The organism is Bacillus sp. 11C, from assembly GCF_055486375.1.
The window spans coordinates 1-57,371 of sequence record NZ_JBUPVZ010000013.1 but is presented as its reverse complement, the minus strand read 5'-3'; the positions used below and the strand labels follow the sequence as shown (position 1 = coordinate 57,371).

Below are 57,371 nucleotides of genomic sequence, written 5' to 3'. Positions count from 1 at the left end.
CTTGGGACAGCAGGCGTTTTTTAATTTGAAAAAGAAGCGACTAATGCAATGCATAATACCGTGATAAACACTGAACCGATAATGGCCAGCACGCTGAAGAAAAGATGAACCTGTTTGTTTTCTTTGCCACGCTTTTCTAAAAGTCGTTTAGAAAAAATATGTGAAAATATGTAAATGAGGGCTATGCCAATATATAAGCCGATATCTTTAGCGGTAAAGCCTGTTACGGCAAGGTAAAAGCCCGTAAAAAAGATCAATAAGCAGTATTCAGTAAGTGTTAAAAGCTTCAACGTGTTCCTCCATGAGAGTGTGTAATTTTCCCGGCTGGATGTATCCTCTCTGCTTTATTGTAACATAGCTGGCAGCATTGAGTGTATAAGTGTTTTCTCTCCGATTTATCAGGGAATCATTTCTCTTGCCCAGCATTCATGGTATACTTTTATTGATGATAGACATGATGGAGGATAATAAATGATTGCTGTAAATAATGTAAGCTTGCGGTTTGCGGATCGCAAGTTATTTGAAGATGTCAATATTAAATTTACCCCAGGCAACTGCTATGGGTTAATTGGTGCAAATGGTGCCGGTAAATCAACGTTTCTGAAAGTGCTATCTGGCGAAATCGATCCTCAGACAGGCGATGTCCATATGAGTCCTGGAGAGCGTCTTGCCATCTTGAAGCAGAACCATTTTGAGTACGAAGAGTATGAAGTGCTGAAAGTGGTCATTATGGGCCACAAACGCCTGTATGAAGTCATGCAGGAGAAAGACGCTATTTACATGAAGCCTGATTTCTCAGATGAGGATGGAATTCGTGCGGCAGAGCTCGAAGGTGAATTTGCAGAGCTGAACGGATGGGAAGCCGAAAGTGAAGCTGCGATTCTTTTAAAAGGCCTTGGTATCTCAGAAGATCTTCATACGAAGAAGATGGAAGACCTTGGCGGTTCAGAGAAAGTAAAAGTTCTCTTGGCACAGGCATTATTCGGCAAGCCGGATGTTCTGCTGCTCGATGAGCCGACGAACCACTTGGACCTTCAGGCAATTCAGTGGCTGGAAGAGTTTCTGATTAACTTTGAAAACACAGTTATTGTGGTATCCCATGACCGTCACTTCTTAAATAAAGTGTGTACGCACATTGCTGACCTTGATTTTAATAAGATCCAAATCTATGTCGGAAACTATGATTTCTGGTATGAATCAAGCCAGCTGGCGTTAAAGCTTTCTCAAGAAGCGAACAAGAAAAAAGAAGAGCAAATTAAACAGCTTCAAGAGTTTGTCGCTAGATTCAGCGCCAACGCGTCTAAATCTAAGCAGGCAACATCAAGAAAGAAACTTCTCGAAAAAATTACGCTCGATGATATTAAACCGTCTTCCCGCCGCTATCCTTACGTTAACTTTACACCAGAACGGGAAATCGGAAATGATGTTCTTCAGGTGGAAGGCTTAACGAAAACAATCGATGGCGTAAAGGTGCTTGACAACGTCAGCTTTATTATGAATAGAGAAGATAAAATTGCTTTCACTGGCCGCAACGAACTGGCTGTTACCACGCTGTTTAAAATCATTTCCGGGGAAATGGAAGCTGATAGCGGAACGTTTAAATGGGGCGTAACGACATCTCAAGCGTATTTTCCAAAAGACAACAGCGAATATTTCGAAGGCAGTGATCTAAATCTTGTAGACTGGCTTCGCCAATATTCTCCTCATGACCAAAGTGAGAGCTTTTTACGCGGTTTCTTAGGACGGATGCTGTTCTCAGGAGAAGAAGTCCACAAAAAATCAAACGTACTATCTGGGGGAGAAAAGGTTCGCTGTATGCTGTCTAAAGCGATGCTTTCCGGCGCCAATATTTTAATTTTGGATGAGCCGACCAACCATTTAGACTTAGAATCCATTACAGCGCTCAATAACGGCTTGATCAGCTTTAAAGGCGCTATGCTGTTTACATCTCATGACCATCAGTTTGTACAGACCATTGCCAACAGAATTATTGAAATTACACCTAAAGGCATCGTCGATAAGCAAATGAGCTATGATGAGTTCCTTGAAAATGCTGATGTGCAGAAAAAACTGACTGAACTATACGCGTAATCAAAAAAAGCAGAGATTCCTCTGCTTTTTTTGATACATAGAGTTGAAAGGAGATACAACATGAAATTTTTGGTTGTCGGAGCAGGAGGAGTAGGCGGGTATATTGGCGGACGGCTTGCAGAGAAAGGCAATGATGTGACATTTCTCGTACGCCAAAAAAGAGCTGAGCGGCTTAAAGAAACCGGGCTTGTCATCCATAGTGAAAAAGGGGATGTATCATTTCAGCCCGCATTAATCAGTGCCGGAGAAACAGGGCAGTTTGACGTCGTTATCATTGCTTCTAAAGCCTATTCACTTGAGCAAGTGATAGATGATGTCAAACCGTTTATCAATCGTGAATCTGTCATTATCCCTTTCTTAAACGGGTATCGCCATTATGAGCAGCTGTTTACGGCATTTTCAAAAGAACAGGTGCTGGGCGGTTTGTGTTTTATAGAAAGTGCCTTAGACAACAAGGGAGAAATTTATCATACGAGCGCATCGCATCGTTTTGTATTCGGAGAGTGGAACGGTGAGCGTACGGAACGAATAACAGCACTTGAAGAGGCGTTTTCAGGCGTGAAGGCAGAAGTCATTATCAGCGGGCATATCGAGAAGGACATTTGGAAAAAGTATCTGTTTATTGCGGCGCAAGCAGGGATCACAACGTTATTTCAAAGACCGCTTGGCCCAATCCTCGAAACAGAAGGCGGACGTCACACGGCCCAAATCCTTATTGGGGAAATTGGCGCTATTTTGCGAAAAGAGGGTGTTCCGGCTGATCCGGATCTTGAGGAAGAGAGCTTCCGTACGATGACAAGCATGTCTTACCATATGAAATCCTCTATGCTTCGGGATATGGAAAACGGACAAACGACTGAAGGTAACCACCTGCACGGCTTTTTGCTTGAAAAAGCAAAGCGTTTATCTCTTGCAGCACCCATATTAGAAACGGTGTATGCCAATCTGCAAATGTATGAAGCAGAAAAATAAAAAGGAGGCGAAAAGCCTCCTTTTGTTTATTTAAAAAGCCCAATTCCCATTTCTGAAGATAGGCTCTCTTTTTCCGTCTGCCGTAATGCCGTCAATATTCATATCCGGAGAACCAATCATAAAGTCCACGTGTGTAATGCTTTCATTTAAGCCTTCTTTGACAAGTTCCTCACGAGACATCTGCTTTCCGCCTTCAATGTTAAAGGCGTATGCGCTGCCGATCGCCAAATGGTTTGACGCGTTTTCATCAAACAATGTGTTATAGAAAAGAATATTTGATTGTGATATAGGCGAATCGTAAGGAACAAGTGCCACTTCACCTAAATAGTGAGAACCCTCATCTGTTTCCACTAGTTCTTTTAAAATGTCCTCTCCTTTTTCGGCTTTAATGTCGACTATACGGCCATTTTCAAATGTGAGGGTGAAGTTTTCAATAATATTTCCGCCGTAGCTTAGCGGTTTTGTGCTCGATACGACTCCGTCGACCCCATCTTTTTGCGGCAGCGTGAATACTTCTTCTGTCGGCATATTGGCCATAAACTCATGGCCGCTTTCACTCACGCTTCCCGCACCAGCCCAAACATGCTTTCTAGGCAGCTTAATGGTTAAATCAGTTCCTTCTGCTAGATAGTGTAAAGCAGTGTAATGTCTCTCGTTCAAATGGTCAACTTTTTCATGAAGATTTTGATCATGCTTGATCCACGCTTGAACCGGATTGTCTTCGTTTACGCGCGTCGCTTTAAAAATTTCTTCCCACAGAAGCTGAGTCGCTTCCTCTTCTGATTTGCCAGGAAAGACTTTTTGGGCCCAGCCCGCTGATGCCGCACCTACGACAGTCCAGCTGACTTTGTCCGATTGAATATATTGTCTGTATGTATGTAATGCCTTGCCTGCTGCTTTTTGGAATGCAGCGATCCGTTTGGAATCTGCACCTTTTAGTAAATCTGGGTTTGACGACACAACAGAGATGAAAGCGGCTCCTTTTTTAGCAAGCTCTTCTCTGCCTTTTGCTTCACATTCAGGGTATTCTTCAAATGCTTCAAAAGGCGCGAGTTCATATTTTAATTTGGCGACTTCGTCATCCTGCCAATTCACCGTGACATTTTTGGCACCTTTTTCATATGCATGTTTCACAATTAAGCGGACAAAATCCCGTACGTCTGTTGAAGCATTTACGACTACATACTGGCCTTTTTGGACGTTTACGCCGACCTCTACCGCCAGCTGCGCATATGTATTTAATTTCTGTGAAAATGAATCCATGAATCATTCCTCCTCGAGCTTTTTTCTCATCATATCAAATATGATCCTATAAAGGAAAGAAAGGAGGCTAAAGTGAAAAACCCAAAACAACATGTCTTGGGTCTTTCGATATTACGGATGATTCAGTTTTACAGTGCCGCCTCCAGGTGAATGGGGCATGTTGGCCAAAGAAATGCTCATGCCTCCAAGAATGATTCCGCTTAAAATGGCTGCGATCGCTACTCTTCTTCCTAAATCTCTTAGCATCTGTTTCCTCCTTAAAGTTTCTCCATTTCCCACAATATGAAGGGAGTGAGGAAAAAAGAAGCAAGAAATTTGCTGCGTGTGAGATTTTTTGAAGGAAAAGACTATTTAATCGCCTTTTGAAGCTTATCGATCACTTCTAAAGAACGGCCTGTGCCGATTGCCACAGATTCAAGCGGATTTTGCGCCACGTGTACAGGCACTACAATCTCTTCTGTGAGCCATTCTTTAATCCCGTTAAGAAGCGCGCCGCCGCCTGTTAAAATAACGCCGCGGTCAACAATATCTCCGCTCAATTCAGGCGGGCAGTCCTCAAGTGTAGCTCTGATGGCTTCAAGAATATGGAGGAGAGATTCACGCATTGCGTCTTGAATTTCATTAGATTGAAGCATAATAGTTTTTGGAAGGCCTGTTACGAGGTCGCGTCCCCGAATTTCCATTGCTTCCGGCACATGCTCAATCAGTGCATGTCCAATTTCCATTTTTACCTGCTCAGCTGTCCGTTCGCCAATCAGCAAATTGTATTTTTTTCGGACGAAGGAAACGATATCTTCATCAAGCTGGTCTCCGCCGATTCTGATAGAGTGGCAGGAAACAACACCGCCGAAGGAGATGATGGCGACTTCTGTTGTTCCTCCGCCGATATCTACCACCACATTGGCAACCGGCTCATCGACAGGTAAATCCGCTCCGATGGCGGCCGCTACTGGCTCTTCAATTAAATGGACGTTTTTCGCGCCGCAATTTTTCACCGCATCACTGATGGCGCGGCGTTCTACTGCTGTTGAGCCTGACGGTGTGCAAACGACTACGTTCGGTTTTCTGAACGACATGCCGATGCTTTTTCCGGCTTTTTTCATAATGTGCTTTAGCAAATCGGTTGTCATATCATAGTCTGCGATAACGCCATCTTTCATTGGTCTGACAGCGACAATTTTTCCCGGCGTTTTGCCGATCATGTTTTTCGCGTCAGCCCCGATTGCAAGCACTGCTTTAGTCGTTGTATCCACTGCGACAACAGATGGTTCATTTAAAATAATCCCTTTATTTTTGCTGTAAACAAGTATATTAGCTGTTCCTAAGTCAATCCCGATTTCAGTTGATTGAAACATGTTATTCACCCAATCTCTATCCTGATTTTATATGATTCTACATTTAAAGTTTCTAAGAAATGAAGCGATTTTTGGGGGTGTTCGTCGGGAAAGAAATGTTTTTGTAAAAAATCACGGAACTGTGTAACAGAAGTAATACATTTTTCGGTTTTATGGTAAAAATATCTTGTGATTCTTATAGAAAGCGGGAAACTTTTTCTTAGTTTCATACGTCTACGATATATTGAGGTGCATCCTTAAACATTACATGAGAAAAGAAACATTTAAAGGAAGAAGGGTTTTTTATGAAATCAATAGGTGTTGTGAGAAAAGTAGATGAATTAGGGCGCATTGTCATGCCGATAGAATTAAGACGGGCACTGGATATTGCTATAAAAGACAGCATTGAGTTTTTTGTTGACGGAGATAAAATTATCTTGAAAAAGTATAAACCTCATGGCGTTTGTTTAATGACCGGAGAAATCACTTCAGAAAATACTGAATACGGCAACGGTAAAATTACGTTAAGCCCTGAGGGTGCACAGCTGCTTCTCGAAGAAATTCAAGCCGCTCTAAAAGAATAATATGATGTTGAAAAAGGCGGAGAGATACAATCTCCGCCTTTTTTGCCTCAGGTGATGAATGATTTGGGATACTTTACATATTTTACTCAATTATTTGTCGAAGAATGGTACAATAAATAGAGAAACACAAGCGGCAGGTGGTCATATGAGAAAATATCAAGCACGTATCATTTCCATCATCTTGGCAATGATTTTTATTATGTTTTGGGATTATTTATTTTATTTTATAGGCAAAAACCCGATTAATTGGCCTGTTGATATTGTGTATACTGCAGTCACATTAGCAAGTGTCTGGATGCTGGCTTATTATATTGATGAGAAACAGCAGCTGGTTAAGACAATGAAGGATAATGAATGGAAGTATAAACAGCTTTCTGAAGAAAAAAACCGCATCATGGATAATTTGCAGGAGATCGTATTTCAAACGAATGCAAAAGGAGAAATTACATATTTAAACCAAGCGTGGGCATCCATAACCGGCTTTTCAATCAATGAATGTATGGGAACGATGTATAATGATTACTTCATAAAAGAAAAGCACGTAGCCGACCACATCAACACCCAAATCCAAAACCAAGCGTCTTCTGGCATGTTTACTGCAAAATACGTGACAAAGAACGGCACGATTTTTTGGGGAGAAGTTCATTATAAACTTTATTACGATCGGGATGACCAATTTACAGGCAGCTTGGGAACAATGTCAGATATCACTGAGCGGAAAGAGGCTGAAGATGAGCTCATTGAGATTAATGAACGGTTGGCCAGAGAATCACAGAAGCTGTCAATCACAAGTGAACTTGCCGCCGGTATTGCACATGAAGTCAGAAATCCTTTAACCTCTGTCAGCGGTTTCCTTCAGATTATGAAAACACAATATCCCGACAGAAAGGGCTATTTTGACATCATCTTTTCAGAGATTAAAAGAATCGATTTGGTGCTCGGCGAGCTGTTGCTGCTTGCAAAACCGCAGGCGGTCACATTTAAAATGCATCAGCTCAATGAGATCCTGACACAAGTCACGACATTGCTTGATACCAATGCTATTCTGTCCAATATCGTCATAGAAAAAAATTTCGAAGAGACAGATAGCTGTATCATTAACGGGGATGAGAATCAGCTGAAGCAGGTCTTTATCAATATCATTAAAAATGGGATTGAGGCAATGCCAAAAGGCGGTATCGTTACCATTTCGACTGCTAAGACAGCCTCTCACGCCGTGATAAGCGTCAAAGATGAAGGAAACGGCATGCCGCAGGAAAAGCTTAAGCAGATTGGCAAACCTTTTTATTCAACAAAGGAAAAGGGCACCGGACTTGGACTTGCCATTTGTTTAAGAATCCTGAAGGAACATGACGGAGAATTGAAAATCGAAAGTGAAGCTGGAAAAGGCAGTGTCTTTCAAGTTGTTTTGCCTTTCAAATCAGACAGCTGAGAGGGGGAAAATAAGATGAACTCGCTTCTCTTTGTATACGGGACTTTGAGAAAACATGAAAAGAATCATCATCTGCTTGCACAATCGGCATGTATCAATGAGCAGGCCAGAACGAAGGGATGTCTGTTTGCTGCAAATGAGGGGCCCGCAGCTGTTTTTGAAGATGAAGGTTATATATGCGGCGAGTTATATGAAGCAGATGAATGGTGTATACATAAGCTCGATCAATTTTATCAAGGCTATGAAAAACAAACGGCGCTTGTAGAAACGGATGCCGGAATCAAAAAAGCGCTTGTTTATTTTATGAACAAAGACGTGTGTGCCGGCTTTCCGAAAATAAGCAGCGGTGACTGGAAAGCGCATCAGATGATCAGCAAATCGCAAAATCCTGTTTATTATTTTGCCTATGGGTCCTGCATGGACAATGCCCGCTTTCAAAAGGCGGGAGTCGATCACTATTTTCAAGATCTAGTGGGAGGAGCTGTTTTAAAAGGGTACACAACCCGCTTCTCGCTAAAAAGGGAAGACGGCTCAAGAGCGGATATGATGGAAGACGGAGGAACAACAGAAGGCGTTTTGTATCGCATCCCTTTTTCCGCTCTCACCTATCTATATAAAAGGGAGGGCGTTGCATCTCTTACGTATCGGCCTGCATTTGTAGACGTTGAAGCAGGCGGAAGGCGCTACACAGATTGCTTAACCTTTCTCGTCCTCCAAAAAGAAGCGGAAACCGCTCCGCCTCAGCACTATCAGATAGAAATTGAACGGGGAGCGGAGATGTATTTATCACCGGGGTTTGCTGAAAAGCTCAAGCGGCATATGAATTCGTTGCCAAAAGGATAACGAAATTAACACTGTTACAAAAGAATATGATAAAATTTGTTCAATATGATGTTAGGTAAAGGAGCACCACTATGAAAAAAGAATTTGCGGTAATTGGACTGGGCCGTTTTGGTGGCAGTATTTGCAAAGCATTAAGCGAGGAAGGCGTCGAGGTTATGGCGATGGATATCGATGAGGATAAAGTCAACGAGTATGCCAAGATCGCATCTCACGCCGTTATCGGTGATTCAACAGACGAATCTGTCCTGAAAAACTTAGGTCTGCGAAATTTTGACCATGTTATTGTAGCAATCGGTGAAAATATCCAGGCGAGTATTTTAACGACTCTCATTCTGAAAGAACTGGGCGTTCATACCATTACAGTGAAGGCACAGAACGATTATCACGAAAAAGTGCTTTCTAAAATCGGTGCGGACCACATCGTCCACCCGGAACGCGATATGGCAAAACGAATTGCGCATAACATCGTGTCCAACAACGTACTTGATTATTTGGAACTGTCTGAAGAGCATAGTCTAGTTGAAATCGTAGCCAACAGCCGCCTGGCCGGAAATACGCTTCTTGATTTAGATATCCGTGCGAAATACGGGATTAACATTGTAGCCATTAAAAGAGGCAAGGAAGTCATCGTGTCGCCGCTTGCGACCGAAGTCATCCATCGAGAAGATATCCTCATCGTTATTGGTTCTGTTACAGACATTTCCCGTTTTGAAAAAAGAGTTCTTTATACAAAATAGCAGTAAGACAAGCCGTCCCCAAAGGGCGGTTTTTCATATTATCAGAATATAACAACTTTAATGAAATGAGCGGCAATTTCTTAAAATTTTATTGACTAAGCACAGGCGTTCCGATAGCATGTTGTACCATATAATAAAAAAGAGGAGGGGCCTATTTGAATAAAGAAGTTCTGGTTAATAGGCTGAATGCTTCAGCCCGAAGACAAAAAGCTGATATCGTCATTAAGAACGGAAAAATCATGGACGTATTTAATCAAGAGTGGATATATGAAGATATTGCGATTACGGACGGAGTCATTGTAGGCCTCGGCGAGTATGAAGGCGAAAATAACATTGATGCAGAGGGACAAATGATTGTTCCGGGTTTTATTGATGGACATGTACATATTGAGTCATCAATGGTTACACCGATTGAGTTCGCTAAAGCGGTATTGCCGCATGGTGTGACAACAGTTGTTACCGATCCGCATGAGATCGCGAATGTGTCTGGTGAAAAAGGGATTGCATTTATGATTGAACAGGCTCGGCAAACACCGCTGAATATCCATTTTATGCTTCCCTCCAGTGTACCTGCCGCAAGCTTTGAACGATCAGGCGCCGTACTTAAAGCTGCCGATTTAAAACCTTTTTACGAAGAGAAAGAAGTATTAGGGCTTGCTGAAGTCATGGATTATGTATCGGTTCAGCAGGCTGAAGAAGATATGATTCAGAAACTGCTCGATGCCCGTATTGCAGGAAAGCGGATTGACGGTCATTTAGCGGGTTTATCAACAGACCTCATTAACATTTATAGAACCGCATTTGTCTTAAATGATCATGAAGTAACGACGAAGGAAGAAGCGCTTGATCGTATTAGAAGAGGAATGTATGTCATGATGCGTGAAGGATCAGTCGCAAAAAACACTCTCAATGTGCTCCCGGCGGTGAATGAAAAGAACGCACGCCGTTTCTTCTTCTGTACGGATGATAAGCATGTGGATGATTTATTGTCAGAGGGAAGTGTGAATCATCAGGTGAAAATGGCGATTCAAGCCGGACTTGACCCGTTTTTAGCCTATCAATTAGGGAGCCTCAATGCAGCTGAATGCTACGGATTAGATACAAAGGGAGCGATTGCTCCGGGTTTTGATGCTGATTTGCTCTTTGTTTCTGATCTGGGAAACGTCACTGTCACAAAGACAATGGTAAATGGGCAGACTGTTGCTGAAGGAGGCGAAGCAGTCTATCAAGATAGCGCTTCAGCTCCCGCACCAGAACCGGCACTGCTGGATTCTGTTAAGCTTGCTGCTCCTCTTAACAAACAGAATTTAAATATGCCAATCGATTCAAAGCAGCAAATCCATGTGATTCAAATCATTCCTAATGAGCTTGAAACACGGTTGGTGCGTGTGACGCCTCCTGATGCCCATGTTTTTGAGCCTGACACTGAGCTCGATTTGTTAAAGATTGCAGTTGTTGAGCGGCATAAAGGGTTAAAAGAAACCGGTCTTGGTGTTGTGAAAGGATTTGAATTCAAGAGCGGAGCGATTGCCACAAGCATTGCGCACGATTCCCATAATATTATTGCCGTGGGGACAAATGATGCCGACATTGCGGCTGCAGTTAATAAGCTGCAGGAAATTGGCGGAGGATTAACGATTATAAAAAATGGAGAAGAGCTTCATTCAGTACCGCTGCCGATTGCGGGGTTACTATCAGACCAATCTGCGGAGCAGGTGAATCAAAGCTTGCTGACGCTGCATGATAAATTGTCGTCAGTCGGTTTCACAGGCGGGTTTAATCCATTTTTGACGCTGTCGTTTTTAGCTTTGCCCGTCATTCCTGACATTAAAATGACGACAACAGGATTATTTGATGTAAAGTCATTTCAGCACATAACACTGCAATAAAAAAGATGCACTCACTTTGGAGTGCATCTTTTTTTAAACCTCCATAATGATCGGAAGGATCATCGGACGGCGTTTCGTTTTTTCGTATAAGAACGGCGCAAGCGTATCTGTAATCTCGTTTTTGATTTCAGACCATTGAGTCGTTTTTCGTTCCATCACTTTTTGTAAGTGGTTTGAAATGAGCTCTTGAGCGTCATTGATCAAGTCGCCAGATTCTCTCATGTAAACAAACCCTCTGGAAATCAAATCAGGTCCCGCTGAAACCTTAAAGTCCTCCATGTCAATGCTGACAACCACAATGACAAGCCCTTCCTCAGAAAGAATTCTGCGGTCACGAAGTACGATATTGCCAATATCACCGATACCGCTTCCGTCAATGTATACTGAACCGGACGGGATTTTACCGGCAACTGAAGCTTCATCGCCCTTAAGCGCCAATACCTCACCATTATCCATGATAAAGCAATTTTCTTCAGGGATGCCGCAATCAGTTGCAAGCTTGACATGCATTTTTTGCATTCTGTACTCACCGTGAATCGGCATGAAGAATTTAGGCTTGATTAAACGAAGCATCAGCTTCTGTTCTTCCTGCCCGCCGTGACCGGATGTATGGATATCATTAAGAGGCCCGTGAATAACCTCAGCCCCAGCACGGTACAGCTGATTGATTGTACGGCTCACGCTGATTGTGTTTCCTGGGATAGGGGATGAAGAAAATACGACTGTATCCCCAGGAATAATCGAAATCTGGCGGTGTGTGCCGTTTGCAATTCTTGATAAAGCTGCCATCGGTTCCCCTTGGCTTCCGGTACATAATATCGTTACTTTATTGGCAGGCAAACGATTGATTTCGTTATGCTCAATAAATGTATTTTTAGGACAGCTAATATAACCGAGCGTTTGTCCGATTTCGATAGCCGATTCCATACTGCGTCCAAATACGGCAACTTTTCTCCCATTTAATACAGCAGCCTCAATCACCTGCTGCAAGCGGTGAATATTCGACGCAAATGTAGCGAAAATAACTCGGCCGTCCACCTTGCGGAAAATGTCATGAATGCTTTCTCCGACACGGCGCTCAGACATGGTGAACTCCGGGTTTTCACTGTTTGTGCTGTCTGATAGGAGGCACAGAACGCCTTCTTTGCCGATTTCGGCCATTTTCGTTAAGTTTGCCGGCTCACCGACTGGAGTAAAATCGAATTTAAAATCTCCAGTATGTACAATGTTTCCGGGCGGCGTTTTTACAACTATACCGTAGGAATCCGGAATACTATGTGTTGTTCTGAAGAATGACACAGCCGTTTTACGGAATTTTACGATATCATCCTCACCGATAATGTTCAGTTTCGTCTGTCGTAATAATCCATGCTCTTCAAGTTTATTCCGAAGTAAGCCGATCGCGAGTTTACCGCCATAAACAGGAATATTCACTTGTCTGAGCAGGTACGGAATACCGCCGATATGGTCTTCATGGCCGTGGGTGATAAAAAGCCCTTTAATTTTATCTTCATTTTTGACTAAATACGTGTAATCAGGGATAACGTAGTCAATGCCGAGCAGTTCGTCCTCGGGAAACTTGATCCCCGCATCAATTAGCACAATCTCATCCTGAAATTGTACTGCGTACGTATTTTTACCGATTTCGCCCAATCCTCCGAGGGCGAAAACAGCAGTCTGATCATTTTTTACAAATTTCATACCGCTCATAACTCCAATACTTTAAAATTTTCGCTTTGTTGTTCATATTCTAAAAATGCACCATTAACAGGTGTAATAAACTCAATATTAAATTTCTTCTCTTTCAGCTTTGTTCTGACGTCACGCTCAGATACGCCTTCAATATAAAGTGAATCTGTCTTTTCCCGAACAGGTACTTCGTCAGCCTTTTCTTGATAAAATACCTTATAAATCATCCAAATCTCTCCTTAAATGCCGTATGTTAGACTCGCTTATTCTATTATATTCGAAAACGGAATATAAGGAAAGCCTTGAGAAAAATAAGGCCCCCTCGAAAAGCGAAAGATCCCTTGTCAGGCAATTGCTTTCTTGCGGAGCATTCCGTTCCATTGTCTTCTGAGTTTCTTTCTTAATTTGCGCAGCATTTGTTAGTTCCTCCTTTCATCATAACTTGTCCAGAGTGCTTTTATACAAATAGTATACGGAGATTATGGAAGACTTCTCGTGGTTATTAATGGAATTTAATATGAGTTTTGAACGAAATAGTTTGCTGAATGGCAATCTTTTTGTATGATGAGGGTGGGAATTGCAGATCAAGACGATAAAGGGGAAGTTATAATGGATTCAAAATTAATTTTCTTTGATATTGACGGTACGATATATGATCATGACAAAAATATACCGGAAAGTACGAGGGAAACGGTGGCGGAGCTGCAGCGCCAAGGGCATCATGTGTTTATTGCCAGCGGGCGGTCTCCGTTTTTAGTTAAGCCGATTTTAGAGGAGCTGGGCATACACTCGTTTATTTCCTATAATGGGCAGTATGTTGTCTTTGAAAATCAAGTAATTTATAAAAATCCACTGCCAGAAGAGGCAATCAGCCGATTATTAAAGCAGGCGGGAAAGGACAAGCATCCTGTCGTGTTTATGGCTGAGGACACGATGAAAGCGACTGTTGCGGATCATCCTCATGTTATGGAGGGAATCGGCAGTCTTAAAACCGATTATCCAGAAACCGATGACCTTTTCTATGAAGGAAAAGAAATTTTCCAGCTTCTTCTATTTTGCCAGGATGAAGAAGAAAAGGTTTATGCCGCTTTTCCTGAATTTGATCTAGTTCGCTGGCATGAGCTTTCGACTGATGTTCTTCCTCATGGAGGTTCGAAGGCGGAAGGGATTAAAAAAGTCATCGAGCGTCTTCCTTTTGCTATCAGCGATACATATGCTTTCGGCGACGGATTAAACGATCTGCAAATGATTGAGTATGTCGGGACAGGCGTAGCTATGGGAAATGCTGTTCCTGAATTGAAAGAAATCGCGGATTTTGTAACAAAGCCGGTAGACGAGGATGGAATTGCGTACGCTGTCAAAGAATTGGACCTTTTAAAATAAAGAAACGGCTGGCACTGTGCCAGCCGTTTTTATTTTTAGCGTTCAATCGCGATTGCATTTTCAGGTTCTTTGAAAGGATTTTCTTTATCAATATAATCATAGAACATCACGCCGTTCAAATGATCGATCTCATGCTGAAACACAATAGCCGGAAATCCTTTTAAACGAATATCAATGTTTTCGCCTTCAAGGGTTGTTCCTTTTACTCTGATGCGAGCATGGCGGGGAACATAGCCTGGAATCGCTTCATCAACAGACAGGCAGCCCTCGCCGCTAGTTAAGTAGCTTTTTTCGACAGAATGGCTGACGATCCTAGGATTAAATAAAGCATAGCTGTATAACGTTCCGGAAACATCTTCCGCATGAACGGCGATCATGCGTTTATTAATATTAATTTGAGGAGCTGCGAGACCTACGCCTGGACGCAGCTTGTATTTTTCGGCTAATTCGGGATTTTGGCTGTTCTTAACAAATTCGATCATGTCGGCCAGCTGCTGTTTTTCTGTATCACCCGGAGGCAGCTCGACAGGTTCGGCTGTCTCTCTTAGGGCTGGATGGCCGTCACGTACGATGTTTTCCATAGTAATCAAGAAACTTCACTCCTAAAGCTTAATATGTAAATTATATCGGATTTCTTCACAAAGGTGCAATGAAACAAATGACCAGCCATCTTGGCTGGTCAAGTTCATGCTGTGTAATTAGCAACAGCCTCCGCCTAAATAAGCAGCTCCGACAATGATTAACAGAATGAATAAAACAACGATTAACGCAAATGTGCGGCCATATCCTGCTCCGCCATATCCGTAACCACCATAACCGCAGCAGCCTCCGCCGTAACCATATCCATACATATTACAAAACCTCCTCTTTAAATTACGCCAGAGCCTTTTATTAGTAGGCATAGCGTCTACTATAACCTATGTAAAAACAATAAAGTTGTATGGTCATCTGTCCTGATTTTTCACTTTTTTGATTTAATTTTAGAGCTTCCTCATACAGGACAGCTATTGCCAAATGACCCAGTGAATTCTATAGTAGGAATTGTCAAGATTGGGGGATTTAACGTGAAAGACGCAATAAAACGGCGGTCCGGGATGAAAATCGGTGCTTTTTGTGTGATGACACTGATATTAACAGGATGTATGGGACAAGACCCGGTTGATTCACTTCATCATTCATTAGAAAAAGCCGCGGAATCGGAAAAGCCGTTTCTAGAAGAACAGAAAACGCTCGAAGAATTAGAAGCGAAAGAAAATCAGCTTTATGATGATGTCATGCAGCTCAATATGGATGATTATAAAAAAATTGTTGCTTTATCGAACGAGGCGCTTGGAAATATCAGCAAGCGTGAAGAACATCTGAAGGTTGAAAATGATAGCATCAAAAAATCAGAATCGGAATTTGAAGAAGCAAAAACGTCTGCTGAACATATTATGGATAAACACATAAAAGAAAAGGCTAATGCCGCAACAAGCCAGATGGAGAAAAGATATTCATCATATGACTCCATGTATGAAGAATATGATAAAGCGCTTCAGCTTGATAAAAAGCTGTATATGCAGTTGAAAGATAAAAATTTGACACGAGATGATCTTGACCAGCAGATCGATAAAGTCAATGCTTCTTATGAAAAGGTCCTTAAATATAGCGGAGAATTTAATGAACAAACAGAAAAATATAATAAAGCCCGGGAAGATCTATATGATGCCGCAGGCTATCACGTGAAAAAGAGCTGAATTTTGTCCAGCTCTTTTTTTAAAATAAACACGACGCTGATTTTGTTCAAAATTTTCATTTCTATTGTAGTACAGTGTGTCAGTGTATACTAGTACAGTTTTGAGTGCAGTCGGCATCTGTTTTTTTATTGGAAATGTAAAGCGAATACAATTATTGAAAATCAGCGATGAAAACGATTGACGGTTCTTCTTTATTTGGTGTAAACTAATCCATGTTAAGCGGTGTTGTATTAGTTTTTTACAACTTCGAAATAATACAGTTCAAAGCAGAGTGTAACTATCCTACATAAAAGGTTTCGGCAAACTGGGGATCGGCTAAAATATATACGACTTACTGATAATACTTTAGGGTACCCTAAGTTTGTATGTATAAAAGGAATGCACGTCTAATGACTGTTTAAAAGAAAGGAAGAGGTGACTTAGTATGGCTGCAAAAACGAAAAAAGCTATTGTCGATAGTAAAAAGCAATTTGATGCCATTAAAAAGCAGTTCGAAACGTTCCAAATTTTAAATGAAAAGGGAGAAGTCGTGAATGAAGCGGCGATGCCTGATTTAACAGATGATCAATTAAAAGAGCTAATGCGCCGCATGGTATTTACGCGTGTGCTTGATCAGCGCTCTATCTCACTAAACCGTCAAGGACGTCTCGGATTTTACGCTCCTACTGCGGGTCAAGAAGCTTCTCAAATTGCAACGCATTTCGCGCTTGAAAAAGAAGACTTTGTTCTTCCTGGATACCGTGATGTGCCTCAGTTAATTTGGCACGGCCTTCCATTATATCAAGCATTTCTTTTCTCTCGCGGACATTTCAGAGGAAACCAAATGCCTGATGATGTGAATGCCCTTTCACCACAAATCATTATCGGTGCTCAGTACATTCAAACTGCCGGTGTTGCGCTTGGTTTGAAAAAACGCGGTAAGAAAGCTGTCGCAATCACTTACACTGGTGACGGCGGAGCTTCACAAGGGGACTTCTACGAAGGAATTAACTTTGCCGGCGCTTATAAAGCACCTGCAATCTTCGTTGTGCAAAACAACCGTTACGCGATTTCAACTCCGGTTGAAAAGCAATCTGCGGCTGAAACAATCGCACAAAAAGCTGTAGCTGCCGGAATTGTCGGCGTACAAGTAGACGGAATGGATCCGCTTGCTGTATACGCTGCAACTGCTGAAGCACGCGAGCGCGCAATCAACGGTGAAGGCCCGACGCTGATTGAAACACTTACATTCCGTTACGGCCCGCATACAATGGCTGGTGACGATCCGACTAAATATCGCACAAAAGAAATCGAAAACGAGTGGGAACAAAAAGATCCGCTTGTACGCTTCCGTGCGTTCCTTGAAAACAAAGGCTTATGGTCTGAAGAAGAAGAAGCAAAAGTGATTGAGGATGCGAAAGAAGAAATTAAGCAAGCGATCAAAAAAGCTGATACTGAGCCTAAACAAAAAGTAACTGACTTAATGAAAATCATGTACGAAAAAATGCCTCACAACCTTGAGGAGCAATTTGAAATTTATACACAGAAGGAGTCGAAGTAAGCCATGGCGCAAATGACAATGATTCAAGCAATCACGGATGCGTTACGCACAGAACTGAAAAATGACGAAAATGTCTTAGTTTTCGGAGAAGACGTTGGTGTAAACGGCGGCGTATTCCGTGCGACAGAAGGATTGCAAAAAGAATTCGGTGAAGACCGTGTATTTGACACGCCACTTGCTGAATCTGGTATCGGTGGTCTTGCCCTTGGTTTAGGCTTAAACGACTTCCGTCCGGTAATGGAAATCCAATTCTTCGGATTTGTTTTCGAAGTAATGGATTCTGTTTCAGGCCAAATGGCTCGTATGCGCTACCGTTCTGGCGGTCGCTGGACGTCACCTGTAACCATTCGTTCTCCGTTCGGCGGCGGTGTTCATACTCCTGAGCTTCACGCTGACAGCTTAGAAGGTCTTGTTGCACAGCAGCCTGGTATCAAAGTTGTTATTCCATCAACTCCTTATGATGCTAAAGGACTTTTAATTTCTGCGATCAGAGACAATGATCCTGTTGTTTTCTTAGAGCATATGAAGCTTTACCGTTCTTTCCGTCAGGATGTTCCTGAAGAAGAATACACAATTGAAATTGGCAAAGCTGACGTGAAACGTGAAGGTACTGACCTTTCAATCATCACTTACGGCGCAATGGTTCACGAATCATTAAAAGCTGCCGAGGAGCTTGAAAAAGACGGCATTTCTGCTGAAGTTGTCGACCTTCGCACTGTAAGCCCGCTTGATATCGATACAATCATCGCATCTGTAGAAAAAACAGGACGCGCGATCGTTGTACAAGAGGCACAAAAACAAGCCGGTGTTGGTGCAAACGTAGTAGCAGAAATTAATGACCGCGCGATTTTGAGCTTGGAAGCACCTGTACTTCGTGTGGCTGCGCCTGATACAGTATTTCCTTTCTCACAAGCGGAAAGCGTATGGCTTCCAAACCATAAAGACGTTCTTGAAACAGCAAGAAAAGTACTTGAATTTTAATCAAACTGCATAATCGAGGGGGAAGATGAACGTTTTCCCTCTATTATATATCTGTTTTCAATGCATACGATGTAAACGTTAAAATTGCTTAATCAAACTAGGAGGTCGAAAACTGTGGCATTTGAATTTAAACTTCCAGATATCGGGGAAGGTATCCACGAAGGCGAAATCGTAAAATGGTTTGTCAAGCCTAACGATGAGGTAGACGAAGATGATGTACTGGCTGAAGTGCAAAATGATAAAGCAGTAGTAGAAATTCCTTCACCTGTTAAAGGAAAAGTATTAGAATTAAAAGTTGAAGAGGGAACGGTTGCAACTGTTGGACAAACGATCATTACGTTTGATGCACCTGGTTACGAAGACCTTCAATTTAAAGGCAGCGAAGAGTCAGACGATGCGAAAACTGAAGCACAAGTTCAATCAACTGCAGAAGCTGGACAAGACGTTGCGAAAGAAGAGCAAGCTCAAGAGCCTGCAAAAGCAACTGGCGCAGGACAGCAGGATCAAGCTGAAGTTGACCCGAACAAACGCGTCATCGCTATGCCTTCTGTTCGTAAATATGCTCGTGAAAAAGGCGTAGACATCCGTAAAGTAACTGGCTCAGGCAATAACGGACGTGTTGTGAAAGAAGATATCGACAGCTTTGTAAACGGAGGAGCGCAAGAAGCTGCTGCACCGCAAGAAACAGCTGCACCGCAAGATACAGCTGCTAAACCGGCTGCTGCACCAGCTCCAGAGGGCGAATTCCCAGAAACACGCGAAAAAATGAGCGGTATCCGTAAAGCAATTGCAAAAGCGATGGTTAACTCTAAACACACTGCTCCTCACGTAACGTTAATGGATGAAGTGGACGTAACAAACCTTGTTGCACATCGTAAACAGTTCAAACAGGTTGCTGCTGATCAAGGAATCAAGCTGACTTTCTTGCCTTACGTTGTAAAAGCTCTGACATCTGCACTGAAAAAATTCCCTGTTTTAAACACGTCAATTGACGATAAAACAGAAGAAGTAGTCCAAAAACATTACTTCAACATCGGTATCGCTGCTGATACTGAAAAAGGCTTGCTTGTACCGGTCGTGAAAAATGCAGATCGTAAATCTGTCTTTGAAATTTCTGATGAAATCAATGGCCTTGCAACAAAAGCTCGTGAAGGCAAGCTTGCTCCAGCTGAAATGAAAGGCGCATCTTGCACAATTACAAACATCGGTTCTGCCGGCGGACAATGGTTCACTCCGGTTATCAACCATCCAGAAGTTGCGATTCTTGGTATCGGACGCATTGCAGAAAAAGCGATTGTTCGTGATGGCGAAATCGTAGCAGCTCCAGTCTTAGCTCTTTCTCTCAGCTTCGACCACCGTATGATCGACGGAGCAACTGCGCAAAATGCATTAAATCACATCAAGCGTTTACTGAACGATCCACAATTAATTTTAATGGAGGCGTAATGTTATGGTAGTAGGAGATTTCCCTATTGAAACAGATACTCTTGTAATCGGTGCGGGACCTGGCGGCTATGTAGCTGCCATCCGCGCTGCACAGCTTGGACAAAAAGTAACAGTCGTTGAAAAAGCCACTCTTGGAGGCGTTTGTCTGAACGTTGGATGTATCCCTTCAAAAGCGCTGATCAATGCAGGCCACCGTTATGAGAATGCAAAGCATTCTGACGACATGGGAATTACTGCTGAGAACGTATCAGTTGATTTCACAAAAGTTCAAGAATGGAAAGCTTCTGTTGTAAACAAGCTTACTGGCGGTGTTGCAGGTCTTCTTAAAGGTAACAAAGTAGATGTTGTAAAAGGCGAAGCTTACTTTGTAGACAGCAATTCAGTTCGTGTCATGGATGAGAACTCTGCTCAAACATACACGTTCAAAAACGCAATCATTGCAACTGGTTCTCGTCCTATCGAATTGCCAAACTTCAAATATACTGAGCGTGTCCTAAATTCAACAGGCGCTTTGGCTCTTAAAGAAATTCCTAAAAAGCTCGTTGTGATCGGCGGCGGATACATCGGCACTGAGCTCGGAACTGCGTATGCTAACTTCGGCACTGAGCTTGTTATTCTTGAAGGCGGAGATGAAGTTCTTCCTGGCTTCGAAAAACAAATGAGTTCTCTTGTTACACGCAGACTGAAGAAAAAAGGCAACGTTGAAATCCATACAAATGCGATGGCAAAAGGCGTTGAAGAAAAACCAGACGGCGTAACAGTTACTTTTGAAGTAAAAGGCGAAGAAAAAACTGTTGATGCTGATTACGTACTGATCACAGTAGGACGCCGTCCAAACACTGATGAGCTTGGTCTTGAGCAAGTCGGTATTGAAATGACGGACCGCGGTGTCGTGAAAACTGACAAACAGTGCCGCACTAACGTACCTAACATTTATGCAATCGGCGACATCATCGAAGGACCGCCGCTTGCTCACAAAGCATCTTACGAAGGTAAAATCGCAGCAGAAGCTATCGCTGGAGAGCCTGCAGAAATCGATTACCTTGGTATTCCTGCGGTTGTCTTCTCTGAGCCTGAACTTGCATCAGTTGGTTACACTGAAGCACAGGCGAAAGAAGAAGGCCTTGATATTGTTGCTGCTAAATTCCCATTTGGAGCAAACGGCCGTGCCCTTTCTCTTAACGAAACAGACGGCTTCATGAAGCTGATCACTCGTAAAGAGGACGGTCTTGTAATCGGTGCACAAATCGCCGGTGCAAGTGCTTCTGATATGATTTCTGAATTAAGCTTAGCGATCGAAGGCGGCATGACTGCTGAAGATATCGCGATGACAATTCACGCTCACCCAACATTGGGCGAAATCACAATGGAAGCAGCTGAAGTGGCAATCGGAAGTCCGATTCACATCGTAAAATAATGCTCATACCAAAAACAGCCCTCGCTCAATGCGGGGCTGTTTTATTTATTTTGACAGCACATGCTGCAATGGTTTAATGATGTCTTCTTTCTTTTTCACACATCCCTCGATTTTTACAACGACATGGCGCTGATCAACAACCATAAGGGTAGGGACGGTTTCAATCTCATCTTCCCAGCCTTCTTTGTTATCATAAACCTTCATTTTATCTATTTGCTCAGGATAATCTTTTTCTAAATCAAGCAGTGCATCGTAATATGGCGCTTCCTCATCAATTTGGTTTTCATCAGAAAAAAACAAAATTTGTGTATGATGAATGTTGTCAATCCGGCTTTTTTTTATCGGATTGATGGTGGAAAGCGTACAGCCCGATAAAGCAAATACTATTATCAGTATGGGGAATACCGCGCGATATCGCATCTATCTTCTCCTCTGTATAAACAATAGTAAACTAGCTTTAGTTTATCATGAGAAGCGGCTGAATCTGCTCCTTGTTACCTAATTGTTATATAATTGAAACCGTTTTTAAAGTGAGATTACATAGTATATCAATCGTTTAAAATGCCATTCTGGGGGTATACAGAATTTATTGCTGCGTTCGTTCATAAAAGTTCAAGAAAACATGAAATCACGGGATGTATTTTTGCATATGTATCGATTAAAGCTGTTTCGTGAAGAAGATATTGTATGGTGAAAAATAAAAAAACACTATATATAACGAAATGAAAATTAAATGTGTCATACAGTTTACGGTTGACATTTTAAATGTGACATATTAATATAATAGCAACAAGATAAATTAAGCGTTTTCAAAATTCAAAGAAATGGGGAATAAGAGATGGGAACGATTGTTTGCCAAGATTGCAACGAAGCCATTCATTACTTTGAAGATGAGAAAGTGACAACATTATACGGATCATGCTGCGGACAATGTCAATGTCCTGTTGATGAAGAGTAATAAAAAGCATGCGGCTGAGCCCGCATGCTTTTTATTTATTGAATCGCTTTTTGCTCTTTAATGACCCGGATCATGTTTAATGTCGAATCTTCAGGTCCTTGAACCGGTAGACCTGCGTCAAGGTTCTTAAAAATGTAGCTGATGTTGTCTTCTGTAATAATCTCACCTGGAATGAAGATTGGAATACCAGGAGGATATACCATGACAAATTCAGCGATAATCCGTCCGGATGCTTCTTTTAATGGGATGACCTCCGTATTTGCGTAGAAAGCATCACGCGGAGTCATTGCCAATAAAGGAATTTCCGGAAGCAGTACTTCAGTTTGCTGGTGCGTTATATCTTTTTCTGACATATGATGTGCAATCTCTGTTAAAGCCTCTGCAAGCCGGTCTGCATCATTTTGGCTGTCACCAGGGGTGAAAATACACAAAATATTGTACAGATCAGAAAGCTCCACTTCAATATTAAAGGATTCACGAAGCCATTTTTCAACATCATGACCTGTGAGTCCAAGACTTTTAACAGAGATAATCAATTTTGTCGGGTCATAACTGTAAGCTGCTTTCGAACCAAGAATCTCAGAACCGACACAATAAATGCCTTCAATGTGATTGAGGCGTTCTCTCGTCTGGTTGGCAAGCTTCAGTGTCTCCTCAGCAAGCTGATGGCCTTCTGTCGCAAGACGTTTTCTGGCAACATCCAGAGAGGCGAGAAGTAAGTAAGATGTAGACGTTGTTGTCAGCATACTCAGGATGGATTGCACTCTGTCTTTGGAAACAAGACCCTCTCTCATATTTAAAATAGAGCTCTGCGTCAGTGATCCCCCCAGCTTGTGTACACTTGTAGCTGCTATGTCCGCTCCTGCCTGCATGGCTGAAAGCGGCAATTCGTCGTGAAAATGAATGTGGACCCCGTGTGCTTCATCAACTAGAACGGGCACATCAAACGAATGAGCGAGTTCAACAATGCTTTTTAAGTCGGCTGCAACACCGAAATAAGTTGGATTGATAACAAGAAGCCCTTTTGCATCTGGATGCTCGGTAAGCGCCCGTTTAGCAGATTCAAGCGTAATGCCGTGGGAGATGCCTAATTCATTGTCAATTTCCGGATGAATAAAGATTGGAATTGCTCCGGAAAATACAATAGCTGTCATGATTGATTTGTGCACATTTCTTGGAATAATAATTTTATCTCCAGGTCCGCATACAGCCATCACCATTGTCATAATGGCGCCGCTTGTTCCTTGAACAGAAAAAAATGTGTGATCCGCGCCAAATGCTTCAGCCGCCAGATCTTGTGCCTGCTTGATGATGCCTTTAGGCGCGTGCAGGTCATCTAATGGTTCAATATTGATTAAATCTATGCTTAACGCGTTTTCACCGATAAATTGTCTGAATTCTGGATCCATTCCTGCCCCTTTTTTATGGCCGGGAATGTGAAATTGAACAGGCTGTCTGCTTGCGTGCTTTTTCAGTCCTGTATATAAGGGTGTTTCATGTTGCGACAATTGTTTTCCCACCTTTGTAATCATACCTCTGCATAATAGTGTGTATTAAAATCAGTTTCTCAACCGTTTATTAGACGTAAAACAAATGAATTATATTATGAACTTGAAAGAATGTAAAGAACAATTTATGATCAAATGAAGATGCTTTCTCTTAAGGGGAGCAAATCTATAAGGAGTGAAGAAAATGGAATATCAATACCCAATGAATGAAGATTGGACAACTGAAGAAGCAGTGGATGTGATTGCGTTTTTCCAGCAGGTTGAGCTTGCATATGAAAAAGGCGCAGATCGCGAAGAGCTTCTTAAAGCTTACCGCCGTTTTAAAGAAATTGTACCGGGGAAGGCCGAGGAAAAAACGCTATGCGGCGAGTTTGAAGAACAAAGTACATACTCTCCTTATCGCACGGTCAAACAGGCGAGAGAATCTGATCAGGCGAAGATTAAGATGTAAGAAAGAGCCGGAGGCAATTCCTGCCCCGGCTCTTGTTTATGATTGTGATACCTTTTGGGTGAAGCGGTACAAGAAAGCAAGCTGCTGAAAAGCATCGTCGATACGCTGAAGGAATTCCTGGTTATTCATATTCAGCACTTCTTCTTTTTGAAGCTGAATGCCGCATAACAGCTCGGCTTTCTTTACAGTCTGCAAACGCTCAAACAGCGTCTTCAGCTGTTCCTTATCCATTTCAGACTGCTTATGTACTCCGGGTTTTGTGTGATCTGCGGACCAAACGAAGCTGTCTGGGATATTCTTTGTTATGGTTTCCTGATTCGCTTCAAGCCATTTGCCGTATTCTTCTTTGATAGGGGATTCATAAATAATCGCGAACCACACAAATACGTGGCTTTCCCATAAACCAATCTGAAAATGCGGCAGTTTTTTATAGCCTCTTTTGCTGTTTGCGAACGCCACCCAGCTGTCAGCAGGGGGATTGACGGATCTTCTTGCGTGCTTTGCCACATGCGGAAACATTTCATCCCCGGTTAAAGCTGATAAAGTCGGGGCAAAATGTTCGCCTAGAGCTGTAAGCTTCGGACGGACCGTCTCTTTTAATACCTCCATGCGCGCGTCTAAGCCTTCTATTGTAAATGTGTTAAAGTCTTCTTCTGTAAAACGCATTTGTGTCATGATTTTCCTCCTTCATGCAAGTAAACATATTTTATCACAGTTCATACGAGCGTCAAAAAGATTGAACGCGTTTGAAGAAAGGGGAAATGTGGTAATAAACCAATAGGTAAACACACAATTTTCAGAATCATGTTACGCGTAAATAGAACAATCATACGATATAAGAAGTAATCATTGTTGAATGGCAAAATGGGATGCTTTTTTACAAACAAATGATCTCTGGAAGGGGCGAAAGACAATGAGGCAAGTTGTGAAAGAGGGTTTTAAGGAAGAGAAAAACAATCGTGTAGCTGTCTGGAGACTAGAGGTAGATTATGAATTGGCAACCCTGTATGAAGCAATTCAAAAAGAAAATGAAGAACAAATTGAACAAAGCAAAAACAAACTTGAGCGACTCAGAAAAGAATGGATTCGTCTTAACGGGTAAAAAGCGATAGTGAAAACGAACCGCATGAATGGTTCGTTTTTACATGAGAAGGGATATTTTTCATTTTCCTTGCTTTTTCACCACCGTTATCAGTATCCTATAAAATAAAGGTCTACATAGAAGAGAGGGTACACAAGAATGACAAATTGGACGGAAATTGATGAAATTGCAAAAAAATGGGTAAGGGAAGCAGGCGCGAGAATTAAACACTCCATGCATGAAATCCTGACAATTGAAACAAAATCAAATCCGAATGATTTAGTCACCAATATTGACAAAGAAACGGAAAAGTTTTTTATTGACCGCATTCAAGAAACGTTTCCGGGACACCGCATACTTGGCGAAGAAGGGCAAGGAGACAAACTCCACTCATTGGAGGGAGTCGTCTGGATTATCGACCCGATTGACGGGACGATGAATTTTGTTCACCAGCAAAGAAATTTTGCGATTTCAATCGGAATTTTTGAAAACGGAGAAGGGAAAATCGGATTAATTTATGATGTGGTGCATGATGAACTTTATCACGCATTTAGCGGCAGAGGAGCTTATATGAATGAAACGAAGCTGGCTCCTTTGAAAGAAACCGTCATTGAAGAAGCCATTCTTGGCATTAATGCGACATGGATAACGGAAAACAGAAGAATTGATCCAAGTGTGTTAGCGCCCCTTGTGAAAAGAGTCAGAGGCACACGTTCCTACGGTTCTGCTGCTTTAGAGCTGGCGAATGTCGCGGCAGGAAGAATAGATGCTTACATCACGATGCGGCTTGCGCCATGGGATTACGCGGCCGGCTGTGTACTGTTAAATGAAGTGGGAGGCATTTATTCGACCATTGAGGGTGAGCCGTTTACCTTTTTAGAAAATCACAGTGTTTTGGCCGGAAAACCATCTATACATAAAACGGTATTTGAAGAGTACCTTCGTGCTGAAAAGTAGGTTATTTGAACAGGACGACCTCAGCTTGTTAGAAACGCTCGCGGAGGCTCATCCTGTATGGAAAGAGGAGGAATTTGGGGAGAAAGATGCTGAAAGCTATATGATCTCCTACTCCATGTACAACGGATCCTGGCTTGTATGGGAAAAAGACGGTCGGCCTGTTGCCCTCAGTTATCATCTCGAATGGGCGCCTTCCAACGGAAAGCCGTGGCTGGGAACGGTGCTTGTAGACCCGGATGAAGAAAAAAAGGGGCATGCGAGGATGATCATTGAACGGATCAGCAGATCGCTCAGAGCCAAACATAAAGCGATGTTTGCGGCAGTTCCTATTGATCGCAGCGAATGGATATTGTTTTTGAGTCAATGCGGGTTTGAACAGCTGAAAATGGAGAAAGATGATAGAGGCAAATCATTTATGATCCTGGTGAAGCCTTTAGCGGAAGCTGCCGTATGATAACGGCAGCTTATTTTTTGTAAGCTGTTAACCATAAAAAGCCTCCCAAAAATGAGAGGCGAATCTGTGATAAAAGAAACGTTATTTTTTAACCGCATGAATATAATGAATCGTTTCAAACGCTGACAACTCGTCTGTTCGATTGCCAAAGAAAAGGTCATGAATGTCGTCGGGTGATAGATGTTCATAGATGAGTAAACCTGCTGACTCTAACAGATGTTCAATTTCTTGATAAGTAAAACACGATTTCATCGGTTCTCCGCTTGCAGCAGCCATCTTCACCATATGTTCAACTCGATTTGATGTTCCTTTTGCAGTAAAGAGTGTTTCGTCGGCATAATCAAAAACGATAGAACTCCCTGAGGGGACATGAGAAAATAAATGGCTGATCAAGCTTGCATTTTCTTCTCGTGTTAAATAATAAGACACTCCCAGAAGGCTGAAGAATGTTTTTGTGTTTTCAAATCCTTCATCTATAAGAGGCTGATAGGAAAACGTTTTGGTAAAATCCATAGGAACAAAGTGAAGGTGCTCCGGGATGGTCAGCTTTGCATCCTTCAGCTTATTTTTTTTGAATTGCTGTGTAGCCGGATGATCAACCTCGAAAACTTCTAAGCTGTTTTCCAATTCAGGATGCCGAAAACAGAAAGTATCCAGCCCGGCCCCAAGAATGACATACTGTTTTGCTCCAAGCATTAATTCGTTGTGTAAGACTTTTTCGCAATACGAAGCACGTGCTAAGGGCGTGGGTGACAGCTGGACTTGCGTAACCCATTTTAATATTTCTTCGGGATCATTTTGCAGGCGTTTAGCAATCTCTTTGTTGAAAAACGTGATTCCTTGAATCATATTCTCGCTGATGTCGGAAAACTCTTTTTCGTTAATAAGATCTTTTGCAATAAAATCATCAAAAATGAGAGGCGTGTCATATCGGCTGTGATACGCACGGGCAAAAGCTGAAATCAAAGACGTTAAGCTGGACTGATTTTTCCTCATGAAATGATCCTCCCATAAAAAAATAAGATTCCCCTGGCCAGGAGAATCTTAGTATACATAAAAATATATTAATATTAAATTATAGCATAAATAAAATTTTTTGTCAATGTTTTTGCTCTATATTCAGTCGTATGAACTTCCTTTATTTCATATGCTTACGTTCATTCTTTAGATAGCAGTTAAAAAAATCTTTTACAATGTTAAGAGTATGATGCTGGGTAAAACCGATATGTCCGGCCTCCTTTATTTTATACATAATGGCATCGTGGCCTGCTTTTTTTTGTGCGTGATAAAATTCAGCGCTTTGCTCATACGGAACGACGTCATCCTGATCCCCGTGCATAATAAGAATTGGCGGCGCCTCGCGATGTACATATTCAATAGGGCTGGCTGTTCTGGCTTTTTCCTTATGTTCCTGAATTGCCCCGCCAATAAGCTTGGATTCAGAAGAATGAGGGGAGTCATGGTCAAAAATAGACGGATATCGGCTTATTGTCAGTAAGTCTGTCGGCCCAAACCAATCTACAATGGCCTGCACTTGACTCGATACATGTGCATATTCCCGGTTTCCATCGAAGTCTTTTAATCCTTCAGTTAATCCGAGCAGGAGAGCCAAGTGTCCGCCGGAAGAATTTCCCCAAACCCCGATGTTCTGCGGATCAATATTGTATGCTGAAGCGTTGGCTTTTAAATACGTACTGCTGTTTTTACATCCTGCAGCTGAGCGGGGAAGACTGCATCGCCGCTTCCTCTGTACTGCACACTTGCGACGGTGTACCCCTCTTTTGCAAATTCAGCAAGCTGAGGCAAAAAGGCGTATGTATCCTGTTTTGTCCAGCCCCAGCCGGCCACATCCTTGTAAATAAATAATTAAAGGGTAGGTTTCTTGGTTGCCTTTTTTGTCTAACAACGCATCCATTGGATCGCGGCGCACCAACAAATTTAATGTAAGAGTAGTATTTTGACTGGATTGGTATTTACGCTGTCAGCCATTTGTTCTGAGGTGAGGTGGTCCGTCCGCACATTTAATAGAGACAACATATGTACGGCTATCGTGAAGCGGGTGCTGATTCTCATGGTATCATCCTTTCGTTGTAATGATTATGCTTACAACAGAAAAGGAAATCAATACATGTAACGAAAAAAAAGCCTGAGATCTCTCAGGCTTTTCCTAACATTACAATCCAACAGCATTCCAGGCTGCTTCAACTTTTGCGGCATCAGTTGAGCCGTAAAGATCACGTGCAGACTGGATGAGAGCTGCTTTGGCATCTTTGAACGTTGAAGAAGGTGTAAGATACGTTGTTAACGCACGGTAATAGATCTGCTGTGATTTAGATACACCTAGTTTTGTAATGGTATTGTAAGCGGCTTTATTTGGAATTCCGCTGTTTGTGTGTACGCCGCCATAATCGCCTTCTTCTGTGTTTGGAAGGTTTTGGTAGTCGGCGTAATTGTCTGGCTGATCGTATTTTGTCGGATTGGACAGGCTGCGGAGAGCAGGCTGGCTGACTGTAATGTCTTCACCAATGTCCCAGTCTTCTGTATCTGTAAAATAACCGAATACGTCAGAGAATGATTCGTTTAATGCCCCCGGCTGATTTTCATAAATCAAGTTGGCCGTTTCTTGAGTGACGCCATGTGTCATTTCATGTGCTGTCACATCTAATGAGCCGGAAAGCGGAGAGAAGAATGATCCGTCGCCGTCGCCGTAAATCATTTGATCGCCTGTCCATGCAGCATTGTTATACCGAGTGCCGTAGTGAACGGAAGAAACGATTTTACTGCCTTTGTTATCATAGCTGTTTCGTTTAAAGTTTGAATAAAAATAATCGTACACTTTACCGAGGTTATAGTGGGCGTCAACGGCTGCCCGCTGTGATGAAGATGTAAATGTTTTAGTTGTGCTTGAGACAAGCGTACCTGGAAGGCGGCTCTGTCTGTTTTGTAAGTCATATGTGATGATTTGCGTGCCTGTTGGTTTTGAAACATCTCTTAGAACGTATTTTCCGCTTTCATAAGAGATGTTCAAAGGAACAGTTGCGCCCTTTAGAGTTGTTCCGCTTCCAGTGGCAGCAGCATGTTCCACTTTATTTTGCTGTTTTAATATGCTGCCTGTTTCGGCATCTATTAAGACTTCCCAGTTTGCAGGTTCAGGCTCGATATAGCGAATCGTCACGTCGTAAGCAAGACGATAGCTGCCATCCTTTGTTTCTATCGCTTTTAACTCGGCTTTATTACTATTTTTGGCTGTTCCGTTAGAAACAGCGTCTGGTGATTTGCTGATGGCTTTGAAAGCGAGTGCCAGTGCTTTTTCAGAAGAGACTTTTTGGTTGTTTTCTGTTTTTGCAGCAGATTGATTGTGTAATTCACCATTGACCGCATAGACATTATCGGATTTATCAACGTGAACGATCACCTGTGAATCTTTAATAGGCACTCCGTTAACTACAGGCGCATATCGAAAGTGCTTGTACCCAAGGGCATCAGTAGTACTTTCGACAAGCTTCAGCCTTTTGGCAGGGTCACCTTTAAAAATGTTGCTGTTCTTTTTCAAAAACTGTTTGACAGCCTTGTCATTTGGTGCAGAGAGCTCTGATTGAGCTATTGCGTTTTTGGAGAGGAAGTTAGTTTGATTCTCTTTAAGTTGATGATTTTCAGCAGCCTGAACACCAGGAAGGCTGATTGACAAACTCATAAACGAAGCAGCGACAGCAACAGACAATTTCTTACCTAAACCCACAATAAATCCCCCTTTTTTGAAAATACTGAAAAATCTTTATATCGTTATATTAAACTAGCATTTTGGAATACTCAACAAAAACTAACATAACTAGACAAAATTGATAGAAATGTCCTGTGTTTATTTTTGCTGAATAATATCCAGATGAGTCAAGTGTCATGTGATGGCTCATTGCAAGAGTTATGGGGAAGAAAAGAAATATTTGTTTCTTATTGAAACTTTTGGACAAGCCGGCTGTCTAACCGAATGAGGCCTTAATAAGAAGTAAAGGATTGTTGTTCGTGTTGGATTTATTCAGTCATTATGTATTGCATTTCGAACGTTATTTTATATTAAGCAGACAAAGCACCTTGCTGATTCAATGGGCAATTTTAGTTTTGGCGGGCTTATATGTTTTGGTGCACCATCCCAAGATAAACCGGTACCGCACCATGTTCTTGGCAGGTGTCTTATTGCGGATTGTGTTACTGGCCGGGGTGTCTGTTGAACTCATTCATCAGGTGCAAGCAACAAACTTTACCAGCGCTTACTTAAGAGAGGACGGCAATGAACTGCTGCCGCTGGTGCATTTTTTGTTATACGGGTATGTGCTACTGATGGCTTTTCACTATATGCTGATGCCTTGTGATCATGGCGGAAAAGGTATGTTTTATACGTTCGATCTCGCCGTTGTCAGTTTGCCGATCGTACAAATGATATTCAGTTTCTTTTCGTATTGGAATGAATATCCTGATGGGATCGAACCAATTGAATTCGTGTTCCTGTTTTTCATCATCATTCTTCCTATTGTGTTGAATGTACTGTTTTTTAAGCTGTATTGGAGAACAAATAAGATTTTACTAGGTTTATTTTATACGCTGATTATCGGACTGCTCGTCCTGCTGCTTATGCCATATCCCAATCAAATCTCCATAGATTATGGTGCAGTAATGCCATATACGATTTATTTAGCAATGGCGGGATTTTTGATGAGCTATCATCTGTTCCAAAAGTCAGGCAAGGTTTATGCGCGTGTGAATAAGTGGCTGCCGATGGCTGTCATTCTGTTTTTTGTCTTTCTCTTAAATCCGATATATAACGTAGCAACGGCTGCTTTCGCTGTATCAAAGCCGGCAAATGTTCATGACTCATTCAATTTTGTAGGAGAGCACATTTCATCTGAAAAAGCGGAACAAATTATTAAGTCATTTTTTCCTACGGATGAGACATTGTATTTACATGATACAAAGATGGATGTGCATTATTTCTATTCATTTGAAAACTTGAGCTATGAGGCTGAAGTGGATGAAGTATCACAGCTGATTAATAATTATCAGTACTTGAAAAAGCCGCGGGGGAAAACGCTGACGGATCGGGAATACATGCAGAAGTCCATCGCTTTCCTTGAGCGACACGGCCGTGTGTTAAATAAAGATCACATCGAAACAACGGTATCTAAAGAAGACGGCCAGATAGTCGTTCGTATATATCTGAAAAATCAACTTCATAAAAAAGATCATGAAGATGATGGAACGGTATTTTATTGGGAAAAGGAAACACTAATGGGCTTTAGTGAAGACCCTTCAATTTATCAGCTTGATTCTCTTCTGCATGTTCATGTAACAGAACAAGACATACAAGACAAAGTGAAGGAAGTGTTTACAGCTTTAAACATACCGAAACAGCCTTATCAGATCACTGATATTGAAAGCAACAGCCTGCTTGGAAGCTTGGTGCGCGTTGAAACGAGAGATGGAATTGTTTTGGAATTCGAGAGTGAATCTGGTTGTTTACATAGTCTTTCGCTTCCAATGAAAAAGAATATTTCACTGACAAACAACAAGCTGCAGCGGCAGATATTATCGGTCTTCGATGCTGATGTATCAGAAATGAAGAAAAAAAGCAGGCAGAGTGACATGGTGATGTATACTGATTCTTCTAAAACATATGAGCTTTTTGAAGATCAAGGTCAGCTAAACGCTTATGTGTACAGCGATACACCCGATAGGGCATTTCCATATACGTATCGTGATGGAAAATTGGCTTATGAAAAAGTAGCTTCTGCATACCAGGATGTCATTTACAAAAAACGTATGCGTCCAATTATCGTTCAAAGAGGGAATGAACGCCATTATGCATGGCTGATCATTATTCAGCCGTTTGGCTCAAACCGCCATGATGCTTATGTGGTGGATGGAGACACACAAGAGGTGGAAAGCCTATATGAATCATAAAGAAAAAGCGTCTGTATTTTTAGATTTATATGACCTATATAAAGAAGGAGAGCTAGAGGATGAATCAATGGAATGGATGAGACAGCAAGAGCCGTTATTTCAAAAGAATGCGGAAGGCTTAAAGAGTGAATCTTGTTCAAAAAGAAGCCCGGGTGCTGAAGAAGAGAGCCAAATCAGACATATGAAAGTATACCTGTCTGCCATGTATATCTGTTTCATTTTATTGGCTATTTGGATGACGGTGTGGTTTTATTTCTAATGAAGCATAGGGATTCTATTGAGGACTTGTATCGACAGTATTACCGAGAAATTTTAAATTATTTATTCAGAAGGACTCATCATCTTGAAACAGCCAAGGACTTAGCGCAGGACACGTTTGTAAAAGCTCTTAACGGCCTGGCTTCGTTTAGAGGGCATTCTTCCATCAGAACGTGGCTTTACACCATTGCACATCATACCTTTGTCAATTGGTACCGCAGGGATGTCAAATACCAATTGACTGATATCAGCAAAAATGAAGGATTAACGCAAACAACTTATGAGCAGCCTGAACAGTATCTGTCACGGACGGTAAAAAGCGAAACGTTGCGGCAGGAGATCCTGCTGTTAAAAGATCAGCATCAATCCGTTTTGATTTTAAGAGAATTCCAAGAGCTTTCTTATGAAGAAATCGCTGAGATATTAGGATGGAGTCTTTCAAAGGTGAAAACCACACTGCACCGGGCCAGATTAGAGCTAAAGAAAAACATGGCGAAAAGAAGAGAGGAGGAGCGGATATGACCTGCTTTCTAGTAAGAGACCTGCTTCCTCTGTATCTTGAAGGTGATTGTAAAAGTGAAACGGAACACGTCATTGAAGAACATTTAAAGACCTGCAGCAGCTGCAGAGAGATGTATGACATGATGGCTGAGCCTTTTGAATTGGAGGGCGGACAGGCTGTTGAGGAGGCTTTTCTGCCGGAAGAAGAAATGCGGTTTAAACAGAGGTACTATGGTTTGCTGATCGTTAAAGCTGCCTGCTGGTTCGGAGCGGCGGTAGCCGTGATGCTGATCATCAAACTGCTCATATAAAGAAAGCGCTTGTCCGACTGCGGCAAGCGCTTTTTTAGATTAAGCTTCAGGATGGATCATATCGTAGATTGCGGCAAGCTGTTCTTGTGGCAGAGCACTGAAGAGTTTGCCGTAAACATCAGCTTGCGAAGGTGTCGCCCCTGCTTGTATGGCTGCATCTTTATCATAGCTGTACACACCGTCTTGTAATACAATTGCTGCTTGAAGAATGTGAATCTTTAAGGAAACAGCGGAGAAAAATTGTTCAAGTGCGAGTGCTTCTTTATCTGTGAAGCCAAGTTCAATTGCTTTTTCTGTATCAAATTTGTAATTTCCATCTTCAGCATACACACATTGTGAAACAACATTGAAAAATTCTGAAGTCGACTCCCATAATGTTGCGATTACTTGAGCCTCTTCTTTTGTCATTCCTAACTCGACAGCTTTTTCACTGTCAAAATAATACACACCGTCTTGTTCATATATACATTCATTTAATATATCAATGAATGTATTGAGATCTTCGTTAGTGATTGTCTGATGCTGAACATGGCCAGCTGTGTTATCAACCAATGTTTTTGCGCTGGCTGCATCAGGGCCGAACGTTAATAGAGCAGCTGAGGTCATTGCGGCAGTTGTTAGCATAGCTTTTTTTACAAATGTTTTCTTCATGTTTCTTCTCTCCCTTTTATGAATTGTGCTACGAATCCCATTATAGGGAGAGATTGGAGGAAGAGAAATAGGCTCTATGGTCTTTTATGTATATGTTGCCGGACTATTTTTTGCCGGTCACATGTGTCATCATGAGAACGTTTGTCTATGTATGAATGCTGTTTTACATCTTCCAGACTAAGAAACAGGGGAGATAAGGCTTAATAAAATGAAAAAAACCGCTTTTTGCAGTGTTTCAGCATGTCGACAAACTCTCGCATTTGTTGTCAAGGCTGCGCGCCGGTGCTCACGAATTCGAACATTCGCTGTGCTCCGATGCACGCCCTTCCTAGACTTCAAGGGATTTCAATCACACTGAAAAGATACAAAATGCTAAAATGAAAACCATTTTAGCATTTTGTCAACAATTTGAAACACTGCTTTCTTTGCGGTGTTTTTTGATTATAATATCTCCTGCGGGGCAATGCTTTTAATCAAGCAAGCCCTGCTCGCGCATTTTCTTTTTTAATGTAAATCCGCCGCCCATAACGGCGCAAACAAGTACAATGCTCCCTGCAATGCCTATGGCGCTTTTTTCAGCGATAAAGACGCCGATCAGCATAATGCTGAAAACTGCTGCAAATGCAAATAATAGGAAAAGCCAATTCTTTTTTTTCATATTTTCCATCCCCTTTTACGTCTTATAGTAAGTTTACTGAAAAACGTGACGCTTTTAAAGAGGAAGTGTGGTATAATATGAAAGTTATCTAATTTTTTTAGGAGATGAAAAAGTGAAACTTCGAAACGATCTTCGCAACATCGCGATTATTGCCCACGTTGACCATGGAAAAACGACTCTAGTTGATCAGCTTTTACATCAAGCTGGTACGTTCCGTGCCAACGAACAGGTTGCTGAACGCGCAATGGACTCTAATGATCTTGAACGCGAACGCGGCATTACAATTTTGGCGAAAAATACAGCGATTAACTATAAAGATACACGCATCAATATTTTGGATACCCCTGGACACGCAGACTTTGGGGGAGAGGTAGAACGGATTATGAAAATGGTTGACGGCGTACTGCTTGTCGTTGACGCATATGAAGGCTGTATGCCTCAAACTCGTTTTGTTCTGAAAAAAGCCCTTGAGCAAAACCTGAACCCGGTTGTTGTTGTCAACAAAATTGACCGTGACTTTGCTCGTCCTGAGGAAGTAATCGATGAGGTTCTTGATCTGTTCATTGAGCTTGATGCCAATGAACAGCAGCTTGAATTCCCAGTGGTATATGCTTCAGCGATTAATGGTACAGCGAGTCTTGATCCGAAACAGCAGGATGAAAACATGGAATCTTTATATGAAACCATTATTAAGCATGTTCCGGCACCTGTTGAAAATGCAGAAGAGCCGCTTCAGTTCCAAGTTGCCCTTCTTGACTACAATGATTATGTAGGCCGTATCGGAATCGGACGCGTATTCCGCGGTACGATGAAAGTCGGTCAGCAGGTTTCTCTTATGAAGCTTGACGGAACGGCTAAGTCATTCCGTGTAACAAAAATTTTCGGTTTCCAAGGTTTAAAGCGGGTGGAAATTGAAGAAGCAAAAGCGGGAGACCTCGTTGCGGTTTCCGGCATGGAAGATATTAATGTTGGTGAAACGGTCTGTCCTGTAGACCATCAAGATCCGCTTCCAGTGCTTCGCATTGATGAACCGACACTTCAAATGACATTTGTCGTGAATAACAGTCCGTTTGCAGGTCGTGAAGGTAAATATGTAACGGCCCGCAAAATTGAAGAGCGTCTTCATTCACAGCTTCAGACGGATGTGAGCTTGCGTGTTGAGCCAACAGCTTCTCCTGATGCTTGGGTTGTTTCCGGACGCGGTGAGCTTCACTTGTCAATTTTAATTGAAAATATGCGCCGTGAAGGTTATGAGCTTCAAGTTTCAAAACCTGAAGTTATCATCAAAGAAATCGACGGTGTACGCTGTGAGCCTGTTGAGCGTGTGCAAATCGATGTTCCTGAAGAGCATACAGGCTCTGTCATGGAGTCAATGGGTGCCCGCAAAGGCGAAATGATTGACATGATCAACAATGGTAACGGCCAAGTCCGTCTTATCTTTACAGTTCCTTCCCGCGGACTGATCGGATACTCCACAGAGTTCTTATCATTAACACGCGGCTTTGGTATTCTCAACCATACGTTTGACAGCTACCAGCCGATGCAGGCGGGCCAAGTCGGCGGCCGCCGTCAAGGAGTACTTGTGTCAATGGAAAACGGAAAAGCGACATCTTATGGTATTCAAGGAATTGAAGACCGCGGTGTCATCTTCGTTGAGCCAGGTACTGAAGTATACGAAGGAATGATTGTTGGAGAGCATAACCGTGACAACGACCTTGTTGTTAACGTCAGCAAAATGAAACAGCAGACGAACGTCCGCTCTGCGACAAAGGATCAGACAACTACAATTAAAAAAGCGCGCATCATGTCTCTTGAGGAGTCTCTAGAGTACTTAAACGAAGATGAATACTGTGAAGTAACGCCTGAATCCATCCGTTTAAGAAAGAAAATCCTCAATAAAAACGAACGTGAAAAAGCGGCTAAAAAGAAAAAAACAGCAGGATTGTCTTAATCTCTTGCAGAATTTGAAAAGATAGAACCCGTACGTTTACAGGGGAGGGAATCTTTTTGAATGACGTAAGCGAACGCCTGTCGTTCTTCGCCGCTCTATATCAAGTAGACCGGCAGCCTGCGGCAGGCATGTGGCTGCTGTACGGCACGATTTTTGTTTTGGCCGTTATTGTATTTAAGCTTGGATTTGCTAAACGGCTTCCGGTATTAAAATCAGCAGTGGTGTATGTATTTCTGGCTTTGGGCTGCACTGTTTTAACCTTTTTAGGAGTGTTTTTGCCTGTGGCAGAGGGATTGGTCGTCGCTGCGCTGATTTTAATCTTTTACAAAATTCGGCTGTATCAGTCGAAAAAAGGACAGTCTGCAAAATCATAAAAGACTCAGCTGAAGAGCTGAGTCTTTTTATTTTGTCATCTATTCAGCGTGATTGAAAACCCTTGAAGTCTAGAAAGGACGAGCATCGGAGCACAGCGAATGTTGGAATTCGTGAGCACCGACGCACAGGCCTGAAAACGAATGCGAGGGTTTGTCGACACGCTTAAAGACTCAGCTGAGAAGCTGAGTCTTTTTGTTCTGTATGGTAAAGCTGCCGCTTTATTTTTTGACTTTTTCTTTCTTCTGCTGTCCCGGGTGAAATGCGAATTTTCCCGTTTTCAGCCGTTCTTCTGTTTTTTGGGTAATCCGATCGTGGCATTCCTGGCACATATATGTATGGATCGGGCGGTTTCGAAGCCGTTTCGCGATCAGGGTATCATCATCAATTGTTTCAATTTTATCGCAAATAGAACATTGGACCCTCATCATATCACCTCTTTCACTAACATGTATTATAGCACGGATCAGAAGCTGTCCAAAGTAAGAAAAAGCTAAAGCGCGAGGCTATAGCTTTTTCATGATTATTATTTTTTCATATGATGATCAGATTGATCGTTTTGCTCCTGTTCCAATTCCTGCTGCTGCTTTCTGTTTAATTGGTCATTTTGCTGCTTTGTTTGCGGCTCATCTTCATCGTCAATCACATCGTTAGGCACTTCCGGAAGCACTCGGCCGACAATTGCAGCCAATTCATCTAATATGCCTGTCACCGGCCGGCCTTCACTGATTTCTCTGCTCATTTCATTCAGGCGGCTGACCGTATCCGGGTCAGCAATGACAACTGCGTTTGCACCGTGTCGATCATCTTTCAGAGCCTGTGCTACAGAATATTTAATGGTTTCCACTTTGCTTCTGTCCAAAGTATCATCGACATCAATCCCTACAACGGCATAACCTCCCAGCACAACGGCTGTTGCATCCTTAACATCGGGGATTTTTTCAGCAACGCTGACAAGATGCTTCGCAATATCCGCTCTTGTCCCATTGTCTTTTGTCTCCTGAGTTGTGTCCTTTACGTGAATCGGTTTGGTTTCCTGCTGCCTTGTTGATTCTTTTTCAACATTCTGATCCTGGTTTCCTTGTTGGTAGGCACATGCGGACAGGATAAGCGTCAGCTGTATCATAATGAAAAGAATTCGCACTTGCGGGTTCCCTCCTTGAAATGCATTCATTAATTTTATTGTTGAATTAACCTTCTATCTTTATTCACAAAAACATATATTTTAGCAGGCATTCACCTTTTTTATCGTAAGAGAAGCAGGAAGAACTTTGACCTTTATATCAGGAGGCTGAGACTTGAGTAAAATTTATGTGTTAGATACGAATGTGTTATTACAGGATCCTAACGCGATATTTTCTTTTGAAGAAAATGAGGTTGTCATCCCTGCTGTTGTATTAGAAGAAGTTGATTCGAAAAAAAGGTATATGGACGAAGTTGGGAGGAATGCAAGGCACGTATCTAAGCTGATCGATGCTTTAAGGCAAAAGGGAAGGCTGCATGAGCAGGTCCCGCTCGACACCGGCGGTACACTGAGAATTGAACTGAATCATCGTTCGTTTCACCAGCTGCAAGAGATCTTTATTGAAAAAACGAACGATAATCGTATATTGGCTGTTGCGAAAAATTTAAGCCTCGAGGAAGAAACGAAGGAAGATGGCAGGCCGGTTATTCTCGTCAGCAAGGATGTATTGGTCAGAGTGAAAGCGGACGCGATCGGACTGCATGCTGAAGATTTCTTAAATGACCGGGTTGTGGACAATGATGAAATGTACAACGGCTATAAGGATTTATATATCAGCCAGCAGCTGTTCAGCTCTTTTTATGGGAAAAATCAAATTACAGTAAATGAAATGAAACAGCACACATTTTATCCGAATCAATTCGCATTAATGAAAGATGAGCTGGGAGGATCCTCTTCAGCCGTCGGAATGGCGGATAAAACAGGCACGGTCTTAAAAAGGCTTGTTTTTGACGATGAACATGTATGGGGAATCAGGCCGAAAAATGTACAGCAGACAATGGCATTAGAGCTTTTGCTGCGTGAAGATATTCCGCTCGTCACCCTAATCGGAAAAGCAGGAACCGGCAAAACGCTTTTAGCATTGGCGGCGGGGCTATTACAGACAGAAGACTTGGGAATATATAAAAAATTGATCGTCGCAAGGCCGATTGTTCCTGTTGGCAAGGATATTGGATATTTGCCCGGCGAAAAAGAGGAAAAGCTAAAGCCTTGGATGCAGCCGATTTTTGACAACTTGGAGTTTCTGTTTAATGCGAAAAAACCGGGGGAGCTTGAGGCCATTCTGGCGGGTATTGGCTCAATTCAGGTGGAAGCGCTGACTTATATCAGGGGGAGAAGCATTCCGGATCAATTTATTATTATTGATGAGGCTCAAAATTTGACCAGGCATGAGGTGAAAACGCTGCTGACGAGAGTCGGTGAGGGCAGTAAAATTGTCTTAATGGGCGATCCAGAACAAATTGATCACCCATATTTAGACAGTCTGAACAATGGTTTAGCCTACGTGGTTGAGCGGTTTAAAGGACAACCCATCTCAGGCAGCGTGAAGCTGTTAAAAGGTGAAAGATCAGGTCTCGCCCAGCTTGCCGCTGACTTGCTGTAATGTTACATGATTTCAATTTCTATTATATCGGTGATCGGCTGATCGTGATCAACTGGATCTTCAAAATAAATATGAACGGGGCCGCCTTCTTGGATTGGCTTGCCTGCCTCACTGAAATGGACAATACTGTTCAGTGCGGTTTCCAGAGGAACGGCGGTCTTTTTCGAACTTGTGACAAATACGCATTGTGTCGCGGAGCTGAGAGGCTCAGCATTTTTCAGGACAGTCCCAAGTTTCATGGCAAAACTGCCGTTCATCAGTTTTTGCTTCTCGTATTGTTTTTCCGTCTTTAATGTCGGCGGTGCAATCCGGCCCTCTCTGATCACGCGTTCAGGGTCAAGAGCGGATTCATCCCCGACTGATTGTAAATGTATGTCTTGACTGCCCCCTTTGCGTTCAAACGAAAATTTGCGATCATCAAAAATCCATACGCTCGGATCGATGGTGATCGGATATGTAACATTGCCTTTTACTTGTATAACACTCATGGTTATGACCCCCTTCTCCCAAAATTATAAAAGTTTTCGCATGAATTGTCACTTTGTGTACAAATTATGTGTATTGAAATGCTCAGGGAGCGAGGGTGGTTGCATGGTATGCCGGCATAATGACGAGCTTGAAACCTTAGTGAACGAAGCGAAAAAGATGACGGACAAGGGGGAGGTAGCCAGTTATATACCTGCCTTGGCAAAAGCTGATCAACACGATCTGTCAGTGGCGATTTATTATTCCAATACTACTTGTCTGTCAGCGGGTGACGTGGAAAAAACATTTACGCTTCAAAGTATATCGAAAGTGCTCTCGCTTGCTTTGGTGTTAATGGAATACGGCAAGGATAAGGTCTTCAGCTATGTCGGACAGGAGCCGACTGGTGATCCGTTTAATTCAATTATCAAGCTTGAAACAGTGAATCCGAGCAAGCCGTTAAACCCTATGATCAATGCTGGTGCGTTGGTAGTGACCAGCTTGATTAAAGGGAAAACGGTAAAAGAGAGACTTGATTATTTACTTTCTTTTATCAGAAAGCTGACAAACAACCAACAGATTACATACTGCCGGGAAGTGGCTGAATCCGAATACAGCACGTCGATGATTAATCGGGCAATGTGTTATTATATGAAACAGTACAGGATTTTTGAAGATGATGTAGAAGCGGTAATGGATTTATACACGAAGCAATGTGCGATTGAAATGAACAGTCTGGACTTGGCGAAAATCGGATCTGTATTTGCGCTGAACGGCAGACACCCCGAGACTGGGGAGCAAGTTATCTCAAAAGATGTTGCGAGAATTTGCAAAACATTTATGGTGACGTGCGGAATGTACAATGCAAGCGGCGAATTTGCAATTAAGGTCGGAATTCCTGCGAAAAGCGGCGTATCCGGAGGGATTATGGGCATTTCGCCATACGATTTCGGGATTGGTATTTTTGGCCCGGCATTGGACGAAAAAGGGAACAGCATTGCGGGTGTGAAGCTTTTGGAAATCATGTCTGAAATGTACAAACTGAGTATTTTTTAATTTATGTCATCTGCTTAAATCCTCTTGCATTTTCTGCTGATACCCTTTATGATAAATAGAAGAATTAGGTACTCGCCTGGGGAACGGAGGGATACTTTTGGCTTCAGAGATGATAGTTGACCATCGGCAAAAAGCTTTTGAGCTCTTAAAAGTTGACGCTGAGAAGATTTTGAAGCTGATCCGAGTACAAATGGATAACTTAACGATGCCTCAATGTCCTCTATATGAAGAGGTATTAGATACTCAAATGTTCGGGCTTTCGAGGGAAATCGATTTTGCTGTCCGCCTGGGATTGGTTGATGAAAAAGACGGTAAAGACCTTTTATACACATTGGAGCGCGAATTGTCTGCTTTGCATGACGCGTTTACAGGTAAATAAATGATAAAACTCAAACTTGTTAACAGTTTGGGTTTTTTTATAACCGCACATTTTCTCCCACCTTCTCGGAGACGGTCTTTTTTTACACATTCCTTCCGAATCGTATAGAGATTCTTCATCTTGTTTGATAAATTGTAGTAAAATAAAAAAGATCAATACATAAAAACCATAGATAATGGAAGTTGGAAGCAGGGAAGAGGATGTTATGTTAAAAAAAATGCTGAAATCTTATGATTACTCACTGATATTCGCAATTATTTTATTATGCGGATTCGGTTTAGTGATGGTATACAGCTCAAGCATGATTACGGCTGTTTCTCGTTATAACGTAAGCAGTAATTTTTTCTTCATGCGGCAGCTGTTTGCTTTAATTGCGGGTGGCGCTCTTTTTATACTCATGGCTTTGTTTCCTTACAAGGCATTGGCTCACCAAAAGTTTCAGAAGGGAATGCTGCTTGTTTCTGTTTTTGCGCTCATTTCGCTGTTCGTATTCGGACATGTTGCCGGAAACGCGCAAAGCTGGTTTAAAATTGGCGGATTGAGCATGCAGCCGGGCGAATTTGTCAAGCTAGTGGTCATATTGTACCTTGCAGCCGTATACGCCAAAAAACAAAGCTATATTGATCATCTGTTAACGGGGGTTGCGCCTCCAGTGGTGATGACAATCATTCTTTGCGGGTTGATTGCTATGCAGCCTGACTTCGGTACAGCTGCGATTATCGGATTAATTGCGGCATGCGTGATTTTGTGTTCCGGTTTCAGCGGAAAGACTCTGGCAAGGCTTGTTTTGCTGGGCGGTATTGTTTTACTCCTGGTCAGCCCGATTATTTATTTAAATAAGGACAAGATCCTGTCAGAAAAGCGTTTAGATCGTTTTGAGAGCCTTGAAGATCCGTTTAAATATGCGGATTCATCTGGCCTGCAAGTGATTAATTCCTATTATGCAATCGGATCAGGCGGTATTTTCGGTATGGGACTAGGTGAAAGTATTCAAAAATACGGTTATCTTCCTGAATCGCATACTGACTTTATTATGGCTGTCATTGCCGAAGAACTTGGTATTTTTGGGGTATTGTTTGTGATTATTCTATTAGGGTTTATCGTCATAAAAGGCTTTTATATAGCCAGAAAATGCGAGGACCCGTTTGGAAGTCTTCTAGCGATCGGTATTTCAAGCATGATCGCCATCCAATCGTTTGTTAACCTTGGCGGTGTCAGCGGATTAATTCCCATTACAGGAGTTACGCTGCCGTTTATCAGCTACGGGGGGTCTTCTTTAGTGCTGCTGTTGGCGAGTATGGGAATATTAGCCAATATCAGTATGTTTGTGAAATATTCAGAGAATAAGAAAAAGAAAGAGCCCGTGGCGTCAAAGGGAATGAAGAAGAAACAGCTTGAAAAAACTGTTTATCTGTAAAAAACAAGTGTGTACATGGGAAGGATATTCCTTTATGATAGATTATATTCCATTTCGGGTAAGGGGGAAAAAGTTTGTCACAGCAATCTATACAAAAAGTGTTAGTAGCAAACAGGGGAGAAATTGCAATCCGTATATTCCGTGCTTGTACAGAATTAAATATTCGTACAGTTGCGGTCTATTCAAAAGAAGATTCCGGTTCCTATCATCGTTATAAAGCAGATGAAGCGTACCTGGTTGGCGAAGGAAAAAAACCGATTGATGCTTACCTGGATATTGAGGGGATCATTGATATTGCGAAAAGAAACAAAGTGGATGCAATCCATCCGGGATACGGTTTCTTATCTGAGAATATACATTTCGCCAAACGCTGTGAAGAAGAAGGCATTGTGTTCATCGGTCCTACTTCTGAACATTTAAATATGTTTGGTGATAAGGTGAAAGCGCGTGAACAGGCAGAAAAAGCCGGAATTCCTGTAATCCCGGGAAGCGATGGTCCTGCAGAAACGCTTGAAGCCGTCGAACAATTCGGACAAAAGCACGGTTATCCGATGATTATTAAAGCTTCTCTTGGCGGCGGCGGACGCGGCATGAGAATTGTCAGAAGTGAAAGTGAAGTAAAAGAAGCATATGATCGTGCAAAATCAGAGGCAAAAGCAGCCTTTGGCAATGACGAAGTATATGTAGAGAAACTGATTGAAAACCCTAAGCACATTGAAGTTCAAGTCATTGGGGACAAGCAGGGCAACGTGGTTCATCTTTTTGAAAGGGATTGTTCTGTTCAAAGACGCCATCAAAAAGTAATCGAAGTAGCGCCGAGTGTCTCGCTGTCACCTGAATTGAGAGATCGAATTTGCGAAGCGGCAGTTGCGCTTGCCAAAAATGTGGATTATATAAACGCAGGTACGGTTGAGTTCCTTGTCGCGAACAACGAGTTCTATTTCATTGAAGTAAACCCGCGCGTTCAAGTTGAACATACAATTACAGAAATGATTACCGGTGTCGATATTGTCCAAACACAGATCCTTGTTGCCCAGGGACACAGTCTTCACAGCAAAAAAGTAAATATTCCACAGCAAAAGGACATTTCTACAATCGGTTATGCAATTCAGTCACGGGTAACGACTGAAGATCCGCAGAATGATTTCATGCCCGATACAGGAAAAATTATGGCTTACCGCTCTGGCGGCGGCTTTGGTGTCCGGCTAGACACCGGCAACAGCTTCCAAGGCGCCGTGATTACCCCGTATTACGATTCACTTCTCGTTAAGCTTTCAACTTGGGCTTTAACATTTGAACAGGCGGCGGCCAAAATGGTCCGAAACCTTCAGGAGTTTAGAATCAGAGGCATTAAAACAAATATTCCGTTCCTTGAGAACGTTGCAAAACATGATAAATTCCTGACAGGACAATATGATACGTCCTTCATTGATACAACACCTGAGCTATTTATTTTCCCTAAACAGAAAGACCGCGGCACGAAAATGCTCACGTACATCGGCAATGTGACAGTGAACGGGTTCCCTGGAATCGGGAAAAAAGAAAAACCGGCGTTTGACAAGCCGATACACGTAAAAGCCGACGCTGATCTGGAGCCTGCAAGAGGAACAAAGCAAATCCTTGATGAAAAAGGTGCTGAAGGTCTTGCGAAATGGGTGAAGGAACAGAAATCTGTCCTTTTAACTGATACAACATTCAGGGATGCACACCAATCCTTATTGGCAACAAGATTCAGATCACATGATTTGAAAAAAATCGCGAATCCGACGGCTGCTTTATGGCCTGAGCTATTCAGCATGGAAATGTGGGGAGGCGCGACCTTCGATGTAGCCTACCGATTCCTCAAAGAAGATCCGTGGAAGCGTTTGGAGGACCTTCGAAAGGAAGTGCCGAATACCTTATTCCAGATGCTGCTTCGTTCATCAAACGCAGTCGGCTATACGAATTATCCGGACAATGTGATTAAAGAATTTGTGAAACAATCCGCTCAATCCGGTATTGACGTGTTCCGTATATTCGACAGCTTAAACTGGGTAAAAGGGATGACATTAGCCATTGATGCTGTTCGGGATACCGGCAAAGTGGCAGAAGCTGCGATTTGTTACACAGGTGATATCCTTGACAAGAATCGCACGAAATATGATCTTGCTTATTATACGTCGATGGCGAAGGAGCTTGAGGCTGCCGGAGCCCATATTCTCGGAATTAAAGATATGGCAGGGCTGTTAAAACCGCAGGCTGCATATGAACTCGTTTCTGCATTGAAAGAGACGATCGACATTCCGGTTCACCTGCATACGCATGATACGAGCGGAAACGGTATTTATATGTATGCAAAAGCTGTTGAAGCAGGCGTTGATATCATAGACGTGGCGGTCAGCGCAATGGCGGGGTTAACGTCTCAGCCTAGTGCGAGCGGATTTTATCATGCGATGGAAGGCAACGCCCGCCGCCCGGAAATGAATGTCCAAGGTGTTGAAATGCTGTCCCAATATTGGGAGTCAGTGCGTAAATACTATAGCGAATTTGAAAGCGGAATGAAGTCACCGCATACTGAAATTTATGAACACGAAATGCCTGGAGGCCAATACAGCAATCTGCAGCAGCAGGCCAAGGGAGTAGGCCTGGGTGACCGCTGGAATGAAGTCAAAGAAATGTACAGACGCGTCAACGATATGTTCGGCGATGTCGTGAAGGTCACGCCTTCCTCAAAAGTCGTCGGAGATATGGCGCTCTACATGGTACAAAACAACTTGACTGAAAAGGACGTGTACGAAAAAGGCGAATCATTGGATTTCCCTGATTCAGTTGTTGAGCTATTCAAAGGAAATATCGGCCAGCCTCATGGTGGATTCCCGCAAAAACTCCAAAAGCTGATCTTAAAAGGACAGGAGCCAATTACGGTCAGACCTGGAGAACTGCTTGAGCCGGTATCATTTGAAGCGATCAAACAGGAATTTAAAGAGCAGCATAACTTGGAGATTTCAGATCAAGATACTATTGCGTATGCCCTTTATCCTAAAGTCTTCTCTGATTATGTGAAAACGGCAGAAAGCTATGGAGACATTTCGGTATTAGATACACCGACATTCTTCTATGGCATGACATTGGGTGAAGAAATAGAAGTGGAAATTGAGCGCGGAAAAACGCTGATCGTTAAGCTGATTTCAATCGGCGAGCCTCAGCCTGATGCCACTCGTGTCCTTTATTTCGAACTGAACGGGCAGCCGCGTGAAGTTGTCATTAAAGATGAAAGCATTAAGTCTTCCGTTCAGGAAAAGCTGAAAGCGGACCGGACAAACCCAACCCACATCGCAGCCTCCATGCCTGGAACGGTTATTAAGGTATTGACTGAGGCAGGTGCAAAAGTCAACAAAGGTGATCACTTGATGATCAATGAAGCGATGAAAATGGAAACAACGGTTCAGGCGCCTTTCTCAGGAACAATCAAGCAGGTTCATGTGAAAAATGGCGAGCCGATCCAAACGGGAGATCTGCTTATCGAAATTGAAAAAGCATAATAAACCGGAGTGTATATCATTTGATATACACTCTTGTTTTTTAGAAAAAAGCGGAGTGAAACAAATGAAAGTTGTCATTGTGTGGTTTAGAAGAGATTTAAGGCTTGAAGACAATACAGCACTGTGAAAAGCTATTTCCTATTCAAAACAAAAACAGGCTGGTCTGCTTCCGATCTTTCAGATCGATCCTCACTTTGTAGATATGAAGTATGATATGAGCCAGAATATTTTTTTAAGACACTATCTGTTTTTACACATGAAGCGCGACAAAAGGGACTCTATCTGCACATCTTTTATCTTGAAGCGATACATATGTTTCGATGGCTGATGGATGCATATGAAATTGATGCGATTTTTTATAATCAGGATGACGCAGGATACGGAGCGCAGCGGGATCATGAAGTATCAGCGTTTTTAAGAAAAAACGGGATTTATCCTTCGCAGTGGACAGATGCACATATTCACGGTGCGGATGACATTGTGAAACAAGATGGCAGTATGTATAAGGTGTTTACGCCATATTTTAGATCATGGTCAAAGGCTGAAAAGCCGAAAATGATCGAGATCGATCCTCATTTTTTATGTTCGACACAGATGATTAGAAATCAGTCGTTATCAAATCAGGGCGAACGGGTGCTGAAACATCTTGTGCAGTCCAGCAAAAGACACTGGGTGCATGCATATGAAACGGCAAAAAATATGACATAAAAAAGACCAAAGCACTGGAAGCTTTGGTCTGAAATCTTTATGATTGTCTGGATTCATAACGGAACCGTGCAATCAATAATATGAAATAGCATAGAACGCCAAACAGGCAGGCAATAAAGAACGAGTGGGCAAGAGCAAAGCCCAGAGCCAGTTCAGTATACACGATCATAATACCGGACAGTGCCTGTAATGTAATAAAAATAAGACATGAGATCCAGCCCCAAAAGATCTGCTTTTGATCTTTATAGGAAGTAATAGCATGAACAGCGGCCACAATAATCCATACAAACAAGAGCAATGCTGCTGTTCTGTGGCCCATTTGCACCCATTCAGGGAATTGAGTCGGAAGTCCATTGTTCAGCGGACTGCACAGCGGCACATCAGGACATGCCAGGCTTGATTCTGTATGTCTTACATATGCGCCTGTATACACAACGATATAGGTATATATTAATATTCCTATCATGTGAAATTGCATTCTTTTTCCGATTTTAAGCGGTTTAACCAGTTTTCTAACTGATTTGTCAGCTTCAAATATAAGCAACGTCAAAATAAGCACTGAAGCAAAAGATATCAATGAGATGCCGAAGTGAAGCGCCATAATCAGCGCGTTTGAACCGAATACGACAGCCAATGCGCCAAGCAGTGCCTGGAGAAATAAAAAGATAATAGACATGATCGCGAGAAACGTTGTTTCACGGAAAATCGGCGTGATTTTTCTCCATGACCAAAACGCAAGGCTTAACACAAGGATAATAGAGATCCCGCTTGCGAATCTGTGGCTCCATTCAATAATTGAAGCCGGATTCATTTCAGGGAAAAAACGGCCGTGACACAGCGGCCACTGTCTGCCGCATCCTTGGCCGGAACCTGTTTTTGTAACGAGGGCTCCCCCGATTAAAACAATAAGCATGACAAATGTTGTCAGAACACCGAGAGCTTTTAATGCTTTATTCATTTAATATTCACCTTCTTAACATACTGCTGCGATTTTATATACGTTCCAAGTGTAAGCGAATATGTGTTTAGAGGCAATTCTTAGAGCCTTTTGTTCACAAAAATATAATAGAATGGCGGCTTCCGGAAAATGTACACTTGATTATTCATGCCGGGTCTGATAGAAATAAGGTAAACGCACTGCCGATTTCGCGATTGCCTTTATCTTTGGTAAAATTCATAAAAAGTTCACAAATAAATTCCTGTTTGTCGTTTAATATTTAATAGGATGTTTTTTTACAAGATGTTATCTTGTATGATAGAGTTGCAGGTTTTTTATTGTCCTGCGTTAGGTTTGTAAGGGAGGTTTACGTTATGGCTAACTCCAGAATCATAAATGACACAGCTATAGACGGACAAATTGAAGAAACAACGGCATGGAAAGATTTTCTGTCCCTTATTAAAATAGGGATCGTCAATTCCAATCTCATCACGACTTTTACTGGAATGTGGCTTGCACTGCATATTTCCGGTTTGAGTTTTTTAGGCAATATAAACACCGTTCTTCTTACATTAATCGGGTCATCTCTGATTATTGCGGGCTCTTGCGCGATCAATAACTGGTATGACCGGGATATCGATCATCTGATGGAGCGCACGAAAGTAAGACCGACGGTTACGGGTAAAATTCAGCCGAATCAGGCGTTATGGTCCGGAATTTTGCTGGTTGCTTTAGGATTGATCATGCTGCTGATGACAACTGTCATGGCTGCTGTTATCGGTTTTATCGGAGTCTTTACGTATGTTGTATTGTACACAATGTGGACGAAACGCCGCTATACGATTAACACAGTAGTAGGAAGTGTTTCCGGTGCTGTTCCGCCGCTTATTGGATGGACGGCAGTGGAAGGGCATATCGGTGTCGTGGCATGGGTATTATTCATGATTTTATTTATTTGGCAGATCCCTCATTTTTTAGCATTGGCTATTAAGAAAACTGAGGATTACAGAGCTGCAAATATTCCGATGCTTCCTGTCGTATACGGATTTGAAGTGACAAAAAGACAAATTATTTTGTGGGTTGCGTGCTTGATGCCGCTTCCGTTTTTCCTTGGAAGCTTGGGCCTGCCGATTGTCATTCTCGGCTTGCTGTTAAATATCGGCTGGCTGATTCTCGGCTTGATGGGCCTCCGCACCAAAAATATCATGAAGTGGGCAACGCAGATGTTCATTTACTCGCTCAATTACATGACAATCTATTTCGTTGCCATGGTTGTCTTGACTCTTTTTTAAAAAATAGATACATTGCTTGTTTTATCGCTTCAAAATAATCGATGACAACTAGTAAATGCCGCCTTGACCTTTTGTTTAATCAGGCGGCTTTACTTTTATACATAGATGGCATTTTGAGTCAAAAAAATCATATTTTAAGAGAAGTGGAAATGTAAGTGCTTTATTGGTGATAGGCTGGATTGCGACGAATTTCGATCTGCTCTCCGCCTTTGTATTGACCAGAAAAGGGGTTGGGTGAAATGGTAAAGCATTGGCGTCTTATTTCATTATTAGCCTTAGTGCCGCTTCTATTAAGCGGATGTGGAAAACCTTTTTTATCCACGCTCAAGCCTGCTGGCGAGGTGGCTGATAAACAGTATGACCTGACAGTGCTCAGTACATTGATTATGGTGGTTGTTGTTGCAGTAGTATCTGTTATCTTCTTTTATGTGATTGTGAGATTCAGAAGATCACGGGTCGGTGAGAATACGATACCGAAACAGGTAGAGGGGAACAAATTTTTAGAAATCACATGGACCGTGATCCCGATTTTGCTGCTCATTATTCTTGTGATCCCTGTCGTGCTATATACGCTAGAGCTAGCAGATACATCACCAATGGATAAGAAAAGCCGCAAAGCTGAGGATGCTCTTGTAGTCAATGTCCGGGCAAATTTATATTGGTGGGAGTTTGAATACCCTGATTACGGGATTATCACAAGTCAGGAGCTGATTGTGCCGACAGACCAGCGTGTGTATTTTAATTTAAAAGCCTCAGATGTAAAACATTCCTTCTGGATTCCTTCAGTTGGAGGAAAACTTGATACGAATACGGATAATGAAAATAAGTTTTTCCTGACATTTGATTCAAAACGAAGCAAAGAGGCAGGAGATATGTTTTTTGGAAAGTGTGCAGAGCTTTGCGGCCCTTCACACGCGCTGATGGATTTTAAGGTAAAGACGATGTCTGCAAAAGAATTTCAGGGCTGGACAAAAGAAATGAAAAACTATAAGTCTTCAGCAGAGAGTGATTTGGCTAAGCAGGGCGAAGAACTCTTTAAAGAGAAGAACTGCCTGAGCTGCCATGCAGTCGAGCCGAATGATAAGCGGGCAGAAGCAGCAAGAACGGCCCCCAACTTAGCGACCTTCGGTGAAAGGGCAAAAGTGGCAGGGGTGAAAGACGCTAACGAAGAAAATGTGAAGGATTGGCTGAAGGATCCTGAGAGCATAAAACCGGGGAACAAAATGACTGGAACATATCCGAAGCTCTCAGACAGTGAAACAGATGCGCTTTATGAATACTTAAAAGGCTTAAAAACGGAAAGCAAGTAGGAAAGAAAGGGAGATATTAGGGGAGGTCGCATATGTTGAACACGCTTACAGAAAAGCGGACGCGCGGATCTATACTTTGGGATTATTTGACGACGGTGGACCATAAAAAAATCGCGGTTCTTTACTTAATCGCCGGGGGATTCTTCTTTCTTGTCGGCGGAATTGAAGCGATGTTTATCAGAATTCAGCTTGCAAAGCCGGAAAATGCTTTTCTCAGTGCTCAAGCGTACAATGAAGTCATGACAATGCACGGGACGACGATGATCTTTCTGGCTGCGATGCCGCTTTTATTTGCCTTGATGAATGCGGTCGTGCCTTTGCAGATTGGGGCTCGTGACGTTTCGTTTCCATTTTTAAACTCACTCGGTTTTTGGCTCTTCTTTTTCGGGGGCATCTTCTTAAATCTAAGCTGGTTTTTGGGCGGAGCGCCAGATGCGGGCTGGACGTCATACGCCTCACTTTCGCTTCATTCTGAAGGGCACGGCATAGACTTTTTCGTCCTCGGACTGCAAATATCGGGGCTCGGGACGCTGATAGCCGGGATTAACTTTTTGGCCACGATTATCAACATGAGGGCGCCCGGCATGACGTACATGAGGCTGCCTTTGTTTACATGGACGACATTTGTGGCTTCGGCATTGATTTTGTTTGCCTTTCCGCCGCTTACGGCCGGATTGGCTCTGATGATGCTGGATCGGCTGTTCGGCACCAATTTCTTTAATCCAGAGCTTGGCGGGAATACGGTCATTTGGGAGCATTTATTTTGGATCTTTGGCCACCCGGAGGTTTATATCCTGATTTTGCCTGCATTCGGTATTTTTTCAGAGGTCATCCCTGTGTTCGCCAGAAAGCGTTTGTTTGGGTATTCATCAATGGTTTTTGCCATCGTGCTCATTGGCTTTCTAGGTTTTATGGTTTGGGTCCATCACATGTTTACAACAGGTCTCGGACCGATTGCAAATGCGATTTTTGCGGTTGCCACAATGGCTATCGCGATTCCGACCGGGATTAAAATTTTCAACTGGCTTTTGACGATTTGGGGAGGAAATGTAAAGTATACGACCGCTATGCTGTATGCCGTCTCATTTATACCGTCCTTCGTGCTCGGCGGTGTGACGGGAGTCATGCTGGCAGCGGCTGCTGCTGATTATCAGTTCCATGATACGTATTTTGTGGTGGCGCATTTCCACTATGTCATTATTGGCGGCGTGGTATTCGGCCTTTTAGCCGGTGTTCATTTCTGGTGGCCGAAAATGTTTGGTAAAATTCTGCATGAGACGATGGGGAAAATTTCATTTGTATTGTTTTTTATCGGCTTTCACCTTACGTTTTTCATTCAGCATTTTGTCGGTTTAATGGGTATGCCGCGCCGGGTTTATACGTTCTTACCAGGCCAGGGTCTTGAAACCGGCAACTTGATCAGTACAATCGGGGCGTTTTTTATGGCGGCTGCAGTTATTCTTCTGCTGGTCAATGTCATCTGGACATCGGTAAAAGGAGAATATGTCGGAGCCGATCCATGGCAGGACGGACGTACGCTTGAATGGACTGTTTCTTCACCGCCGCCTGAGTATAATTTTAAACAGCTTCCTTTTGTCAGAGGGCTTGATCCGCTTTGGATTGAGAAGCAGGCAGGACACAGCTCAATGACGCCGGCTGAACCGGTTGATGATATTCATATGCCGAACGGCTCAATCCTGCCGCTCATTATTTCTTTCGGCCTCTTTGTCGCAGCGTTCGGGCTGATGTACAGAACCGATCACGCTTGGGGCCTGCCGGTGATCTTTATCGGACTCGGTATCACATTTATTACGATGCTGCTTCGCTCAGTCATTGATGATCACGGCTATCATATTCATAAAGAAGAACTGCCGAACGATGATAAAGGGGTGAAGGCATAATGCAAATCGAAGAAAAATTCACCGCAGAAACCTTTCCAGCTTCTCCCGAAAAAGTAACACTGGAAGGGAAAAATAAATTTTTAGGCTTTTGGCTTTTCCTTGGAGGAGAGACAGTTCTGTTCGCGTCTCTCTTCGCAACGTTTCTCGCACTCCGGAATTCAAACGCCGGTGACCCGCCTACGACGGAAATGTTTGATGTGACGCTTGTGTTTATCGCCACAATGCTTTTATTAACAAGCAGTTTAACGAGTGTGTATGCGATGTACCACATGAAGAACTTTTCCTTCGGCAAAATGCAGCTATGGCTGGGGATTACGATCTTATTGGGGGCGGGCTTTTTAGCATTGGAGATTTATGAGTTTAAGCATTACACCCATGAGTTTGGCTTTACTATCACAAGCTCTGCACTCGGTTCCGCGTTTTACACGCTCGTCGGTACACACGGCGCCCACGTGGCATTTGGGCTTATGTGGATCAGCACGCTGATGATACGCAATGCCAAAAGGGGACTGAATCTGTATACGGCGCCTAAGTTTTATGTTGCCAGTCTTTATTGGCACTTTATTGATGTCGTGTGGGTCTTTATCTTTACCGTTGTATATTTAATGGGGATGGTGGGATAAACATGGTCGGTAAAAAAAGCAGGGGGCATATCAACAGCGATCTTGAATTTAAGAAAAAGAAGCATGCTCAGGAGATGAAATATCAGGTTCTGTCTTTTGGCTTAATGATTGGACTAACGATTGTTGCCTTTCTGACTGTGGCAACGGACGGTGTCGCCAGCTGGTTTACGATTCCTTTCATTATTCTGCTTGCTGCAATTCAAGTCATCTTCCAACTGTATTATTTCATGCATATGAATCAAAAAGGGCATGAGGCGCCGGCACTGTTTTTGTATTCAGGCATGTTTGTCGCGTTTATTACGGTGCTTGCGTTTGTCACAATTATATGGTGGTAATTTGAACAGCTGCCGGAGGTGAAGAAATGAATCAGTTAGACGTGTTTGGGTTTCGCGCGATGTGGAGCCCTTATCTTTTTTGTATCCTGTTGGGTATTACGGTGCTTTATCTCTATTTTTACTGGCGAATGTCTTCAAAGCCTGAACGGATAACAGGTAAAGAGATGGTGTGCTTTCTGTCGGCGATGCTGTTTTTATATGCAGCTGAGGGAAGCCCGGTTGACCTGCTCGGACATATTATGTTCAGCGCGCATATGATTCAGATGGCTGTCCTGTATTTGGTCGTCCCGCCGCTATTGATTGCGGGAATTCCTGCATGGCTTTGGGAAAAAATCATTTTCAAGCCCGCCATTAAACCGGTTTTTTCATTCTTTTCGACACCTTTAATTGCTTTGCTTTTGTTTAACGGCATTTTTTCGTTATATCATGTTCCGCTTATATTTGATACTGTCAAAACGGATCCGTTTTATCATACATTAATGACTTGGCTCATCTTTGTACTGGCGTTTTTGATGTGGTGGCCGCTTGTTCATAAGGTAGAGCGTCTCCGGCAGCTCAGCGGCTTGATGAAGCTGGGATATATTATGGCGGACGGTATGCTGCTCACGCCTGCTTGCGCGCTGATCATGTTCAGCGGCGCGCCGTTATACGCGACCTATACAGACCCGTCTGCATGGGCTGAGGCAATGAAGCTTTGTGTGCCTGCGGATATGATGGGGCAGGTCCCATTAACAGGACCGGAGATGTTCAATACACTGCCTTTGTTGGAGGATCAGCAGCTCGGAGCAGTCATGATGAAAATCATCCAGGAAATTGTGTACGGCACTTTTTTGGCGCTTGTTTTTTTTCAATGGGTGAAGAAAGAAAGAGAAAAGGACGGGCAGGAGGAACCGCCGTATATTCAACAGACGATATCATAAAAGGTACAGCAGAAGATGCTGTACCTTTTCAGCGTGTCGACAAACCCTCGCATTCGTTGTCAAGTCTGCGCGTTGGCGCTCACGAATGAAAACATTCGCTCCGCTCCAATGCTCGCCTTTCCTAGACTTCAAAGGTTTTCAATCACGCTGAAAAGATGACAAAATGCTAAAATCAAAACCGTTTTGCATTTTGTCAACCAATCTGACAGGAACAGCAGAAGATGCTGTTCCTTTTCATTACATTTGAACTGTTTTTAACATGTCGGATATGTCCTGAATCAGTGCCTTGCTTTTTGTTACAACCTGTACGGGAAACTCTTCCGTTTCTCCATATTCTACTCCGTGCGGGTAGTAATGCTTGCCTAAGAGAGGGGGCATTAATTGAATCACGGCGCGGCCGCTTCCAACATCGCCCTTAGCCGCAATGCCTGGTATCCGCAGGTAAAACGTACCCTCAATCGTCGAAAACTTTCTGTCATAGGTGACTCTTTCGTAATCCCATTGACCCGCTCTGATGAGACCTTTGCTTTCCATCAAGTCGTCTAGCCAGCTGAGCTCAGCCTTTACTCCTTCAAGCCCGCTTTCAGTAAACTTCAACACTGACCCCTCCTTATAAAAATTACCTTTCCTGACAATCATAGTATGAAAGCGTTAAACTTTCAATGAATCTTCTTCTTTTGAAAGTATGCAAAAAATAAATTTTGACGAAAATAGCACTAGACTAAAGGAGGGCTATACAGATGACAAAAATAAAAGATCTGATGACAGCCGACTTGCAATATTGCACGGTATTAGATAATGTATATGAAGCTGCAGTAAAGATGAAGGACGCGAATATAGGTGCGGTTCCGGTAGTAGATGAGGATGGAGAAACCCTCGTTGGCATCGTGACCGACCGGGATCTCGTGTTAAGAGGTATCGCTATAAAAAAACCGAATTCGCAAAAAATCACTGACGCGATGACCGAAAAACCTGTCAGTGTGGAGGAAGATGCTTCAGTCGATGAGGTTCTTCATTTGATGGCATCACATCAGCTCAGAAGGATACCCGTTACAAAAAACAAAAAGCTGACTGGAATCGTCACGCTTGGTGATCTTTCTTTATCTGAGCAAACGAATGAACGTGCCGGCAGCGCCTTATCGGATATTTCCGAGGGTGATGACAGAGAAGAAGGCTTTTTTCATTAACACATAAATCTTTGACATGTTAAATAGGCTGTATTGTAATGAGATGTAAGGCAAGACACGTGATCGCACGGGGGTGATAGATTGAAAAATATATTGAGAGCACTGGTTATCCTCTTGATTATCTGCGGAACTTATGTTCTGTTTATTCAATACGGATCTGTTCCTGAAAAAAAATCCAATGACAGCGAGCCTCAAGTGTCTAACGAGGAAGCGCAAAGCGGCAAACGAATACATATGCCGACTTCAGGGTTATTGTCCTTTATGGGCAAGTCCGCCGATGATGTAACAAAAAAGCTTGGGAAACCTGAACGCATTGACCCTTCCGCATATGATTACGATTGGTGGGTTTACAATCAAGGAAAGGACCAATATATCCAAATCGGAGTATTAAATAATAAAGTGGTCACATTATTTGCAGCTGGGAATGATATTAACGCAAAGCCTTTCAAAATTGGCGAATCAACCGGAGAAGTATTCAAGACGACCCAGGTGGCGCCGTTTGTGAATGTAGAGTATAAAGGAAATTCCTATCGATTTGAGTTTTCTGAAGAGGATATCAATACCAGACCGACTGTGAAGGTAGGAAAGATGTATGTCCAGCTGTATATGGACAAATTTGAGGGGAAGCTATCCAGCATCAGGGCGTTTGATGCGCAAGCCTTTGTAAAGCAAAGACCTTATGAGGTTGTGTACCGCGGTGAATTAATGAAATCCAAAGATGTTTCAGATGATAAGTGGGAAAAGATCCAAACGACGAGCGAAAAGCAAATATTTGATTTGACGAATGTCATACGTGTCAAGTATGGACTTGCGAAGCTTGAGTGGGACCAGCCGACGGCGGAAGTAGCTTTTGGACATAGCAAGGATATGAAGGACAATAACTATTTCTCCCATGTTTCTAAAAAATACGGGACGCTGAAAGACCGCTTAGAAGAAGGGGATGTTGACTTTCAGCAAGCGGGAGAAAACATCGCATACAATTATGTGGACGGTCCGGCCGCTGTAGAAGGCTGGCTTAATAGTGAAGGCCATCGAAAAGCGCTTCTAAATTCCGATTATACGCATCTAGGTGTCGGAGTAGACCGGAAATATTACACCCAAAATTTTATTAAGCGATGGTAATGAAAAGCCGCGAACGGTGGGACTGACCCCCGTTTTTGAGACAGGGATCAAAACACCTTTCAAACAGCCAATTGCCGATAGTTTATCGGTGATCGGCTGTTTAGTTTCGTTTGAATTCGAATATTGTTATAATAATAAATGTATTCTTTGACAGTGCGTTCTACGATGGCG

The 57,371-nt window shown here is 42.6% G+C and carries 58 protein-coding genes and 3 pseudogenes; 38 read left to right on the top strand and 23 right to left on the bottom strand.

Features of this window, described 5'->3' with window-relative positions:
• Positions 1 to 20 precede the first annotated feature (20 nt).
• Positions 21 to 290 carry a hypothetical protein gene (locus ACY3LV_RS16690; protein WP_087992218.1) on the bottom strand — a complete coding sequence of 90 codons (270 nt, stop codon included), beginning with the start codon at positions 288 to 290 and terminating at the stop codon, positions 21 to 23.
• A gap of 181 nt (positions 291 to 471) precedes the next feature.
• On the opposite strand from ACY3LV_RS16690, the gene ACY3LV_RS16685 reads away from it, so the two are divergent.
• Both ACY3LV_RS16685 and ACY3LV_RS16680 read left to right on the top strand, forming a co-directional pair.
• Complete coding sequence (locus tag ACY3LV_RS16685; protein WP_148963708.1) at positions 472 to 2,091, top strand: ABC-F family ATP-binding cassette domain-containing protein; 1,620 nt, start codon at positions 472 to 474, stop codon at positions 2,089 to 2,091.
• Positions 2,092 to 2,151: 60 nt separating this feature from the next.
• Positions 2,152 to 3,063 carry a ketopantoate reductase family protein gene (locus ACY3LV_RS16680; protein WP_333560500.1) on the top strand — a complete coding sequence of 304 codons (912 nt, stop codon included), beginning with the start codon at positions 2,152 to 2,154 and terminating at the stop codon, positions 3,061 to 3,063.
• Positions 3,064 to 3,093: 30 nt separating this feature from the next.
• Here ACY3LV_RS16680 and ACY3LV_RS16675 read toward each other — a convergent pair whose 3' ends face one another.
• From ACY3LV_RS16675 to mreBH, 3 genes are all read right to left on the bottom strand, one after another.
• The gene (locus tag ACY3LV_RS16675) at positions 3,094 to 4,326 is read right to left on the bottom strand and encodes an aminopeptidase (RefSeq protein WP_464864193.1); all 1,233 of its coding nucleotides are present in this window, start codon (positions 4,324 to 4,326) and stop codon (positions 3,094 to 3,096) included.
• A gap of 111 nt (positions 4,327 to 4,437) precedes the next feature.
• Positions 4,438 to 4,572 carry a protein YkpC gene (locus ACY3LV_RS16670; protein ID WP_087992214.1) on the bottom strand — a complete coding sequence of 45 codons (135 nt, stop codon included), beginning with the start codon at positions 4,570 to 4,572 and terminating at the stop codon, positions 4,438 to 4,440.
• A gap of 101 nt (positions 4,573 to 4,673) precedes the next feature.
• A complete protein-coding gene (gene mreBH / locus ACY3LV_RS16665; protein WP_087992213.1) occupies positions 4,674 to 5,681 on the bottom strand; it encodes a cell shape-determining protein MreBH in 1,008 nt (335 codons plus the stop codon).
• A gap of 284 nt (positions 5,682 to 5,965) precedes the next feature.
• On the opposite strand from mreBH, the gene abhA reads away from it, so the two are divergent.
• From abhA to ade, 5 genes are all read left to right on the top strand, one after another.
• A complete protein-coding gene (abhA, locus tag ACY3LV_RS16660) occupies positions 5,966 to 6,244 on the top strand; it encodes a transcriptional regulator AbhA (protein ID WP_087992212.1) in 279 nt (92 codons plus the stop codon).
• A 145-nt stretch (positions 6,245 to 6,389) separates the two neighbouring features.
• The gene (gene kinC, locus ACY3LV_RS16655) at positions 6,390 to 7,676 is read left to right on the top strand and encodes a two-component sensor histidine kinase KinC (RefSeq protein WP_253269053.1); all 1,287 of its coding nucleotides are present in this window, start codon (positions 6,390 to 6,392) and stop codon (positions 7,674 to 7,676) included.
• Between the two features lie 15 nt (positions 7,677 to 7,691).
• Complete coding sequence (locus ACY3LV_RS16650; protein ID WP_464864192.1) at positions 7,692 to 8,519, top strand: gamma-glutamylcyclotransferase; 828 nt, start codon at positions 7,692 to 7,694, stop codon at positions 8,517 to 8,519.
• A gap of 71 nt (positions 8,520 to 8,590) precedes the next feature.
• Positions 8,591 to 9,256, top strand: a complete 666-nt coding sequence (gene ktrC, locus ACY3LV_RS16645; protein WP_087992209.1) for a Ktr system potassium transporter KtrC — start codon at positions 8,591 to 8,593, stop codon at positions 9,254 to 9,256.
• 155 nt (positions 9,257 to 9,411) lie between these two features.
• Positions 9,412 to 11,145, top strand: coding sequence for an adenine deaminase (gene ade, locus ACY3LV_RS16640; RefSeq protein WP_333560499.1), 1,734 nt, complete (start codon positions 9,412 to 9,414; stop codon positions 11,143 to 11,145).
• Positions 11,146 to 11,178: 33 nt separating this feature from the next.
• Here the strand turns inward: ade and rnjA are convergent, their stop codons facing one another.
• Together rnjA and rnpZA are read right to left on the bottom strand one after the other, a co-directional pair.
• Entirely contained in the window at positions 11,179 to 12,846 is a 1,668-nt protein-coding gene (gene rnjA, locus ACY3LV_RS16635; protein WP_148963702.1) for a ribonuclease J1, read from the bottom strand.
• Between the two features lie 5 nt (positions 12,847 to 12,851).
• Positions 12,852 to 13,061, bottom strand: coding sequence for an RNA polymerase subunit omega 1 (gene rnpZA, locus ACY3LV_RS16630; protein ID WP_003238840.1), 210 nt, complete (start codon positions 13,059 to 13,061; stop codon positions 12,852 to 12,854).
• Positions 13,062 to 13,443: 382 nt separating this feature from the next.
• Here rnpZA and ACY3LV_RS16625 point away from each other — a divergent pair, with 382 nt between their 5' ends.
• Entirely contained in the window at positions 13,444 to 14,217 is a 774-nt protein-coding gene (locus tag ACY3LV_RS16625) for a Cof-type HAD-IIB family hydrolase (RefSeq protein ID WP_464864191.1), read from the top strand.
• Positions 14,218 to 14,252: 35 nt separating this feature from the next.
• Here the strand turns inward: ACY3LV_RS16625 and def are convergent, their stop codons facing one another.
• Positions 14,253 to 14,807: a peptide deformylase gene (gene def, locus ACY3LV_RS16620; RefSeq protein WP_464864190.1), complete on the bottom strand. Its 555-nt coding sequence runs from the start codon at positions 14,805 to 14,807 to the stop codon at positions 14,253 to 14,255.
• A 108-nt stretch (positions 14,808 to 14,915) separates the two neighbouring features.
• Positions 14,916 to 15,068, bottom strand: coding sequence for a YjcZ family sporulation protein (locus tag ACY3LV_RS16615; RefSeq protein ID WP_087992204.1), 153 nt, complete (start codon positions 15,066 to 15,068; stop codon positions 14,916 to 14,918).
• A gap of 213 nt (positions 15,069 to 15,281) precedes the next feature.
• Here ACY3LV_RS16615 and ACY3LV_RS16610 point away from each other — a divergent pair, with 213 nt between their 5' ends.
• The 5 genes from ACY3LV_RS16610 (at position 15,282) to lpdA (ending at position 21,337) form a co-directional block, all read left to right on the top strand.
• Positions 15,282 to 15,953 carry a YkyA family protein gene (locus ACY3LV_RS16610; RefSeq protein ID WP_464864189.1) on the top strand — a complete coding sequence of 224 codons (672 nt, stop codon included), beginning with the start codon at positions 15,282 to 15,284 and terminating at the stop codon, positions 15,951 to 15,953.
• A 424-nt stretch (positions 15,954 to 16,377) separates the two neighbouring features.
• On the top strand, positions 16,378 to 17,493 hold the full coding sequence (gene pdhA, locus ACY3LV_RS16605; RefSeq protein ID WP_148963697.1) for a pyruvate dehydrogenase (acetyl-transferring) E1 component subunit alpha: 1,116 nt from the start codon (positions 16,378 to 16,380) through the stop codon (positions 17,491 to 17,493).
• 3 nt (positions 17,494 to 17,496) lie between these two features.
• On the top strand, positions 17,497 to 18,474 hold the full coding sequence (gene pdhB, locus ACY3LV_RS16600; protein WP_148963696.1) for a pyruvate dehydrogenase complex E1 component subunit beta: 978 nt from the start codon (positions 17,497 to 17,499) through the stop codon (positions 18,472 to 18,474).
• Between the two features lie 114 nt (positions 18,475 to 18,588).
• On the top strand, positions 18,589 to 19,920 hold the full coding sequence (gene pdhC / locus ACY3LV_RS16595; RefSeq protein WP_148963695.1) for a pyruvate dehydrogenase complex dihydrolipoyllysine-residue acetyltransferase: 1,332 nt from the start codon (positions 18,589 to 18,591) through the stop codon (positions 19,918 to 19,920).
• A gap of 4 nt (positions 19,921 to 19,924) precedes the next feature.
• Positions 19,925 to 21,337, top strand: coding sequence for a dihydrolipoyl dehydrogenase (gene lpdA, locus ACY3LV_RS16590; RefSeq protein WP_333560494.1), 1,413 nt, complete (start codon positions 19,925 to 19,927; stop codon positions 21,335 to 21,337).
• A 45-nt stretch (positions 21,338 to 21,382) separates the two neighbouring features.
• On the opposite strand, the gene slp is transcribed toward lpdA, so the two are convergent.
• Positions 21,383 to 21,757 (bottom strand): peptidoglycan-associated lipoprotein Slp, encoded by a 375-nt coding sequence (slp, locus tag ACY3LV_RS16585; RefSeq protein ID WP_148963693.1) that lies wholly within the window; start codon positions 21,755 to 21,757, stop codon positions 21,383 to 21,385.
• 418 nt (positions 21,758 to 22,175) lie between these two features.
• On the opposite strand from slp, the gene ACY3LV_RS16580 reads away from it, so the two are divergent.
• Complete coding sequence (locus ACY3LV_RS16580) at positions 22,176 to 22,295, top strand: GapA-binding peptide SR1P (protein WP_082022512.1); 120 nt, start codon at positions 22,176 to 22,178, stop codon at positions 22,293 to 22,295.
• A gap of 35 nt (positions 22,296 to 22,330) precedes the next feature.
• On the opposite strand, the gene speA is transcribed toward ACY3LV_RS16580, so the two are convergent.
• Positions 22,331 to 23,803: an arginine decarboxylase gene (gene speA, locus ACY3LV_RS16575; RefSeq protein WP_333560493.1), complete on the bottom strand. Its 1,473-nt coding sequence runs from the start codon at positions 23,801 to 23,803 to the stop codon at positions 22,331 to 22,333.
• Positions 23,804 to 23,987: 184 nt separating this feature from the next.
• Here speA and ACY3LV_RS16570 point away from each other — a divergent pair, with 184 nt between their 5' ends.
• The gene (locus ACY3LV_RS16570; protein ID WP_064813643.1) at positions 23,988 to 24,254 is read left to right on the top strand and encodes a UPF0223 family protein; all 267 of its coding nucleotides are present in this window, start codon (positions 23,988 to 23,990) and stop codon (positions 24,252 to 24,254) included.
• A 36-nt stretch (positions 24,255 to 24,290) separates the two neighbouring features.
• On the opposite strand, the gene ACY3LV_RS16565 is transcribed toward ACY3LV_RS16570, so the two are convergent.
• Positions 24,291 to 24,929 carry a YktB family protein gene (locus ACY3LV_RS16565; RefSeq protein ID WP_333517686.1) on the bottom strand — a complete coding sequence of 213 codons (639 nt, stop codon included), beginning with the start codon at positions 24,927 to 24,929 and terminating at the stop codon, positions 24,291 to 24,293.
• A 238-nt stretch (positions 24,930 to 25,167) separates the two neighbouring features.
• On the opposite strand from ACY3LV_RS16565, the gene ACY3LV_RS16560 reads away from it, so the two are divergent.
• The 3 genes from ACY3LV_RS16560 (at position 25,168) to ACY3LV_RS16550 (ending at position 26,746) form a co-directional block, all read left to right on the top strand.
• Positions 25,168 to 25,356 (top strand): hypothetical protein, encoded by a 189-nt coding sequence (locus tag ACY3LV_RS16560; RefSeq protein ID WP_087992243.1) that lies wholly within the window; start codon positions 25,168 to 25,170, stop codon positions 25,354 to 25,356.
• A gap of 138 nt (positions 25,357 to 25,494) precedes the next feature.
• Complete coding sequence (gene suhB, locus ACY3LV_RS16555; protein WP_148963689.1) at positions 25,495 to 26,292, top strand: inositol-1-monophosphatase; 798 nt, start codon at positions 25,495 to 25,497, stop codon at positions 26,290 to 26,292.
• 25 nt (positions 26,293 to 26,317) lie between these two features.
• A complete protein-coding gene (locus ACY3LV_RS16550; RefSeq protein ID WP_148963902.1) occupies positions 26,318 to 26,746 on the top strand; it encodes a GNAT family N-acetyltransferase in 429 nt (142 codons plus the stop codon).
• An 81-nt stretch (positions 26,747 to 26,827) separates the two neighbouring features.
• On the opposite strand, the gene ACY3LV_RS16545 is transcribed toward ACY3LV_RS16550, so the two are convergent.
• From ACY3LV_RS16545 to nprE, 4 genes and pseudogenes are all read right to left on the bottom strand, one after another.
• Positions 26,828 to 27,742: a class I SAM-dependent methyltransferase gene (locus tag ACY3LV_RS16545; protein ID WP_333560492.1), complete on the bottom strand. Its 915-nt coding sequence runs from the start codon at positions 27,740 to 27,742 to the stop codon at positions 26,828 to 26,830.
• Positions 27,743 to 27,884: 142 nt separating this feature from the next.
• A pseudogene (locus ACY3LV_RS16540) lies at positions 27,885 to 28,594 on the bottom strand (prolyl oligopeptidase family serine peptidase).
• A gap of 105 nt (positions 28,595 to 28,699) precedes the next feature.
• Positions 28,700 to 28,819, bottom strand: a pseudogene (locus ACY3LV_RS16535) (Rrf2 family transcriptional regulator); the annotation flags it as partial.
• A gap of 100 nt (positions 28,820 to 28,919) precedes the next feature.
• Entirely contained in the window at positions 28,920 to 30,485 is a 1,566-nt protein-coding gene (gene nprE, locus ACY3LV_RS16530) for a neutral metalloprotease NprE (RefSeq protein ID WP_464864188.1), read from the bottom strand.
• Between the two features lie 272 nt (positions 30,486 to 30,757).
• On the opposite strand from nprE, the gene ACY3LV_RS16525 reads away from it, so the two are divergent.
• From ACY3LV_RS16525 to ACY3LV_RS16510, 4 genes are read left to right on the top strand one after another with little or no spacing between them, the layout of a single operon-like run.
• Positions 30,758 to 32,698 (top strand): hypothetical protein, encoded by a 1,941-nt coding sequence (locus tag ACY3LV_RS16525; RefSeq protein ID WP_464864187.1) that lies wholly within the window; start codon positions 30,758 to 30,760, stop codon positions 32,696 to 32,698.
• Positions 32,688 to 32,957, top strand: coding sequence for a hypothetical protein (locus tag ACY3LV_RS16520; RefSeq protein ID WP_087992185.1), 270 nt, complete (start codon positions 32,688 to 32,690; stop codon positions 32,955 to 32,957). The genes ACY3LV_RS16525 and ACY3LV_RS16520 overlap by 11 nt, the downstream gene beginning before the upstream one ends.
• Positions 32,957 to 33,478 carry an RNA polymerase sigma factor YlaC gene (gene ylaC / locus ACY3LV_RS16515; protein WP_333517679.1) on the top strand — a complete coding sequence of 174 codons (522 nt, stop codon included), beginning with the start codon at positions 32,957 to 32,959 and terminating at the stop codon, positions 33,476 to 33,478. The genes ACY3LV_RS16520 and ylaC overlap by 1 nt, the downstream gene beginning before the upstream one ends.
• On the top strand, positions 33,475 to 33,768 hold the full coding sequence (locus tag ACY3LV_RS16510; RefSeq protein WP_087992184.1) for an anti-sigma factor family protein: 294 nt from the start codon (positions 33,475 to 33,477) through the stop codon (positions 33,766 to 33,768). Before ylaC ends, ACY3LV_RS16510 begins: the two co-directional genes overlap by 4 nt.
• Before the next feature lie 39 nt (positions 33,769 to 33,807).
• Here the strand turns inward: ACY3LV_RS16510 and ACY3LV_RS16505 are convergent, their stop codons facing one another.
• Both ACY3LV_RS16505 and ACY3LV_RS16500 read right to left on the bottom strand, forming a co-directional pair.
• Positions 33,808 to 34,419, bottom strand: a complete 612-nt coding sequence (locus ACY3LV_RS16505) for a hypothetical protein (protein WP_333560489.1) — start codon at positions 34,417 to 34,419, stop codon at positions 33,808 to 33,810.
• 469 nt (positions 34,420 to 34,888) lie between these two features.
• A complete protein-coding gene (locus ACY3LV_RS16500; RefSeq protein ID WP_333517676.1) occupies positions 34,889 to 35,077 on the bottom strand; it encodes a YlaF family protein in 189 nt (62 codons plus the stop codon).
• 112 nt (positions 35,078 to 35,189) lie between these two features.
• Here ACY3LV_RS16500 and typA point away from each other — a divergent pair, with 112 nt between their 5' ends.
• A complete protein-coding gene (gene typA / locus ACY3LV_RS16495; protein ID WP_087992181.1) occupies positions 35,190 to 37,028 on the top strand; it encodes a translational GTPase TypA in 1,839 nt (612 codons plus the stop codon).
• 56 nt (positions 37,029 to 37,084) lie between these two features.
• Entirely contained in the window at positions 37,085 to 37,402 is a 318-nt protein-coding gene (locus ACY3LV_RS16490; protein ID WP_333560487.1) for a YlaH-like family protein, read from the top strand.
• Positions 37,403 to 37,621: 219 nt separating this feature from the next.
• Here the strand turns inward: ACY3LV_RS16490 and ACY3LV_RS16485 are convergent, their stop codons facing one another.
• Positions 37,622 to 37,831, bottom strand: a complete 210-nt coding sequence (locus ACY3LV_RS16485; RefSeq protein ID WP_333560486.1) for a YlaI family protein — start codon at positions 37,829 to 37,831, stop codon at positions 37,622 to 37,624.
• 95 nt (positions 37,832 to 37,926) lie between these two features.
• Entirely contained in the window at positions 37,927 to 38,544 is a 618-nt protein-coding gene (locus ACY3LV_RS16480; RefSeq protein WP_148961918.1) for a YhcN/YlaJ family sporulation lipoprotein, read from the bottom strand.
• Between the two features lie 154 nt (positions 38,545 to 38,698).
• On the opposite strand from ACY3LV_RS16480, the gene ACY3LV_RS16475 reads away from it, so the two are divergent.
• Complete coding sequence (locus ACY3LV_RS16475; RefSeq protein ID WP_333517674.1) at positions 38,699 to 40,027, top strand: PhoH family protein; 1,329 nt, start codon at positions 38,699 to 38,701, stop codon at positions 40,025 to 40,027.
• A gap of 2 nt (positions 40,028 to 40,029) precedes the next feature.
• On the opposite strand, the gene ACY3LV_RS16470 is transcribed toward ACY3LV_RS16475, so the two are convergent.
• Positions 40,030 to 40,515 (bottom strand): peptidyl-prolyl cis-trans isomerase, encoded by a 486-nt coding sequence (locus ACY3LV_RS16470; RefSeq protein ID WP_333560485.1) that lies wholly within the window; start codon positions 40,513 to 40,515, stop codon positions 40,030 to 40,032.
• Positions 40,516 to 40,618: 103 nt separating this feature from the next.
• Here ACY3LV_RS16470 and glsA point away from each other — a divergent pair, with 103 nt between their 5' ends.
• From glsA to ACY3LV_RS16445, 5 genes and pseudogenes are all read left to right on the top strand, one after another.
• Positions 40,619 to 41,548: a glutaminase A gene (gene glsA, locus ACY3LV_RS16465; protein WP_148961915.1), complete on the top strand. Its 930-nt coding sequence runs from the start codon at positions 40,619 to 40,621 to the stop codon at positions 41,546 to 41,548.
• 97 nt (positions 41,549 to 41,645) lie between these two features.
• Positions 41,646 to 41,927 carry an Fpa/YlaN family protein gene (locus ACY3LV_RS16460; RefSeq protein WP_003221339.1) on the top strand — a complete coding sequence of 94 codons (282 nt, stop codon included), beginning with the start codon at positions 41,646 to 41,648 and terminating at the stop codon, positions 41,925 to 41,927.
• Positions 41,928 to 42,132: 205 nt separating this feature from the next.
• Positions 42,133 to 43,344, top strand: coding sequence for an FtsW/RodA/SpoVE family cell cycle protein (locus tag ACY3LV_RS16455; protein ID WP_464864186.1), 1,212 nt, complete (start codon positions 42,133 to 42,135; stop codon positions 43,342 to 43,344).
• A 74-nt stretch (positions 43,345 to 43,418) separates the two neighbouring features.
• Positions 43,419 to 46,865 (top strand): pyruvate carboxylase, encoded by a 3,447-nt coding sequence (gene pyc / locus ACY3LV_RS16450; RefSeq protein ID WP_464864185.1) that lies wholly within the window; start codon positions 43,419 to 43,421, stop codon positions 46,863 to 46,865.
• Positions 46,866 to 47,105: 240 nt separating this feature from the next.
• Positions 47,106 to 47,573, top strand: a pseudogene (locus ACY3LV_RS16445) (deoxyribodipyrimidine photo-lyase); the annotation flags it as partial.
• A 37-nt stretch (positions 47,574 to 47,610) separates the two neighbouring features.
• Here the strand turns inward: ACY3LV_RS16445 and ctaA are convergent.
• On the bottom strand, positions 47,611 to 48,531 hold the full coding sequence (gene ctaA, locus ACY3LV_RS16440) for a heme A synthase CtaA (protein ID WP_148961911.1): 921 nt from the start codon (positions 48,529 to 48,531) through the stop codon (positions 47,611 to 47,613).
• A gap of 353 nt (positions 48,532 to 48,884) precedes the next feature.
• On the opposite strand from ctaA, the gene cyoE reads away from it, so the two are divergent.
• The 6 genes from cyoE to ctaG all read left to right on the top strand — a co-directional run bounded on the left by cyoE (position 48,885) and on the right by ctaG (position 54,891).
• Positions 48,885 to 49,802, top strand: coding sequence for a heme o synthase (gene cyoE / locus ACY3LV_RS16435; RefSeq protein ID WP_464864184.1), 918 nt, complete (start codon positions 48,885 to 48,887; stop codon positions 49,800 to 49,802).
• A gap of 239 nt (positions 49,803 to 50,041) precedes the next feature.
• Complete coding sequence (coxB, locus tag ACY3LV_RS16430; protein ID WP_148961910.1) at positions 50,042 to 51,112, top strand: cytochrome c oxidase subunit II; 1,071 nt, start codon at positions 50,042 to 50,044, stop codon at positions 51,110 to 51,112.
• Positions 51,113 to 51,144: 32 nt separating this feature from the next.
• A complete protein-coding gene (ctaD, locus tag ACY3LV_RS16425; RefSeq protein WP_148961909.1) occupies positions 51,145 to 53,013 on the top strand; it encodes a cytochrome c oxidase subunit I in 1,869 nt (622 codons plus the stop codon).
• Positions 53,013 to 53,636: a cytochrome c oxidase subunit III gene (gene ctaE / locus ACY3LV_RS16420; RefSeq protein WP_003238746.1), complete on the top strand. Its 624-nt coding sequence runs from the start codon at positions 53,013 to 53,015 to the stop codon at positions 53,634 to 53,636. The genes ctaD and ctaE overlap by 1 nt, the downstream gene beginning before the upstream one ends.
• A gap of 2 nt (positions 53,637 to 53,638) precedes the next feature.
• A complete protein-coding gene (ctaF, locus tag ACY3LV_RS16415) occupies positions 53,639 to 53,971 on the top strand; it encodes a cytochrome c oxidase subunit IVB (RefSeq protein WP_087992168.1) in 333 nt (110 codons plus the stop codon).
• A gap of 26 nt (positions 53,972 to 53,997) precedes the next feature.
• Complete coding sequence (ctaG, locus tag ACY3LV_RS16410; protein WP_148961908.1) at positions 53,998 to 54,891, top strand: cytochrome c oxidase assembly factor CtaG; 894 nt, start codon at positions 53,998 to 54,000, stop codon at positions 54,889 to 54,891.
• Positions 54,892 to 55,128: 237 nt separating this feature from the next.
• Here ctaG and ACY3LV_RS16405 read toward each other — a convergent pair whose 3' ends face one another.
• Positions 55,129 to 55,491 (bottom strand): YugN family protein, encoded by a 363-nt coding sequence (locus tag ACY3LV_RS16405; RefSeq protein WP_464864183.1) that lies wholly within the window; start codon positions 55,489 to 55,491, stop codon positions 55,129 to 55,131.
• Between the two features lie 140 nt (positions 55,492 to 55,631).
• Here ACY3LV_RS16405 and ACY3LV_RS16400 point away from each other — a divergent pair, with 140 nt between their 5' ends.
• Together ACY3LV_RS16400 and ACY3LV_RS16395 are read left to right on the top strand one after the other, a co-directional pair.
• A complete protein-coding gene (locus ACY3LV_RS16400) occupies positions 55,632 to 56,078 on the top strand; it encodes a CBS domain-containing protein (RefSeq protein WP_087992165.1) in 447 nt (148 codons plus the stop codon).
• Between the two features lie 81 nt (positions 56,079 to 56,159).
• Positions 56,160 to 57,200, top strand: coding sequence for a CAP domain-containing protein (locus ACY3LV_RS16395; RefSeq protein WP_333517664.1), 1,041 nt, complete (start codon positions 56,160 to 56,162; stop codon positions 57,198 to 57,200).
• A 59-nt stretch (positions 57,201 to 57,259) separates the two neighbouring features.
• Here the strand turns inward: ACY3LV_RS16395 and ACY3LV_RS16390 are convergent.
• The coding region (locus ACY3LV_RS16390) for an IS3 family transposase (protein ID WP_464864204.1) at positions 57,260 to 57,371 on the bottom strand (112 nt) is incomplete at its 5' end.

Coding starts and splice junctions, on each gene's coding strand:
- ACY3LV_RS16685 (WP_148963708.1), top strand. CDS start 472: ATGATTGCTGTAAATAATGTAAGCTTGCGGTTTGCGGATCGCAAGTTA.
- ACY3LV_RS16680 (WP_333560500.1), top strand. CDS start 2,152: ATGAAATTTTTGGTTGTCGGAGCAGGAGGAGTAGGCGGGTATATTGGC.
- ACY3LV_RS16675 (WP_464864193.1), bottom strand. CDS start 4,326: ATGGATTCATTTTCACAGAAATTAAATACATATGCGCAGCTGGCGGTA.
- ACY3LV_RS16670 (WP_087992214.1), bottom strand. CDS start 4,572: ATGCTAAGAGATTTAGGAAGAAGAGTAGCGATCGCAGCCATTTTAAGC.
- mreBH (WP_087992213.1), bottom strand. CDS start 5,681: ATGTTTCAATCAACTGAAATCGGGATTGACTTAGGAACAGCTAATATA.
- abhA (WP_087992212.1), top strand. CDS start 5,966: ATGAAATCAATAGGTGTTGTGAGAAAAGTAGATGAATTAGGGCGCATT.
- kinC (WP_253269053.1), top strand. CDS start 6,390: ATGAGAAAATATCAAGCACGTATCATTTCCATCATCTTGGCAATGATT.
- ACY3LV_RS16650 (WP_464864192.1), top strand. CDS start 7,692: ATGAACTCGCTTCTCTTTGTATACGGGACTTTGAGAAAACATGAAAAG.
- ktrC (WP_087992209.1), top strand. CDS start 8,591: ATGAAAAAAGAATTTGCGGTAATTGGACTGGGCCGTTTTGGTGGCAGT.
- rnjA (WP_148963702.1), bottom strand. CDS start 12,846: ATGAAATTTGTAAAAAATGATCAGACTGCTGTTTTCGCCCTCGGAGGA.
- rnpZA (WP_003238840.1), bottom strand. CDS start 13,061: ATGATTTATAAGGTATTTTATCAAGAAAAGGCTGACGAAGTACCTGTT.
- ACY3LV_RS16625 (WP_464864191.1), top strand. CDS start 13,444: ATGGATTCAAAATTAATTTTCTTTGATATTGACGGTACGATATATGAT.
- ACY3LV_RS16615 (WP_087992204.1), bottom strand. CDS start 15,068: ATGTATGGATATGGTTACGGCGGAGGCTGCTGCGGTTATGGTGGTTAC.
- pdhA (WP_148963697.1), top strand. CDS start 16,378: ATGGCTGCAAAAACGAAAAAAGCTATTGTCGATAGTAAAAAGCAATTT.
- pdhB (WP_148963696.1), top strand. CDS start 17,497: ATGGCGCAAATGACAATGATTCAAGCAATCACGGATGCGTTACGCACA.
- lpdA (WP_333560494.1), top strand. CDS start 19,925: ATGGTAGTAGGAGATTTCCCTATTGAAACAGATACTCTTGTAATCGGT.
- slp (WP_148963693.1), bottom strand. CDS start 21,757: ATGCGATATCGCGCGGTATTCCCCATACTGATAATAGTATTTGCTTTA.
- ACY3LV_RS16580 (WP_082022512.1), top strand. CDS start 22,176: ATGGGAACGATTGTTTGCCAAGATTGCAACGAAGCCATTCATTACTTT.
- ACY3LV_RS16570 (WP_064813643.1), top strand. CDS start 23,988: ATGGAATATCAATACCCAATGAATGAAGATTGGACAACTGAAGAAGCA.
- ACY3LV_RS16565 (WP_333517686.1), bottom strand. CDS start 24,929: ATGACACAAATGCGTTTTACAGAAGAAGACTTTAACACATTTACAATA.
- ACY3LV_RS16560 (WP_087992243.1), top strand. CDS start 25,168: ATGAGGCAAGTTGTGAAAGAGGGTTTTAAGGAAGAGAAAAACAATCGT.
- suhB (WP_148963689.1), top strand. CDS start 25,495: ATGACAAATTGGACGGAAATTGATGAAATTGCAAAAAAATGGGTAAGG.
- ACY3LV_RS16545 (WP_333560492.1), bottom strand. CDS start 27,742: ATGAGGAAAAATCAGTCCAGCTTAACGTCTTTGATTTCAGCTTTTGCC.
- ACY3LV_RS16520 (WP_087992185.1), top strand. CDS start 32,688: ATGAATCATAAAGAAAAAGCGTCTGTATTTTTAGATTTATATGACCTA.
- ylaC (WP_333517679.1), top strand. CDS start 32,957: ATGAAGCATAGGGATTCTATTGAGGACTTGTATCGACAGTATTACCGA.
- ACY3LV_RS16510 (WP_087992184.1), top strand. CDS start 33,475: ATGACCTGCTTTCTAGTAAGAGACCTGCTTCCTCTGTATCTTGAAGGT.
- ACY3LV_RS16505 (WP_333560489.1), bottom strand. CDS start 34,419: ATGAAGAAAACATTTGTAAAAAAAGCTATGCTAACAACTGCCGCAATG.
- ACY3LV_RS16500 (WP_333517676.1), bottom strand. CDS start 35,077: ATGAAAAAAAAGAATTGGCTTTTCCTATTATTTGCATTTGCAGCAGTT.
- ACY3LV_RS16485 (WP_333560486.1), bottom strand. CDS start 37,831: ATGATGAGGGTCCAATGTTCTATTTGCGATAAAATTGAAACAATTGAT.
- ACY3LV_RS16470 (WP_333560485.1), bottom strand. CDS start 40,515: ATGAGTGTTATACAAGTAAAAGGCAATGTTACATATCCGATCACCATC.
- glsA (WP_148961915.1), top strand. CDS start 40,619: ATGGTATGCCGGCATAATGACGAGCTTGAAACCTTAGTGAACGAAGCG.
- ACY3LV_RS16455 (WP_464864186.1), top strand. CDS start 42,133: ATGTTAAAAAAAATGCTGAAATCTTATGATTACTCACTGATATTCGCA.
- ctaA (WP_148961911.1), bottom strand. CDS start 48,531: ATGAATAAAGCATTAAAAGCTCTCGGTGTTCTGACAACATTTGTCATG.
- cyoE (WP_464864184.1), top strand. CDS start 48,885: ATGGCTAACTCCAGAATCATAAATGACACAGCTATAGACGGACAAATT.
- coxB (WP_148961910.1), top strand. CDS start 50,042: ATGGTAAAGCATTGGCGTCTTATTTCATTATTAGCCTTAGTGCCGCTT.
- ctaD (WP_148961909.1), top strand. CDS start 51,145: ATGTTGAACACGCTTACAGAAAAGCGGACGCGCGGATCTATACTTTGG.
- ctaE (WP_003238746.1), top strand. CDS start 53,013: ATGCAAATCGAAGAAAAATTCACCGCAGAAACCTTTCCAGCTTCTCCC.
- ctaF (WP_087992168.1), top strand. CDS start 53,639: ATGGTCGGTAAAAAAAGCAGGGGGCATATCAACAGCGATCTTGAATTT.
- ctaG (WP_148961908.1), top strand. CDS start 53,998: ATGAATCAGTTAGACGTGTTTGGGTTTCGCGCGATGTGGAGCCCTTAT.
- ACY3LV_RS16400 (WP_087992165.1), top strand. CDS start 55,632: ATGACAAAAATAAAAGATCTGATGACAGCCGACTTGCAATATTGCACG.